Source organism: Sphingobacterium alkalisoli, from assembly GCF_005049105.1.
Classification (GTDB): domain Bacteria; phylum Bacteroidota; class Bacteroidia; order Sphingobacteriales; family Sphingobacteriaceae; genus Sphingobacterium; species Sphingobacterium alkalisoli.
The window spans coordinates 801,394-859,064 of record NZ_SUKA01000002.1 but is presented as its reverse complement, the minus strand read 5'-3'; the positions used below and the strand labels follow the sequence as shown (position 1 = coordinate 859,064).

Below are 57,671 nucleotides of genomic sequence, written 5' to 3'. Positions count from 1 at the left end.
GATCGAAAGGGGTAAGATATTTGAAAAAGAAATTCAAACTACTGACAAACGTTGGTATCAGCTCAATATCCTACCTTACTTTTTAAGGAAAGAAAATAGAACGGATGGCGCTATTATTACGTTCGTTGATATCAGCAATATTAAGGCGCAGGAAGAACTGATCGCAGTGCATAAACTCTCACTGGATACCATTGCCCACGACCTGAAAAATCCCATTTTGGGAATAAGTCTATCGCTCCAGCTGTTGAAACAGCAGGCGGATAAAAATGATAAAAAGTATTCCGAAAATCTCAATAATGTTGAGAAGGGTCTGATACAACTTAAAACCGTTATTAACGAATTGACAAAGTCCCGTTAAGGCAACGATGTAAAATCTGTGTTTCAAATCATTTCTTTTATTACTGCAACTAACTCCGTACCACAACCATGTATAACCATTTATTCGTTACATCGGAATTGCATAAGAAGTCGTCGTAAAAATAAATGCACTATCTTTGACTTAATCGGAACAGCAAGCAGATAAATTATGGAAACACTTATCACCAAAAATGAAATTATAGAACAGGAAAATAGACTGTACGAAGCAATCACCGAAAGTAATATCAACACGCTTGAAGAATTGCTACACGATGACTTGCTGTTCGTCATTCCAAGCGGCGATGTAATAACCAAAGAAATTGATTTGAGAACATATCGAGATGGGACATTAAAGATTAACACAATTACCCCCCAAATTGAAGCGCTCAATATCATCGAAGATATGGCCGTCATCATAGTATCAATGAAGATAATGGGTAGCTACAATGCTGAACCTTTTGAAGCCCAATACCGCTATATCCGTTTCTGGAAAAAATTTAAAGAGGGTATAAAAGTAGTCGGCGGAAGCGGAATTGCAATTTGATAAATTGGATGATCTGTATGCTTCATGGTTGCATTCGGCAGCGCGAAACTCCTGGATCGCAATAATCTTTACTAGTTCTGCTCTACAAATTACGCTTCATCTTTTGTGTTTTTCACTAAACCAATTCCTGAGAAAAAAAAGATCAGCGCGATTACGCCTACAACAGCAAGGGACGTATAAGCGGTACTTTTATTGATCAATTCATATCCTGCGTAAATCAAACCAATAGTACCTAAAATAGTGAGAACAGTTCCAAAAGTACGTTTTACATTCATGATTCTAGTTTTATAATTAAGATATAACAATATCTATGCCTTAAACCAAACTATCTTATAAGATTCAGGTACAATCGCATTTATATTTTTTTTTTACCAGAAAGGCTAAAGCAAACCAAATATCTGGATGCGTGGAATAGGTCTAGATCTTACGGCGGGTGTAGGCGCAATTATTTTACCAAGTAAAATGGGACCGGATGATCAGCCGATAAGGTGTATATATTAAATTATTAAATTAAAAACCTAAACTAGCTTCCTTTTCTGCGATACGTTCCAAGAGCGACGTAGCCGTTTGCCTGGCGGATAATGGATTCTGTCCTGTGATCAGATCCCCATCTATTTCGACATGAGCCGTAAAAGGTAGCGTCGCCGATGTAAATTCAGCACCTCTAGCCTTTAGCACAGTCTCCAATTCGTAAGGGATATTATTTTTTCGCGCCACCAATGCTTCCTCGGTATTGGTGAAGGAAGTTACTTTCTTTCCCAATAAAAAGCTTGGATCAAGCTTAGCTGCCATTAAGAACGCGGCTGGGCCATGACACAGAGCCGCGATCGGTTTCCTCTGCTTATAAAACTCCAGGATAAGACGACCGGATTCCAAACTTCTTGCCAGATCCCATAAAGGGCCATGACCTCCGGGAATGAACAGACCGTCAAAAGGATCGGGAATTACATTTTGTAAGGCCAGTGTATTTTGAAGATGGAACTGTGCTTCCTTATCGGCTAAGAACCTCCTATTGGAAGCGGTAATATGTTCCGTTAATTTGCTCATCGGGTCAATAGGAGGCTCTCCTCCCTGTATAGTAACAAGTGTAACCTTGCACCCCGCGTCAAGGAAAATATAATATGGATCGGTAAATTCGCCTAACCACACACCCGTTTCGCTCTGGGTATCTTCCATATACCGGTGCGCTGTGAGTAACATCAAAATATTTTTCGTTTCCATCGTTCTAATGATATAGTGATTATATTGAACTTGAACAATCTATGGAAACAAAAGTTTACTTACGAATAATTAAGGTAGTAATAGTCAAGTTAACAACATAACTACTTACCTAATCGATATTTATACCCTATTTCAATCCCCGATATTCCAATTCGAAACAAGATTGGTACTCGACGTGTTTGTATAGCACAGTTAAATGCTACGTACATTCTCACAGCGTTTTTCAAGGGGAGAGTATATCAATTTATCTTAATAAAACACAAAATAAATCTAGTCGCATGGAAATCGTAATTGGAATCATAGCCGGAATATTGACCTCCATTTCGATGGTTCCTCAGTTAATTAAAGTGATAAAGGAAAAAGATGTAGCAAACCTCTCTCCGATTATGATTACTATTTTGTTAGGAGGTGTATCGATGTGGGTGGTTTACGGCGTGTTGCTGAAAGAATGGCCCATTATTCTATCCAATGCTTTTTCTGTTCTCGTCAATGCCACATTATTGACCTATTATTTTTTCTATAGAGAGCGTACATAGGCTCCTACAAGGTATCAATGAATATATGCGTATTTCTTTATGAAAAAGAGTGAAGCATTTCCGGACTATGTCAGAAACCAATTTCTATCACTAACTAAATTCGATAATGGACGGTCGGAAAAATACAGTAAAATCCGGACACGATATCATACAGAGCAAATGAAGAAATCCAAAAACAATGGTCTCAATGGGAATAAAGCAGACGAAACATTACGTAATTATAAGCCTATATACTTTCCATATAAATCTTTGCTTAGATAAATATATATATTCCTTTTCAATAGTAATTTATCAATGCGCCTATGATCCGCTACAGAAACACAATTCAAACCAATGTAAATCAATGCTTTTGTTACGCAGAGAGCATCACTGTTTGCAAAAAAAAGAATAGCTTTACGATTGCTAATTGTAAACGCTATTAAACTTAAATTAAAAAAATAGCACAAATATATCTTATTATGGAAAGCAGAAGAGACTTCATTAAGAAGAGCACCCTTTCCGCTATTGGATTAACCATCGGCGGACTTGGAATGAGTGCAAAGAGCTACAGCAAGATCCTCGGCGCAAACGACCGGGTGCGCGTGGGTATTGTCGGGTTTTCGAACCGATTCAAGCATTCGTTGCTTCCTGCATTTAATAGCCACGCCAAGGCGCTCGATTTTGAATTTGTCGCCTTGTCGGATATATGGGACAGGCGGCGCAAAGAAGGAGCTGCCTATATCCGCGAAAAGACAGGAGGCGATGTCGCGCTATGCCGCAATAACGACGAGCTGTATGACCGTGCGGACATCGATGCAGTGATCATCAGCACAGCAGATTTCCAACACGCCTTCCACCTGACTGAGGCGGCGAAAGCCGGCAAGGATGCCTATTGCGAGAAACCTTTCGCCGAAACAATGGACGACGCAAATAGGGCACTCGATGCAGTCAAGGCTAGCGATATCATCGTGCAGATCGGCTCACAACGTCGAAGCGGGGGAAACTACCATGCGGCCAATGACTATATTCGCTCCGGACGGTTCGGCGATATTGTGATGGTCGAGATGTGCTGGAACGTAAACCAGCCGGGCAGATGGCGCCTCCCTGCACTTACGTCTTCCATCCGTGAATCCGATACGGACTGGAAGCGCTTTTTAATAAACCGGCCCTTCGAGGCCTGGGATCCCCGAAAATACTTGGAATACCGCCTTTTTTGGCCTTATTCATCCGGCATCCCTGGTCAATGGATGTCCCACCAGATTGACACCGTGCATTGGTTCTCGGGCCTCGCCTACCCTCGCGGCGTGACGGCCAATGGTGGGATATACCTATGGAAGGACGGACGCACCAACGCCGACACGTTGACCGCCGTATTTGATTACGGACCACTGGATCGTAAAGAGGATGGTTTCCAGGTCGTTTATTCCTCGCGCTTCAGCAACTCGGCCGGAGATACCAAGGAACTGTACTACTCCAACGGGGGCATGCTTGATTTGGACAAGAACAGGGTCACACCGACTGGTGGGCTTCAAAATGATGCAGCGAAGGCGATGGGACTTAAAGCCAATCTATTGGAGGAATATAAGCTTCCCGACGTGCAGGCCGCTTCGGGTGCAAATACCGGAGGGGATTTCCTGACGGATGCGCATATGCGTAACTGGATGGATTGCGTCCGGTCGCGCCAAACCCCTAATGCGCCGGTGGAGGCCGGTTACAACCACGCGGTAGCCTGCATAATGGCCAATGCAGCATACCGGACAGGAACACGGGCTACATTCGACCCCAAGGCAAGGCAGGTCATGGCAGGACAGAACGTATTCAAATATTAACGCAATATCCATGGAAATGAAATTAATTTTAAAGGGAATGGTTACGCTAGCCGCTGTTTTTTTTACATCGGCCAGTAGCATAGCGCAACAGCTCTTCAGGCCGGAGCTGGGTGTCTGCGCATCGATGAAAGATACCGACCTTGTAGCACGTCATGGTTTTTTGTTTATCCAACCCACCGTGTCGGAGTATTTGAAACCGAATGATCCGGTTGACTCCCTCAAGCTAACCGAAAGTCTTCCCGTCTATGCCTGCAATGTTTTCCTGCCCGGATCGCTCAAGGCCGTCGGGCCTGAGGCAGATCATAATGGTATCCTTTCCCATTCCGCAAATGTGTTTGCCCATGCCCAGAAAACTGGAGTCGGGATTGTCGTCTTCGGTAGCGGTGGATCCCGTCGGGTACCCGAAGGTTACGACCGGCAAGAGGCGATCGAACAGTTTACTAGTCTTGCAGGTAAGCTGGCCAAGCTCGCAGCATCTTACGGTGTAGTGATATGCCTGGAAAACCTCAACAGCGGAGAGACCAACCTGTTCAATACAGTCGAGGAAGCCTACGGCATCGCAAAACGGGTGAACCACCCAAACTTCAAACTATTGGTAGATATTTATCATATGCTCAAGGAGAATGAATCCCCAGAAAGGATCATTGAGGCGGGCAGGGAATTCGTCTACCATGTGGATATTGCCGAAAAGGAAAACAGGACCGCGCCCGGTGTCGCTGGCGACGATTTCCGACCGTACCTTCGGGCGCTGCGCAAGATTGGCTACGCCGGAAAAATTGCCCTAGAATGTCGGTTTGACGACATGGCTATTGAATTGCCTGTTGCTATGAAGGAGCTGACATTGCAGCTGGAAACATTGTAAATATAAGAAATCACGCTTCATAAAAGGTGTTGCGATTGAGAGATAGGGATTAAAAATAGACATTATATGTATTAAGCCAGATAGAAACAATCTTCAAAACGAACGAATTTATAAAATAACAATCTTATATCTGCCTTTTGGATTCATTTATCAAAATATCGGTTTGTAATACTGGCGAGTCCCTTCCAAAGTTCAATGAACCTTATTATTTCGTTGTCATGGTGGACGGAAATGCTTCTTTTTCAATAGATTTTAATCCGCATGATACCTATGGAAAGCATATACTTTTTTTATCACCTTATCAGTTATTAAATTGGAATTTTGGAGATTCAAAAAACATTCGCATCCTCCAATTCCATGGTGACTTTTATTGCATCGAATACCATAAAGTGGAAGTTGCCTGCAATGGCATCCTTTTCAATAATATTTATGAGAAGCCTTTCATTTCAGTTGAAGATGATTTTTTTGATGAAATTACGATGCTTTTTGATAAAATAGCAAAGTTTGGAAATGTTATACTGAATTATGATTTGGCGATTGTAAGGACATACCTTCAGCTTATACTTGCCTTATGCAGTAAAGAAAAGCAATCTACACAAAAATCCATTGAAAAATCTTTAAAAAAGCCGGACATCTTTAACTTCCGAACGATGCTTGACACTCATTTTGCTTCGTCAAAATCAGTTGTTTTCTACGCAAATCTTCATGGTCTATCCGTAAATGCCTTTAGCAAGAAAGTAAAGAAAAACTATGGAAAGGCGCCTTCAAAGCTTATTCAGGAACGCTTAATACTCGAAGCAAAAAGGCTACTCCATCTTACCAATAAAAATATTAAAGAGATCTCCGCAGAGCTGGGATTTGAGGATGAATTTTATTTCAGCAGATATTTCAAAAAAGAGGTTGGTGTCTCCCCGAAGACCTTTCGCCAAGAAGTTGGTATATCCATTGTAGCCGAAAAGTCTATGTAATATCCACATTTATCCATTTTTAGACAAGCGTATCTATTGTATTTTTGATTACATTAAATGTATGAAAAAATGGAAAAATTTCTTAGTTTATTTGTCAATTCTCAAAAACAATTTATCAATTTAATGCGGGGTGCGCTATTCTTAGTGATGGTATGGATTGGCGGATTGAAGGCCTATCAATATGAAGCCGACGGAATAGTGCCCTTTGTTATAAACAGTCCTTTGATGAATTTCTTTTATCAGAATACCGATAACACCACATTAAACGGTCATAATATAGAGGTAAGTGAATATACACTTCATAAAAATCCGGAAGGAAAAATGGTACAGAAAAATGTAGATTGGCATAAACAAAACGGCACCTATGTTTTTTCTTACGCATTAGGATTGGTTATTGTTACTATCGGCAGCCTCGTCTTATTGGGTATTTGGTTTCCCAAAATCGGTTTTTTGGGCGGTCTTTTAACTACTGGAATGTCATTGGTTACGCTTTCATTCCTTATCACTACACCAGAGGTTTTTGTACCTAATCTAGGTGGGGATTTTCCCACACCACACTATGGATTCCCTTATCTATCAGGAGCAGGAAGATTAGTCTTAAAGGATATTATTATGCTGGCAGGGGGCCTTATCGTTGCGTCTGAAGCAGCGGTAAGAATCTTACATAGAAAGTAACTTATAAATATGGTAAACAGGAAAATCTCAAGAAGTCCCCATATAAAACGTTGACAATACTAGCAAACGAAAAGATACACCACCTAAAAGATTCTTACTATTTTCACATTCAGTTAACATTGCATACCTAGATTTGTCGTGTCTTCTACTATATTACTGCTCCTTATGGGGCAGCACATGGTATAGAAACCAACAACAGAGAAAATGCACTACTCCGATCCAAAAATTGACTGCTTTAATCGCATATATAAGTTATACTGGAAAGAGCTCTACTACTTTGCCCTAAAAAAAGTAAAGGATCATGCACTTGCCGAGGATCTTCTTCATGATGTATTTTTAAAATTATTAAAATCAGACAGCCTAGAAGATCGCATCGACACAATTAAAGGTTATCTGTACACTGCACTCCGTAATCGGATTACCGACCATTATCGTAAGAGTAAACTCCAGACGGACCTTGAGCAGGACATCCCCACCTGGTACAGTCAGCATGACAATAAAGCACTGGAGATTACGATTAAGCGAGAATTTGACGAATTCCTAGAACTACAGGTAAGCAGGTTGCCTGACCAGATGCGCCGTGTGGTACAGCTCAATAACAAAGGAGGTTTCAATACGACAGAAATCGCCCAAAAGCTACTGATCTCTGACAAGACCGTTCGCAATCAGCTCTCGCTAGCTAACCAAAAACTACGAACGGCTATTGAAAAATTCCTGAAATAGCTCCAAAAGGAGTACTTATATTAACCTTATATAAACAGCGTATTTAATAATTATTAAATCTCATAAACAGTCGGGATTTGCCTATAGGATGTTCGTATACCTCATATGAAAGCACCGAAGCGCAAGTCATTAGCTACAAAAGAAAAAGAACACATTTTTAGTGAGGTTACTCCTCTTGATAGTGAATCAGAGAGCCTGCTGGAAAAGCGTTTGTACGAGCGTGTGCTTCAAAGCTACAGCACGCATCGGGAAAAAAAAGAGCGCCGAAGCATCATGTGGAAGCATGCAGCGATATGGATTGGTGTACTGCTTCTTGCTGGAGGCGTTATCTGGGGTAATGTACTATTACGTTCTACGGACACGAAAGAAACTGCTCCTGTACAATTATTCAGCAGTACAAATAATGCCAAGAGAATAAATCTGCCTGATAGTACGGTGGTCATACTTCGTCCCTATAGCAGATTGCAGGTAGCTGCCGGTTACAACCGTTCTGAACGTAACGTGGTTCTAGAAGGAAATGCTTTCTTTGAAGTTAGAAAGAATGCAGCAAAACCGTTCGTTGTACACAGCAAACACTTAGAGACGACCGTGCTTGGAACTCGATTTTCGGTAAGTAGTCCGGTAGAAGGTGATCAACATAGCGTCTTTCTTGAGGAAGGAAAAGTAAGTATCCGGATAGACCAACGTGAAGTCGAGCTTACCCCGAATGAAAGAATGGTATATCAAGAAAGCACGCAGAAATGGGAGGTGACAAAATCGAGCGATGTCAGTCTGAATATGCAAAACGGCTCGTTGACTTTGAATGGCGTTGACTTCGCGACCTTGCGGCAATGTCTAGCAGACTACTACAACATTTCTTTAATACACCTTACGGATAAAGCTACTCAGGTACGCTACAAAGTTACTTTGACCCCACACATGGATTTAAAAGACATCGCCTCATTGATCAGTACGATCAGTGCTAGACGTACTATTATAAAGGATCAAACAATTACAATCAAATAAAAAAGAGTGTCAGTCTCTCGCTAAAGTAACCGACACTCCTGATCAAATTTACAATTTAATAATATCAAAAGTATGAAAAAAAAGCTAAAGACAGTTCGCAATTTACTGTTTGCTGCAACGGTCTTCAACGTCGGCATTATGCCATCTACTCCTGCAATAGGACAGACATCCAAAATGCTACAAGAAAAACAGATTTACTGGGCAGGAAGTAACGGTAATCTAGAACAAGGTTTGAATCAATTGGAAAAACAATTGGACATTCCTATTTCTTACGACAAAAATCTTATCCACGGAAAAAATGCGCACACCATAAAACAAAGCAGTACAACTGCAAGTGGGGTACTAAATCAACTACTGACTGACAACGGACTGGGGTACCGTATTGTGCAAAATAACATTGTAGTAGTGGCTGCTTCGAAATCGACAAAAGAAGATCCTACACAGAAAAATATTATCGCGGGATATGTCAAAGACGCCAACTCCGGACGTGTATTGCCCCATTCGACGCTGGTCAACCTTTCTAATAATCGGGAGACCATGGCTGATGCTAATGGTTATTTTATCCTACAAGGTCTAAAACCGGGAAAAATAAATATACAAGTCTCTTATGTTGGATACCAAAACCAAACAATAGAGCTCACCTACCCAAATGGAGGGACGCCTATCAACATCCTATTAGAACCAAAAGATAACAACTTAGAAGGCATCACGATCAACGGCATACGCCGTGGCGAAGCACTGGCATTGAGCAACATGAAGAATGCCGACAATATACGTTATGTGCTGTCGCAGGAGCAGATTGAGCGTTTTCCAGATGCGACAGTTGCAGAAGCATTGCAACGCGTACCTGGTATCGCCATGGATTACAGCTACGGATTACCGCGTAATGTCGTGATGCGCGGCCTCAGTCAGAATATGGGATCCGTTACCTTAAATGGAACCAGACTACCTTCTACGCAGACGAATAGCCGCGAGATCGATCTTAATGGGATCCTTTCCTCTACGGTCGAAGCGATCGAGGTAAATAAGACCTTTACGCCTGATATGGATGCCGATGCAACCGCTGGTTCGGTAAATATTGTTTCCAAAACACCAAAGGCCGGTGAAGAACTTTTTCGCGTCAATGTAGGCGGGGGATACAACCAGTTGCTGTCCAAAGCAAATTATAATATTGGTGCTGTACTCGGAAAGCGCTACGACAGATGGGGATTTCTTGCGGATATAAACTACAGCCAGACCTACCGTGGAGAAGACCGTGTGCAGGTTGATTATGACACCTATGAGATCGATGGCCAAGAGCGCTTGCTGATGTCAAACCTAGAATTGGAAGGCAGCGATCTGGAACGTAAAAATACTGGCTTGCAATTAGAGCTTAACTATTATCCCAACCAAGCCACGAAGCTGTATGCGCGTTCTTCGTATAACAAATATTTCGAGTTACAGACCCGCGGCACCAAATCCTATAATATCGGTGAGTATACCGATATCAACCAAGCAACAGATATCAGCATCGGTTCGGCGGGGACGCCACGTGACTACAATAGAGATATTATCACATTTTCTCTGGGCGGAAAGACGGTATTCAACAACTATGAAGTGGATGCAGATGCTACGTTTGCCAAAGGACGTTACGACCAGCCGCTGTACTATGACGGGTATTTCCAACAAAGTGGACTAAGCGCAGAAATTGACAACAATGACCCGAGCGCACCACAGTTTTTATTTACGGGTTCAGACCAAAATGATGCGGCAAAGTACACAGCTAACAGCTACAACCGTCGCCACCAATTTGCGCACGATCAGGATCTACAGCTTTCTGGAAATATCAAACGCTCCCTTTCATTCGGTGATGGTCATACCTTAGACCTTAAAGCGGGTGCACGTTTCCGCTACAAAGAAGACGCACACACGCGCAACTATTTCCAATATCGACTAAAAACCGGTTCATTGACTATGGATGCGTTTACATCAGACTACAGTCGTAGCGAATATTTTGGCGGTAAATACAATCTTTCTGGAGCTATAGCCAATGGGTACTTGATGGAAAAATACTATCAAGAAAACATGAACCTTTTTGAAACCAATGACAATTACATTCGTCAAAATACGGATCCTGATTCTTACGAAGGAAATGAGAATCTAGCTGCAGGTTACTTCCTGGGTAAATTGACCACTGGTAGATTAGAAACTATACTTGGTATGCGCTACGAACGTACCGGATTTAAGTATACGGGTAATATTGTCTCATTCGATGATCAGGGTAACTATCAATCGACACAGCCTGTAAATACTGAAGCTGCTTTTGCGGGATTCTTTCCGAGCTTGAATCTTAAATACAAAATCACCGAGCAGACTAACATTCGCGGTGCGCTTACACGCACCCTATCCCGCCCTTCTTATTATGACTTGGTTCCCTGGGAAGAAATTGAGGTGCGCCGTAAACGCATGAAAAAAGGTAACCCTCAGCTCGACCAAAGTAACTCGACGAATGCAGACTTGTTGTTTGAACACTATTTAAATCCTATCGGCTTACTTTCCGGTGGTATATTCTATAAAAGAATAAACGACTACATTTATGAGTCGGTATACACACAGTCTGGTGGTACTTACGACGGCTACGCGATCACACAAACGGTAAATGGTGCGGCAGCAGATGTATATGGTTTAGAAATCGCTTGGCAACAACAGTTTACCTTCTTGCCGGGCTTTGCAAATGGCTTTGGTGTTTTTGCAAACTACACCTACGTAAAATCATCTTTTGAGGTACCTGGAGTAGAGTCTGTTCGCAAAGTGAGGCTACCTGAAATGCGCCCGAGCGTAGGTAACTTTGCGCTTTCGTACGAAAAATATGGGTTTTCTGGACGTATAGCCCTTAATTTCTACGAGACCTTCATTAGCGAATTGGCAGATGAAGAAGCTAATGATCTGATGGAAAAAGGCCGTACGCAACTTGATTTCTCTGCTTCACAGAAGATTAACAAGAATTTCACCGTATTTGTGGGCTTAAGCAATATTACGAATTCACAGGTGCGGTTTGACTTCGGTGACGGACGTCCTAACGACTATAAATACTACGCTCGATGGGGGAACATTGGGGTAAAATACATGATTAATTAATAATTGATACATACGCACACTAAATGCTGCCACCTCGATTAATCAAAAATAAACGGAGGTGGCAGTTTAAATAATTTTAACGCTAACATAGATGAAAAAACTAATTACTACACTAACGCTGGGCATCATGCTAACTTCGATGGCGCAAGGGCAAAGTTATCTTGCCGAAAATCACCCTGACCGCGTCATATTGAACCTTACCAACGACGCAGCGCACACTCAAGCGGTCAACTGGCGAACAAACGTAATCCAAGGCAGTGGACAGATTGCACAGTTGCGCATCGAAAATAACACACCTGAGTTTGCAGACACTTCAATCCGGGTATTTCAGGCCGAGAGTAATGTATTTGCTGACCGAGAAAATAACCAGTCGATGTATCACAACGTATCCTTTGACCAGTTGCAACCAGATCGTACCTATAATTATCGCGTGGGTAAAGAAGGAGCTTGGAGCGAATGGTTTCAATTTAGAACTGCAGCTGAGGTGGATAGCCTATCTTTCATTTATCTGGGAGATGCGCAGAATGATCTACGCTCGCGCTGGACACGTGTATATCGCAAAGCTATACAAACCTGTCCGGAGGCCGACTTTGTACTTCATGCCGGCGATCTGATCAACCGCAGCAATTCAGACAACGAGTGGGGCGAATGGTTTTATGCAGGTACCGGTATCAACAGCAGTTATCCACAGCTTATGGTACCCGGCAATCACGAGTATTTTAGGGATGAGCAAAAAGTACTGACACTCGATCCACATTGGCAACACCAGTTCAGACTACCGGAAAACGGTGCAGCAGGACTGGAAGAATCCAACTACTTTGTAGACTACGGTCCACTGCGTATCATCGCGCTCAACACCCAGGTCATCATGTTGGACAGCACATATCGTGCAGCACAGGCGCAATGGTTGGAAGAAGTACTCAAGAACAACCCTAGCAAGTGGACTGTGGTCATGTGCCATCATCCTGTATATTCGACGGCTAAGTCACGCGACAATTATCAATTTTCAGATTTGTTTAGACCACTTTTCGAAAAATATGGCGTACACCTCCTCCTGCAGGGACACGACCACACCTACGCCAGAAGTGTGCTTCCTTCTAAAAAAGAAAAGAAGCCTGTATATATCGTATCGGTGGCTGGCCCCAAGATGTATCAGATCGATACACAAAAAGAATGGATACAAAAATCAGCTGAAAACACACAGCTGTTTCAGGTCATAGATATCAAAGGAAATACATTGTATTATAAAGCCTATACGGCTGATGGTATCCTGTATGACGATTTTGAGTTACACAGGTAGCTAATTTTTGACATTCCAACAACCGAAGCTATGTTTTCTTTGTCTAATTTGGGACACAAACAATAATACAGGTTATATGTCACAACTATTTACACCTCTTAAGATAAAATCTATACATTTTAGAAACCGACTGGTGATGTCACCTATGTGTATGTACTCCAGCGAAGACGGCTTTGCAACGGACTGGCATCTTGCACATTATGCCAGTCGCGCGGTAGGCGGCATGGGTACCGTTATACTCGAAGCATCTGCCGTACAAGCGGAAGGTCGTATTAGTGTAGGTGATCTTGGGATCTACAAAGATGAGCATATCGAAGGGCTGTCACGCATTGCTACACAGATCAAGCAGAATGGTGCCGTTGCCGGCATACAACTCGCCCATGCAGGTCGAAAGGCCAGCAATTGGGCAGCAGGCGGCGAGAGCAGGGTATTGCACACACCCGAAGTAGGTGGTTGGGAGGTGATTGCACCATCGGCCATAGCGTTTGCAGAGGGTACTCCTATCCCGCGAGCTATGACCATGCAGGACATTGAATCTGTACAACAAGCTTTTGCAGATGCAGCTACCCGTGCACTGAATGCAGGCTTTGAGCTCATCGAGATTCATAGTGCGCATGGTTACTTATTGAACGAATTTCTTTCTCCTCTAGCCAATCAACGGACGGACGGATATGGTGGAAGTCGCGATAATCGTGCACGTATGCTCCTGGAAACAATTAACCGAGTTAAAACCGTATGGCCTGCAGAGTTGCCAATTGCTGTACGCATATCAGCTACCGATTGGATAGAGGCTGGTTGGAGCGTGGAAGATTCTGTATGGCTTAGCGAGCAATTGTCCCGGCTCGGTGTAGATATTATCGACGTCTCCAGCGGTGGCGTTGTAGGTGGTGTACGCATTAATATAGGCCCGGGCTATCAGGTGCCTTTGGCGAGCACGATCAAAAAAGCTGTAGGTGAAAAACTGCTTATTGGCACCGTCGGTATGATTACCAATCCCGAGCAAGCTGAGACTGTTCTTGTAAACGGTGACGCCGACATGGTTTTTATCGGCCGTGAACTATTACGCGATCCATACTTTGCGCTACACGCTGCTAAAAGACTTCGGGCAGAAATTTCCATTCCGAAAGCCTACGAAAGGGCTTTCTAGGCGGGGTAGATGTTAAGCAAAGGTGGTAATAAACATTCCGTGTTTTGCTATCGAAAAAAAGATTATATGAATTATCTTTAGAACTTTAACGCCGTTAAAATGTTTATATTTTGGTCTATATCGGTTCAAGATTTTGATTAATCATATTTTCAAATCAGATTCAATGAAAAAGAAATCTTTAGTTATTCTAAATGCTGCTTTTCTAATTATCATGTTGATAATTAATTACCAATCCAATACCGGTTTTTTTAATGGAAACACGATGAAAACGGTATCTGATCGGTATGACAATTTATTCACTCCAGCATCCTACGCTTTTTCCATTTGGGGATTGATTTACCTATTCTTAATCAGTCACATCATCTACACCATCTGTATTATAAAGAGAGAACACGAGAATAGCATTATTAAGGACATCGGGATCTGGTTTAGCCTTTCTTCTATACTAAATAGCGCTTGGGTGGTCTCTTGGTTAAATGATTATATTGGATTATCTGTGTGCATCATGGTTGCATTGTTATTGGTTCTATTGAAAATCATTGCAAATATTCATTCCAGTCTGGATCGCCCAGCTTTAAAAGTAGTAGTAGTATTGGTTTTTCTTCCATTTTCCCTCTATGCGGGATGGATTTCTGTAGCGCTAATTGCCAATATAGCGGCTTATTTAACAAAAATAAAATGGGATGGATGGGGTGCGCCCGAAATGACGTGGACTATTGTAATGATATTGATCGCTGGTCTAATCAATATTCTGACGATATGGAAAAAAAACCTTATTTCTTTTGGTCTAGTCGGAACATGGGCTTTGATCGCGGTGGCAATATCGAACGACCACGTTAATAAGCCCATCTATTTAGTAGCAGGAGCTACTGCATTGCTTATCTTATTAAACTGTATTATTCGGGGAAAACGCATTACAAAAAATCGTCATGTTACCGATTGATCTGTAGAACTACCTGGCCATAATAGGTCTATAAGGGATATTTTACTTTTCTACTCAAATAAGACCGATTGATTCAGTTTCTCTTGCCCGAGATGCCGGTGGGGCAATCAACAAGTTTTATTTGCTAGTTATACTTGATTATAGATTTCGTTTGTTGCTTTCCATCGCGATGAACTCTGGCAAATAATTGGGAGTACATCCTTTTGATATCTTTTCACCTTTATAAAGACCAGTTTTCTCGCCCAGAGCGACACATCGGTTTCGATATTTTTTTTCATAAACTCCGATCCAGCCTGCAGTGAAATTCATGGCCCATTGAACTTCAGGTTCTTCCATCGTAATATTGGTCTCAATTGCGGAAAGTAAGTCGGCTGTATTTTCTGGGGCTGTCTGTCCGATCCATCTTAATCTGGCTTGATAGTACCAATAAGTGCGTCGTTGAAGTGAAGAAGAACTATTTTCCCAAGATTGGATCAGTATAATTGTATTTTTGTCCTTTGTAAGTTGATTGGCCATTAGCCAATCCATTAGGTGATTTCGTTCATCAAATGTATGTGTCTGCATATCCTTATCAAGCCTATCAACCAAATCTTGAGAAAGAAGCTTATTATCCATAATCAAAATGGCCAATTGCCGAGGCAAAAACCTCTCGGTCGCCCATAATTCCATAGCCAGTTCGTGATCCTTTTTGATATCCTTAGCTATTTTCCGTAAGTCCCCCAACTTAGTTTTATTATTGATTTGAGCCAAGATGTTTTCAGCTTGTGAAGAGCGTTTCATATGAATCTTTTGTATTTTTGGATAAAAAAATAATTTTGATTTTAATTAACACCAGATTTCTGTATAAATATAAAGACGAAAGAAGGCATAAATATTGAAAGCAATAACAAGCCAAACTTAATTACTGTGATAGCCCCTAAAGCTCCTGTAAGGAACTCGATTTTGGTCATTCACTAAATGACAAGTAGGAACAAAACATCCTTTAATCATTTTTAAGTGGTAGGGTGAACCAAAATGTCGCTCCCTGCCCCTCCTCGCTATACACACCGATTTCCCCATCGTGCCGGTGAACGATATCGGCGCTGATATAAAGCCCTAAACCAAGGCCTGATACTTCCCGCCCGTTGCTATCGCCCCTAAAATAACGTTCAAAAATCTGCTTTTGCTTTTCTGGGGGTATGCCCGGGCCTGTATCACGCACAGATATTTTAGCAAACCCATCTATTTGTTCAGCCCGGAGGTAAATTTCGGAGGACTTAGGTGCATATTTAACAGCATTGTTGACAAAATTGACAACAACTTGGTCGACCCGACGTTCATCGGCATGAACCTGCAAGAACGGGTCGCCCTCAAATACCAACTTATGTTTGCCCAATTCCCGAATATGTCCACAGCAATCATCCAGTAGATCTTTTATCGTAAAAGTTTTTTTATTTAATATCGTCGCATCCTTATTCATGTTGCTTACGTTCAACAGGTCTTCTATCAATGAGCTTACCCTTTCCATACTTCGCTCGGCCTGCGTCAATAATCTAGGAAACAGCTCATGTTCGGGGGTGTCTTTGATGCGCTGTAAAAACTGAAGGGAAGCTTTTAGTGAAGTTATCGGTGTTTTCAGCTCATGGCTGGCAATCGAAATAAAATCGTCCTTTTGTTGCTGTAATCGTTTAAAGTCGGTAACGTCCAGAACAGTGCCCATCAATTTTTCGGGTATGCCTTCCCCGCCATAGAAAACCTTTGCCTGAACACGAATCCAATGTATTGACTTGTCTTTATGTACGACCCTTGCCTCGTACATCATCTTCCCCTTAATAGCTGCCGCGGCATGCGCCTTTGCGCTCAAATGCACGTCGTCAGGATGGAAAGAATCCAACAGCTCTAGTCTCGATGTCGGGGCAGCTACCCCGAAAATTTCATTGAACCGTTCGGAAGTAACAATCTTATTGGTAATATAGCTGTATTCAAAGGTCCCGATATCGGCAGATTCTACTGCTAGACGGGTACGCTGCCCAGCATCTTCTATTGCTTTGCGAGCCTTCACTTTTTCGGTCACATCGATAGCGACGACTAAAATAGCCGTGACATTGCCTTCGGGCTTTAGCACCGGTTCATAAACGAAATCAATGAATGCTTCTTCGACTTTGCCATATCGAACAAGCTCTACCTTATGTTCTGTCGCGACGAAAGGCAATCCTGTTTGTATGACCTGATTCAATATTGGGGCGTAATCTTCTGCCACTTCGGAAATCGCTTCCCAAATTGTGCGACCTTCTAGCTCTGCGCGCTCCTTACCTACCAAGCTCAGATAACTATCGTTGACTTCCAAAACATAAAGGTCGTGTGACCGTATAACACATATTCCTACAGGGGCCTGTTTGATCAACAGTCGAAAACGTGCCTCACTTTCGATCAGATCATCATTCTTTCGTTTTATTTCCTCCTGGGAAACCTGAAGATCCTCATTTGCTGCAGAAAGTTCTTCAACCGTCGCCGCAAGCTCCTCGTTTAGAACGTTCATTTCTTCTGTCAAAGCTTGTTCTTTTACCAAGGCCTCTTCCAGCATTTGGCGCTGTTGTACTTTTGTCGTGATATCGTCAGCGGCGACGATGATACCGACAACATCCCCTTTATCGTCTCGTAGGGGATCGTAATAAAAACTCACGTATTTTGTCGCGGGACCTTTAGGAGAATTATAATGAAAAATTTGCTCCTCCTGTCCATAGCCTACACCAGAATCATATACCTGTCTTAAAAATGCCGGAAAAGGCTGATCCTCGATCTCGGGCAAGATGTCCATCAACTTATGACCCGTTACCTCCGCGATCGTTTTATCCCATAAGTTTACCAGTGGCTGGTTTGCGATTTCTATTATCCAATCTCTGCCCCTCAAAATCATTAGTGGATAATGAGCCGCCATTACGAGGCTCCGCAGACTACTCTCCGAATTGGCGATCGCTTTTATGCCTTGGGCAATTCGTTCTTCCAGTTCACGGGAAAAGTTTTCCAATTGTGTATGTGAGATCTGCAGGTCCTCCAACGTCGCCGTTAGTTCTTCATTCGACGCGGCTAGCTCTTCGTTGAGTTCTTGCTCTCGTCGTTCGTACATCATTTCATTGGTCACATTATGGGTGGTGACCAGTAGATAGGTTATGCGATCACCATCTTTTGCTACCGGGAGTATTTCCAACTGCCACCAGTGCTGGATGACCGTTTTGGTCTCGTCCGACAAGATATCATACCTAAAAATGGGCATTTTTATCAACTTGTTATCAGCTAGCGCCTGATTCAACGCCGCCGCCAGAAGTTCCGGCCCCTCACCCCCTGCTATCGCAGGATCGTAAGCTTTCCAAAGGCTCTCACCCCTATAATCAATTTTAGTCCTTCCAGTAATAGATTGATGCGCGACATTATAATCGAGGATGGTAAATACCGGGGCGTCCGCTCTTAAAATGAGGCGCGGGCTTTCCGATTGGAACAGGGCTTGGAAGATCGGTGCGGTTATATGATCCATTTAGCTAATCTAAAAAAGTTTATTGATAAGTGCAATCGATTATTTGGCCAGCCTTATCCCGGTAAATTGCCACTGCAGTTTGGCGTGAAAAAAGTTACGATAGGTATTTCGACTATGCCCCTCGGGTGTTGCTATGGAAGCTCCACGCAATACCATTTGGTTGACCATAAATTTTCCGTTGTATTCACCCACTGCTCCGGCTTCTTTTTTAAAACCGGGATAGGGAAGATATGCACTTCCTGTCCATTCCCACCGTTGCCCCCATTCGAATTTATCGGAAGCCACTTCCCATTCTGCCTCTGTTGGCAAACGCATGCCTTTCCAAGCCGCATATGCAGAGGCTTCATAGAAATTGATGTGGCACAGGACTTCATCCGGACTAACATACTGTAATCCGTTCAGGGTATATTGCATCCATTCGCCATCCATAAAATGCCAGTAGAGCGGGGCCTTGGTGTTATTTTGTTTTACCCAATCCCATCCTTCGGCATGCCAATGCCGAAAATCAGTATAACCACCATCTTGAATGAACTGTAAATACTCTCCGTTGGTAACTGGAAGGCTGGCAATATCGAATGCATTGAGATAAAGCTTATGCCTACCCAATTCATTATCGAAGCAAAAATCGTCCCCACTGAATCCTATTTCATATACTCCTTCGGGAACTTTGATCATTTCTAATGCTCCCGTTTCTTCTTTGTGAGAATTAATATCCTTTGTATAAGCAGGAAATAACGGATTGTGCCCTAGAATATATTTGATGTCGGTGAGTAACAGTTCCTGATGCTGTTGCTCGTGGTTCAGGCCAAGCTCCAACAATTTCAGAACTGGTTGGGGCGGAAGACCACGCTGAAAAAAAATCTGCATATGTCGATCCACATACTCTCTATAGCGGTAAACTTCTGTTACCGAAGGACGGCTGAGATTGCCCCGATCCGTACGGACAACTCTCGCTCCGACGGTTTCGTAATAGCTGTTGAACACAAAGTTATACTGTGGATCAAAGATTTCATAGCCCGGAAAATTGGGTACAAGAATAAAGGTTTCAAAGAACCAAGTCGTATGTCCCAAATGCCATTTAGGTGGGCTCACATCCCCTGTTGGTTGTACTACATAATCCTCGATTTCAAGGGGCTTGCATATCTGTAAGGAATGGGCACGAATGTCCGTGTATCTCCTTTCAAGAACAGGAATACGGTTGTGAGTAATTGTATGTGCTGTCATCTTCTCGATTTAATATTTACCTGACCCGCCAAATGGCATCGACAAACCAGTTTTTGGAATCTGTTATTTCTCCTATTATATCAAAACCTGACTTACCCGCAAGTTGTTTTATATCCATTTCGGAAAATTTCTGAGAGATTTCCATATAAATAAACTCATTTTCGGTAAATGATATGGTATAGTCGCCGACAGTTACATCTTGATTTAAGAGACTGATCAGATAACTTCTACACGCTCCACTAATGGGATCGTAGGTTTGATAATGCTGAAACTGCTTCACATTAAAATCTCCTCCCAGTTCTCTGTTGACCCGTGTTAACAGATTCAAGTTAAATGTAGCAGTAATGCCCGTTTTATCATTGTAGGCATCCAGAATGGTATGTGGATTTTTCTTTAGATCAAAGCCTATCAGCAGGACATCCCCAGAACTTAACTTCCTGTATAGTTCATCGCAAAAGTCATAGGCCTCCTCCAGCTCCATATTGCCGATGTTACTTCCTAAAAATAGTACCACTTTGCGCCGTGAAGAAAGCGAGGCTGCCTTTTCAAGCATATCGAAATATTCTCCTTCAAGACCAACAATATCCAGTTGCGGTATGTCGACTTTCAGTTTGTCATTTAGCACAGAAAGGATGTTACCGGAAATATCAATGGGCATATACGTAAAATCCACTCCATTCGTTACCAGATGCTTGAGCAGATAAGAGGATTTCATGGCATCGCCGGCTCCCAATTCGATCAGGTCGAAAGGTTCGTCTCCCATTGTGAGGATAGTTGCCAGTTCTGTTGTTTTATTGCTGAAAATATCAAGTTCACATCCGGTCAGGTAATATTCAGGCATTGCCATAATACGCTGAAAAAGTTGGTCACCATAGCTATCGTAAAAATATTTGGAAGGTAAGCGCTTGGGTTTGCTTCGCAAACCGTCAATGACCTCGCGATTAAATTTTTCCTGGGCGGTGTCGCCGATTTCTATATAAATTGATTTCGTATATGGGTTTAATTCCATTGATCACCATTTTTTTTGATTAGTTGGGTTGAGTACTACTATTTTTCCGACTCCCGCATTGCCCTCCATAAAAACGGTTGCTTTGGCGATATCTTCTAATTTGAAGATATGTTTATTAGCCGGCGTAACAGTGACTCCCACTCGTTTGTTAGTTATCGTAGTTAGTTTCTTGATGCGCTGGAGTCCTATTTTTCTTCCTGGATGACACGCTGACGCCGTTCCTGCTCTTCCTGTATTTTTTGCAAGTGCGGCTCTAACTCGTTTTTCAGGTCGGCCTTACTAACGGTGTTGGCATCAGGATCATCGAGGAGATTTAACCAGGGGCTTTTCCTAGAAAAATCATAACGGCCAAACACGATAACCGGCGTACCCTGAGCTTTTACCTCATGTTCGCCTTCCAGTACCCACATATTAGCCCAATCATACAACCATCGCGCATCATTATCCAATAAGCGCAGGCAGGAATGTGATGCTGGGTACCCGGGCATCGCATACAGGTGCCAGCCGACCCCTTTTTCATTCTCAATATTGAAATTCCATTTTAACAGCCATTCATCATCTACCGTGCTGATGTGCTCCTCGGCTTTCCAGTTGGCAAAGAATAATCCGGTGGGAGTCGGGTTCTTTTGTGTACCCATACTGGTAGGACCCCAACGTACCTGCAATCCGTTTTCATAAGCGGCAAAGGCCTGATAAGGATAAGAGAAAAAAACGATCTTAGGAACATCATCCAATTCCTCAAGCCGCGGAGGAAAGGGTGTATATACTGTTAGATCTGTCGATACCGAGTCTGGCACCACCAGCATATCGGCCCGTTTTAAATGGTATCGGTCAATGCGATTCAGCGCCAAGATGACCTGTCTTTGCTCTTCGTCGTACCTTTTTTCAAATTCAGCCAGTGCGCTGTCGGTATTCGCGGCACCTTTGATCACCAGGGAATCATACTCACCTTTAAAGGGTTCTATTTCTCTGTGAGCCAGTGAATCTGCGATCTCTTCGTTATTGTCTGTCGTGCTCCGGTTACAGGCTACCTGCATCAGCATAGTGCCACACAGTAAGATTAAATGGATATATTTTCTCATATTTTAACTTATTAAATCTTAACAATCACGGCGCTATTTTGTTGGTTAGATACTTTATTAAAAAATTTGGTTAACTTGATTGCATCAAAGTATGGTTACTTTGTGTTAAAACTTGCTACCGTGTGTATTTTTGATGATTTTATTCGCCAATAAGGGAAAATTCTTCATCAGCCTGACTAGCAAAGTGGTCTGCCAAGTCTTACCGGCATAACTTTGCATCAAGCGTCCTGTACGTAGGCGTAGCGCGAAATGCTTGTACCATTCCGCTGTATAGATTTTTAGCATGGAATCCAATGAGATCTGCTCCTTAAGATATCTTTCGGCAAGTTGCACGAGAATTTTCCCGCTGTGCATGGCCATACTCATACCATTTCCGCAGAGCGGTGTGATCATTCCGCAGGCATCCCCTATTAACGGTATGCCGGCATAAACAGGCTCCTTGGTATCGAATGAAATTTGGGAGATCGATAACGGTTGTGCAAATAGAAAGTCACTGTGCTCAAACAGCGCTTTTAAATATCTATTTTGGTAAAGATATGTACGTTGCATTTCATCAATGCCGCCGGCTGCTTTTAAATTGTAGGCCGTAGTAAGGTAGCACATGCAATATTTGTCATCTTCTATTTTGGAGACACCACAATACCCATTTTTAAAGTTGTGTAGTGCGATGGTATCATCCGACACATCTGCTCCTCTTACATGATATTTGACACCGATGTAATTATTTAGCTTAGTAGGCTTCTGCAAGGTAAAACCTCGTTTCCATTGCACATCAATATTACTTCGCTTGCCGAATGAGCCTATCGCCATACGTGCGCGATGGTCACCAACAGGAGATGTGATTATATATTCTTGCGAAATACGTTGAATGGCATCCACCTTACAGTTATCATGGATTTTCACTCCTAGCTCGCGGGCGCGGGCGCATAACAACCCGTCAATTCTATAACGGCTAATACCAAAGCCGCCCATATCCAGATTGGTGGTCATTAGATGTCCACTAACAGCACTTACCTTCAATTTAAGTATCTGAGGTAGCTTCATATTTTCCAAGTCTACACCGCAGTCGATTAGGTAATCCCAACTTTCGAAACTGATGTATTCGCCACAAACTCGGTGAAAGGGAAAAGAATTTTTCTCAAAAAGAACCACTGTGTACCCTTTCTTACGTAGTTGAATAGCAGTGGTTAGGCCTGCTAACCCACCGCCTATTATTGCTATATCATAATCAAATCCACCCATTTTTGCATACGATTAAATGTCGAAAGGCCCACTCCCACCGTGGACTGGCCAGTGGCAGACCTGCGGAATCAAACAATTTTATCCATTCTGCTTTCTTAAACCCTCTTCTTACAGACAATGGTGCATCATTCTTAACAAGTGATGATTTCGACAAAAGTTTTGTTAACCATTTAATGCTGTAATACGCGACGGGATGCCGATGAAGGTCGTTTATAAAAAAACCGATACGGCTATTGATACGCATCCATTTTAGCATATCAATTAGCTCATTTTCGGTAAAATGGTGACAAAAGAGAGAATTAAAAAAAATATCAGGTTTCGTGGAAAGCGCATTTGCCCGGTAATCACTACAGACAAATTCAATGCCTAGCTCCCCATATACCTCTTTTGCAAATGCAATAGAATGTGGGTTTATGTCTATACCGGTAAATGTTGCTTCGATACCGTGCTGTTGGCACCACCCATGCAAGACTGCCAGATTATCGCCTCCACCACAGCCGATTTCACAAATACTTATTTGCCTTTTCCCATTCAGAAGCTCTCTTAATCCCTTAACCGTAACGCGATGCCCGCCAAGCCAGGTGTTGATAATGTTAAGCTCGCGCATAGTCTGCTTTATCTGCTCAAACGGCATGAGCGGATCATCTAACAATTCGCGATCATAACTTCTCTTTGAAAAATCAGGCATGGGATAGATAAAATGTTTCTAATGTTAGACCAGGACCGAACGCCATCCCCACAACATTGTGCCTAATTCCGCTAGATTGTGTATTTTTTATGATTTTTTCGAGTACGAAGAGTACTGTAGGGCTACTCATATTACCATAGTCGCGAAGCACTTCATAGCTTTCTTCTAGTTGTTGACGCGCAATGTTAGCACCTTTTTCGATTGCCTCTAGTATTTTCTTACCCCCGGGATGGACACACCACATATCCACATCTTCCTTCATAATGCCGTACCGTAGGAGTGCATTGGAAATCACGGCATCGCAAGATCGCTCAAGTATAGGTGGCACTTGGCTTGTCAGCGTCATGAGAAACCCATCGGCAGAAATTCTCCAGGCCATATCGTCGCTTCCATCAAAATTAATTTCGCTATAGAAGTCATTTAGCTCCCAACCATGTTGATCTTTAGCTCCTTCAATAAGTACTGCGGCGGCTCCATCACCGAATATGATAGTGCTCGTTATATTATCGATTTCTTTAGTGGCTTGAAAGTGCAGCGTACAAAGCTCGACGCATATAACGAGTACCTTCGCATCTGGTTCTTTTTCTGCAATGTAATGCGCCTGCTTAAGACCATGGATCGCCGCGTAACATCCCATAAAATTTACTGAGGTTCGGCTAATATCGCTCCGCAAGCCAAAATAATGAATGAGTGCCAAATCCAAACCTGGCGCTTTTAATCCTGTACAGCTTACTGTTATGAGATGGGTAATTCCTTGCCGCTCGAGATCCGTCGGCAGACATTTCTCTACGACCTTGGCGGCTAACTTGAGGGCCTCCTCATCATATATGCTTAACCGCTTCTCAAGCTTTTGAGATACCAGGTCGCCATCATCCGAAATCAAAATTTGATTGTCATTGCGATCACTATTAAAGTCCGGAATAGCTGAATAACGAGTATTGATACCGCTAGATCTGTATATAAACCGTAATTTACGTTCTTCTTCTTCCGTACTGGCATGCATTGCTTTTACCACTTCGAATATTTGCATCTGATCCTGTTTGTATCGCGGCACCGCCGTCGCAATAGATGTTATCATGCTCATATATTGGTAACAAACGGCACTCGAAGAAGTTTGTTACTGTTCTTCGGATTATATCATTAGCTTTACTATTCGGGGTTTTAGAATATGGGTATTGAAACTTCGGTTTTCCATTTTTTTGCTATTTTTACTAGATAAATATTACGTAGTCGGATATAAAAGGATACAACCTTACAAAATGAATAAAGAAATTGAAACATATAACAATGGTCAAACTGAGGTAGACAAAGAAATTTGCGACCTACTTACTAAATTAATCAATAGCGAGTTAACCGAAGCTGAAAATAAAATCTGGCACGCCCACCCAGTTTGGTTTTTAGATGGAAATCCGACCGTTGGTTTTAGTAAACAGAAGAAAGGAATAAGATTAATGTTCTGGAGTGGGGCCGACTTCGACGAAGATAACCTAAACGTTAAGGGAACGAAATTTAAAGATGCTTCGATCTTTTATAACAAAGTGACAGAAGTAAATATAAGCGAATTAAAAAGTTGGCTTAAAAAATCAAGAGAAATTCAGTGGGACTATAAGAACTTAATCAAAAAAAAAGGAAATTTAGAAAGACTGAAATAGTAAGTATGAAAATTACGTTACAAAAGTGGAGAAAAAAGAAAATCAAAATCAGAACTGCATCAAGTTATCGAATGGTTAACGGGTTTTGACGACAAGAAAATAAAAGAACTTATTGACAGACGGATAACTTTTGAAACCTTTTTCACAGAAGCAAAATTAAACCAGAAGGCAGGTAATAACTGGGGTAATTTGAGATTATCGAATTGAAGAAATTAAAAAACCTTTAACAAAAAAAGTAAAGTATCTTGACAAGTTAGTGGATGATTTAGCAAAAGGGGGAAAGATGTGAAGTATGCTAAAATAACGCCAATTAAAATAGATCCTACTTTAATAAGAATTTTCCATTATCTTTAATCTGCTTGAAATTTTGGAAAAACCAATGACAAAAACTGAATTACCTCATAATATAAAATGGATAAATGCTACCATATTGATGGTGATGGCATTGCTCACCATATACGCAGTCACGCCATGGAATGCGTGGAAGGTCGATTCCAGTTCGCCTAGCTATGGATGGAACAGGTTCAGCTTTTTCACCGTGCAAAGTAACTTTATTGCTGCCGCCACTTATCTTATAGCTTCGCTAGCAATTGTAAGAAAAAAAAGGCTGGGAGAATGGTTTCGGTACCTTCGTGGCGCAGCAGTTCTATATATGATGGTGACTGGAATTGTATACGCACTTTTACTGCAGGATACAGAGGTAAATCCGACCCCCGGTTACTTTAACTGGAGTAATTTTATGTTGCACCAATTTGGACCATTCTTTATTACGGTCTGGTGGCTGCTATGGCCATCCAGACTTGCTGTTACATCTCGAGGATCATTGCGCTGGCTTATCTTTCCGATACTGTGGCTTATTTATACGTTTATCCGTGCATCGTTTACGGGTTGGTATCCTTATCCTTTTCTTAATCCCGATAAGACTGGGGGTACAACTGGTGTAAACCTGTATGTATTAGCTATTACTGTTTTCTTTTTAATACTCAGCCAGCTGCTGGCTTGGATAAGTCGTGCAAGGGCAAATAATCACACTCTCTATTAACGGTATGAAAAAGATTAGTTCATATTAACTTTATACTAAAGACAAATGCAAAAATTATTACTTTTCGTTGGCAAAAATCTTATCGAACTGTCTTATTCTGGCAATCAGATGGAATCAAGGAATTAGACATCTTACAAAGATAGGAAAGTGAATAAGATTTTTCTTATCACCTTCCTATGTGTTCTCTTAATTACTTAAAAGCTACCATTTTGATGTTGGTAATACGATTACTTTATGGTAGTAATACTTGGTCAATAACATGGATTACACCGTTATCAACGGTCATATCAGTGCTGGTAATATTTGATGCGCTAGAATTACCTGGACCTTTTACAGTCGCTCCACTTTGAAGTGAAAAAGTTAAGTTATTTTCGGCAACCGTTTCCAGGGTGTAGCCTTCTGTTAGCATGGTAGAATAAATACGAGAAGGAATGACATGGGTTGTCAAAATGGACGTTAATGTTGCTGGTAATGCGGCCATTATAGCTGCTTCGTTAGCAAATCCAGCATTAATAAATGCTTGGTTTGTTGGAGCGAATACGGTCATTGGACCTGCTCCTTGGAGCACTTGAGCAACATTAACAGATCCCTCGCTAGCTCTTAGAACAGCTGCAACTAATAAAGAAAAATTGGCGTTATCTTGAGCTACTTCCACAATATTACCCATGGGAGGTAACATAACTTTGTCAATCGCATGGATGACACCATTCTGAGCCATCACATCTGCTTGAATTACTTTTGCGCCGTTGACAGAAACACCCGTATTACTTTTGGTCACGTAGACGCTCAATTCGGTAGAAGTTTCTACAGCGGTATTCGTAGCTGTAGGGATGGAATTTGACATTACCCGGCTACCTAAAACATGGTACATTAAAATACTTTTCAAGGTATTGACCTCCACTGCATTTATACTCGCATCTGTAGTAAATCCAGCTGCGATAAAAGCCGCATTGGTTGGAGCAAACACAGTGAAATCTCCAGAAGCGGATAGTGTTTCTACTAATCCAGCTCTTACAACCGCTGTGCGCAACAAACTAAAGTCTGGATCTTCACTAACCAGTTGAACTATTGTTTTAGAGTTATTTTCTGGCATAGGGTCATCATCTGAGCATGAACCTAATCCTACCGCCATAGCGAATGTAGCTATGATTACTTTGAATTTGTGATTTTTTTTCATAAAATATGTTTTAGTATAAAAATATACAAAAACACAACAAAAAAAGTACCAAAAAATTAATTTTAATTAAAAAAAGTATAATAAAATACTTTTATCATTTTTTATTTATATATCGTCCTCGAGGTTCATCTCCCTCGCGTAGCACTACTTCGGAATGTAGGAGTTGTGCCGCGTCTGCGGAATCCCTTACTTTAATGGCACTGCGCGCTAACATCTCTGATTCAAACTCAGTTAAGACACTTTCCCTGACTCCAGCTTTCTTCCAGTGGGACGAACGGCAACCTCTTGAGATACCCCGAGCCAGAGCGAGTGCATCCAGCAGTGCTTGATTCGCCCCTTGCCCTTTAAACGGGCTCATAGGATGAGCCGCATCTCCGATCAGGGTCACTTGCTTCCCTTTTTTCAGCAACTCCGTTTTGAGTACTTCCCGGTCATACACGGGGTAGCCAGAAATCTTTGCCTCTAGGGTTGTAGCTATAATCTGAGGAATGGGATCATGCCATAGCGTTCTACGACAGGCTTCTTCCTTGAGGGCTTGAGGTCCTTGGGCGCTTAGTGCCTTAGCCTCTTTTTCGGGCATTGGGAAACTAAGTTGCCACATCACGGAGTCAGAAGTATAGGGCATTATATAGATCCGTTCATTACCATTAGCGGTTTGAAATACGGTGGCAGAGTCCAACAAAGGACTATTAAGATCTTCAAGCGCACGCAGAGGACAAATACCCAGTATAACAATACAACCCAAGTAACGCAATGGGGTAATATCCTCACCAATCAGCAAACTCCGCACGGAACTACGAATACCATCGGCTCCAACCAAAAGATCTGCTTTACAACTCTTCATCTCCCCGTCCACTTTAAAGTGTAGAACAACACCTTCACCTTCACATTCCTTAAAATCTACCAACTGATGTCCCCACTGCACCACATCTTCTCCGCCAAGTTGTTCAAGGAGCGCTAAGCGCAAGGATTGCCGCGCGATATGCACATTTGAGCGTTTAGGAGGCACTTTTTCATCTGATTGCCTCCACTTTCTGAACCCCCATTCCCCGATCACTTTTCCTTCGGTAGTATGAACCACGTGTCTGGTTGAAATCACCCCTTCTTTTAATGAGAAAATACCTAATCCTTCGATCGCTTTACTAGCTTGTTGCAAAGTGAGTCCGTAGCCTTGGGATCGAGTATAAAAGTCTTTATCACGCTCGTAGACGGTAAAAGGGATTCCACGGTGTAAACAGGCGACAGCTAGAGCCACTCCTCCTACACCTCCACCAATAATAGCAATATGCGGGTGGTTTTCTTGATTCGCTATAGGATGACTAGCAGATGGAAGCAATCCCGAGCCGCGACAGTTAGTGCATGAATACAGGTTGCCTCTAGGCCTCACGGGAGCCGTTCTTTCGTCTTTCGCTTTTTGAAATTGATCGAGTGCCTCCTGGTAACGGAGTCGCACTTTATTGGTGAGCCTCCGACTTTTCTTCCCACGTCCTTGACAATCCCAACAAATAGTCCAGGCTGCTTGTTCGTTTTCTACTTCTATCACTTCTCTTTATTTAACTTGAGCTACCAGTGTTGCAAAAGTACTGAATAGTTAGGCAAAATGTAGCGAAAAGAGAAACCTGACAGCTTCTAGTTATTGAAAAGCAGATTTAGCCTGATTAAGAGGAATTTTCCTCTTAAAAACGGTATCTTTAATTGGTAAAATTTTATCGATCCGTTATGTACAATACTAAAACGACAATGGAACAGTTTTTTAAAGAGTTATTTGAATACAGTCATTACACCAACCAAAAATTGTGGAACATTTTTCATGAAAATCCAGATAAGACCTCGGAAAAAGCCAAAAAATTGTATAATCATATACTTAATGCGCATCAAATTTGGAATAACAGAATTGTGCCTCAGCAAACAGTTTTCGGAGTTTGGGAAATTCACCCTATACATGACTGTAAGAATATTGATAAAACAAATTATGAACATTCGCTGCTTATACTTGACAAGCTTGATTTAGATGATATAATCAACTACAAAAACACCAAGGGAGAAGTTTTTCAAAACACGATTCGGGACATATTTTTTCACGCAGTAAATCATTCAACTTATCACAGAGGCCAAATCGCAACGGAATTCAAACAAAATCAACTTGCCCCTTTGGTAACAGACTATATTCTTTACAAAAGATGACACGGCAGCAAAAATACCCGTTAAATTATTGATATCCGATACTCCAATGGTGTCACCTTCGTCTTTCTTTTAAACAGCCTGTTTAATGACTGGGGCTGAGAGAACCCTATACGTTCGGCTATTTCTGCAACAGACAAATTCGTGTTCGACAATAATTGTTTAGCAATGTTAATGATCTGGGCATCGATTCTTTCCTGCGCACTTTGCTTATATACTATTTGGGAAACATCGTTGAGATACCGCATTGTTAGATCAAGCTCTTGGGCAAAATAAGTTAAAGTAGGCAGCTTGTCGTTACTTCTTTCTTTTAGATTAAATGCTTGGAGAAGCAAATCTTCAAAATTGCGATTTACGGAACAAATCTCGTCAGATCTATCGCTAAAGAAGCGCTGATAAAATCTGCTCATGTGCTGTAGGAGTAATTCTATATAGGAGATCAAGATATCGGAACTCAAGTGATCAAAAGCTATTTCAGATTCTTCGGCAATTAAATCAAAAAGCGTGTTTATTGTATCTCTTTCCCGATTAACCAATAGCAACGATTCATAAATGGAATATTCCACAAATCCAAAATCCTTGAACCGAATTTTTAGATTGTAACCATTAAATACAGATGGATGAAACGAAAAATATTTACCACTATTTATCAATTTCTTACTTTGCTCGAACTTAAGGTCATTTCGACTGAAAACCAATAGCATACTGCTACCGTCGGGAAAATTTTCTTTTACATTTCCAAAAAGTACGACAAAAAAACCGTGGTCTAACAATTTTCGAGCATCCTGATAGAAAATTTCTATATCGGTAAATGTTGTAAAATCGAAACATTTTCTTTTCGCTGTATCATAGAGAAGCTCGGTTTCAGCGCTTCTTTCAACATTGTCGGTAGTATTTCGTTTTATATTCTCCTGCATAATTCAAAGGTAGCTATTATAAAAACCTCTTTTACCTACATTTGACAAATGGAAGTTAAACAAGTTGCTTATTTAGAAATTTAAGGGAATTCAATTAGCTTGTCATTAGCTAGATCGTATTCGTATAATGTCCGATTTTCGGTATCGATATAGAGCCACTGTATGACCGTGAAATGCTCCCCCATATCATTTGACAATCCCAGTACGGTGTAATAGCGGCCATTTCTTTCCTGCTCTTCTATTGAGTATCCAAACTCGGTATTCTGCTGCCTCTCCGAATATAAATTTACTAACTCTAATTTGGAATTGGCGATATAGTATTCCATCAAATGATAAAGATAATCTTGGTAGCTATCAGTATATTTGGTGTCGGTTGCATACCAATATTTAAGCGGTTTTGAATATGACCTCCGAAACATCGCGGTCTTACCGTCCTTTAGTTTTCTTACTTCCGTTAGCCAATTAGCAAAATCTAAAGACTCTTCGTCTCCAGCTAACCTTATACTATCTCTTTTCCATTTTATTTCGAGTGTATCGCCACGAAGAAAATCCATCTTACGATCTGAAATAAGATCATATACCAAGGAAAATTTTCGTCTTCCCTTTTTAACCGAACACAGGAAGTAATCTCCATCGTCATTAAAGTCAACAAATTCTACGGTGTCTGTAATTATTTTTTCGAGAGATACCTGTAAATTGGGATCCATGTCAGGGCGATTCGGCTTAACATCCGCAGTATCGGATTTCACAACCTGTGACAAAAGCGGACTGACATGACTTGATACGGAACTGTCTGCTAGTCTATCCTTTATTTGTCCAGAATTTCCTTGTCTAATACAGGAGAGCATCATTGATAAAAGAGAGAGTAACAAAAGTATTTTCATATCGACATGTCTCTAGTGATTATCTATTATTACTATTTTCTTCTTTACCTTCTTCAATCAATTCATCTACTTCTTCCAACTCATCCTCTTCAAGATGGTCGACCAGCTCATCCTGTTCTTCGGAGTATTCGTTGATGGAAAATGTGCAACCTATCGGAAAATGATCGGACCCTATGGATGGATAAGTAAAAAGCTTTTCTATAAAAATATGCTGGCAGTGAAAAAGCAAGTCCAGTGGAACCCTAAAAAACCAATATTTGGCATGAAACGTAGCTAGTATTCCCCGTCCTATCCGTGCATCAATTAACCTGCTCGTCTTCTTGAATAAGATTGATGATCTTGCCCAGGCAACATTATTGAAATCTCCGGTTACCAATACTGGAATCTTGTAGTCTCTTACTTTTTTTGCTACACTCAGTAAATCACCATCGCGCTCTTTGGAATCGTCCTCCTCCGTAGGACTTGGTGGTGGAGGGTGCACACCGAAGAATACAAAACGGTGTCCGTCTTTTGTTTCCAATTCGGCTTCTATACTGGGAATATCATTTGACACGAAATAATGTGTACGTACGTTATTTAATTTTAATCTCGTATAAAAATGCATACCGTAGGTATTTTCTAGCGTGACTTTTTCATAATTTGGATAATCATTCTCTAGAACACGCATGGCCTTTTCCCAATCACTGTTGCTTTCCATTGTTAGAAAAACATCAGGTTGCTCTTTCTCAATTAAGTCTATAAAACGTTTATATTCCTTATTGAACTGATAAATATTGCAAGATATAATTTTGATCTTATCTGAAGAGCTGTTTGGATGCTTGAGTTTTGCTCTTTTCCAAAATTTAGTATAACGTACCAAAATATAGATATGATAACCTATTAACGCAAATTGGGTAGCCTGCAAATACCACAATAAAGGATTAGTTGAAGTAAAGAAGAAAAGACAGAGAAAAATAATAGTCTGCAGCGGTAAAAGCTGAAGTTTGATAAACTCCGCACCTCTGAATATCCAATGCTGATTTTGTACGAAGGGTAAAACACTTAACACAATCAAGAGAGAAGAAAAAATTATCAGAGTTAACAGCATAGATGCTAAAAATACTATTTTTTTCGCAATGCTGCTCAAAAATTGAATATTATTGCGTAAACATGAATCATTCGTCCGTCAAAGAATATTATGATGAAGGGATGCTCCAAAAAAAGCACAATCCAAGAAGTAGATAAGAAAATACGGATCGGTTCGTTGCTAGAGTTCTAAATTGGTGACTAGCGTACTAATACGGGCAATTTCTTCTTCATTGAAATCGAATTTAAAGGCTCCAGCATTTTCAATAGCTTGGGCAGCATTTCTTGCTCCTACCAGGGCAACAGTAATGCCAGGCCTTTCGACAGTCCATCGCAATACCAATTGACCTAGCGTGACATTGTGTTCCTCGGCTATTGGTTTTAGTTGATCCAAAAACGTGTTTGTCTTTGTAAGAAAATCGGGTTGAAAATACCGCAGCGTGGCTCTACTATCTCCTTCTTGGAATTGATAGCCTTGATAAATCTTTCCGGTCAGCAAACCTCGTTGCAAGGGACTGTATGCCAAAATAGCCTTGCCATTTACAACACAATATGGTAATGTTTCCTCTTCTATTCCACGGTTTACCATACTGTAAGGCACTTGATTCGATACAATTGGAACTACCTTATCTGCTTCAATCATTTGTGATGCACTGTAATTACAAACTCCGACATGACGTACTTTTCCTTGCTCAACAAGTCGGGCAACTGCATCAAAAGTTTCCTCAATTGATGTAGTATCATCCGGCCAATGGATTTGGTACAGATCGATAAAATCAGTCCCCAATCGTTTTAGACTTTGCTCGCATTCATAAATAACACTTTCCTTTCCTGCGTATTTATAAATATCGATCGGTTTTCCATTGTTATCCCTACTTTTCATTGCGAGGTTACCTTTATCTAAATCCCAACGCATTCCAAATTTTGTTAAAATTTGAATACGGTCTCTCGCAATTCCTTTAATGGCTTCGCCAACGATTTCTTCACTCGCTCCTTGTCCATAAACGGGGGCGGTGTCAATAGATGTAACACCCATATCAAAAGAAGCCCTGATCGCATCAATCGCATCCTTTCGATCGGTACTTCCCCACATCCAACCACCTGCTGCCCATGCACCAAAGGTAATTGCTGAAATCTCCAGACTGCTATTTCCTAACTGTTCGTATTTCATGTTTATTCCTCTAAATCTAAAAATCCTATTTTCAGTTTATGATATCTATGCTTCCGACAAGTGCGAGCCTTTAATCTTGCAATTATGAATTTTGTTCAAGTTCCTCTGCTAGAACCAATCTACAAAATTTCATTATTGGCATATTTTCATCGCTTATTTCGGTTTCCCTTCCTTCTTCCATGGTCCTAAAAGTAGGCTGATCATTGTCCTTAGGACGATTGATTAAAATGTCAGGAATACTTTCTCCGTCTTTTCTAATTTTAGTTATCAAAAAACTATTTGAATCTTTGTCTGCTATAGCATATTCAAACAAAATCTCCTCTCCTGAGTCGGTGTAGATTATATGCGATCTTTTTTCCATTTTATTAATATTGAGTTTCTTTTATTTAAACAAAATCTATTTCCATTAGTTTACGGATTCGGCGGTTTATTTTTATTCGCCGTCGTTATCACTAGGATCTATAATAAATTTTGAAATAACAAGTCTATTTTATATTTTGGTAACATGTCAGATCAAGAGAATAATCCATACCAATTATTTACCGAAATAATATTATCAAATTGGAAATCACAGCATGTTAAATATATAAAAATGGAAGAATTAACTTCCATTAATAATATAACGATATACGAATTAATTCCTGATTCAGAATTATTAGACGGGGATCAAGAAACGCTTTACCCTATTGATTCAGAAGACATTAAAGATATTCTTCTTCCAAATCCGACAACCCGATTTCTGGTGCATGATATCTATCTTGCTGACGACCAAGATTAGAGATTGATGCGTGATTAGATTGCTGATAATGACAGGTTGTTACGAATCTATTTCATCGATCCCAAAACCAAGGCACTTGCTCCCAGTATGGCTGCGTCTGCCTCGTCAAGTTCGCTAAACACTAATCTCACTTTATTTCTGAATATCGGAAATAGGTTTCTTTCCATATGAAGTTTAGTTGGTTTAAGGATAAAGTCTCCCGCCTTGATAACTCCTCCAAATAAAAGAATTGCTTCGGGAGAAGAAAACATCACAAAGTTAGCCAAAGCTTCCCCAAGTTTTTGCCCTGTATACCTGAATACTTCAATAGCAATGGGGTCTTCTTTAACTGCGCATTCATACACTGTTTTAGAATTGATAGCGTCTTCAGGATATTGGTTAAGCATGGAACTTGGGAATTCCGCTCTCATCTTTTTTGCCGTAATAGCGATGCCTGTAGCGGAAGCATATGCTTCTAGGCTTCCTTCGGATCCTGTGCTCCAATGTTTTCGTCCGCCCGGTTTTACAATGGTATGGCCTAGTTCTCCAGCAAAGCCGTCATGGCCATAGATGAGGTTTCCATTGGCAACTATTCCGCTTCCTACCCCTGTACCTAACGTAATCATGATAAAATCTTTCATTCCGCGGGCTGCTCCGAAAAGCATTTCGCCGAGTGCAGCAGCATTCGCATCATTGGTAATTGTACAGCGCATGTTGAACTTAGCTTTCATCATCTCACCAAAAGGCACGATACCTTTCCACGGTAAATTGGCAGCTTGTTCAATAGTACCGGTATAGTAGTTTCCATTAGGAATTCCTACACCAATTCCGTCAAAATTTTCTGCAGTACCGTATTTTTCGATTAAAGGTTGAACGCTATCAGATAAGGCGTCGATGAAGTCTTCTACCTTTTGATATTCATCCGTTCTTAGACCTCCTTTTTCAAGGACTTCTCCTCTATGATTTACTACGCCAAATTTAGTATTGGTCCCACCTATGTCTATTCCGAGCGCAACGCGTCTTGACAAGTTTGTTAACGACATCTCTTTATTTAAAGTTCTAAATAGCCAAAACTATAAAAAAAAAGTATTAATGCACTATTTAAATTAGTAAAAGCACAATGGAAAGGAATTTAAAAGGTAAGAAATACCGAAATCAGCCCGCGGGGTGAAAAAACAATGCTACGCAATCGACTTTCTTTTTCGGGTAGTCTTGCTCATGTTTTCTACGACCCTGAATTTTACAATTCTTTCCATTAATTCATAGGGCATGGGTTGGTCAAGTGGAAATTGGACTGAACCTTTTCCCTGCTTATATTTTGCAAGATCATCCTTAAATTCACTATGTCCTGAAGGCGTCGCGTAAAAACCAATATGATTCTTAAAAGCAGCGAAATAAACCAATGGTTTTTTATTCGTCTTATAGCCCGGCATTCCGTACGTGATCAATTCTTCTGCTTCGGGAGCGTTGTCTTTAACCAGGGTTCGGACTTTCCGTAGAATATATTGAACTTCTTCTGGAAACTGCAAAATGTATTTTTCAACTTCGTTCATACTAAATCATTTCTACCCCTTCACGTGTTAAGACTGTCTCATGGGGATAATTCCTTTTTGCTGTTTTAAACCTATTAATATGAAATATTTTCATCCACATCATATTTCATTCCGGGATAGTTAAGTAGACGTCTCATAAGCGCCATTTGTCCAGCTAAATAATCCTGTCTTCCAATACACATTCCAATAAAATTAAGTTTATCTTCTCGTACGAAAGGAATATTCATATCTATTTGGAAAACCTCTGCCAATTGCTCATCCTTTACGTCCAATAAACGTTCATAAACTTTGGGTGATATGGTATGAAAGTTACTTTTCAGTTCGTTTAGACTTGGATAAGAAAAGTGTTCGTCCAGCGTTTTACCCATATAAAACAGGTCTTGATAAGGGTCTTCTTCCTGAAGGTCTAAAACATGAGCTATCGCATAGCGTACATTAACAAAATTACCTGCCATCCATATCATGTGATTCGTACGGCCATCTATGCGCTTCATCGCATCTTCCTCCGTAACTCCATCCAGAATATTTAAAAAGCTCTGGGTATGCATTCGGTAAGCTGGGATAATAACCTCTAATTTGGGAGATTGGGGTGTGTCCATATTGAATAATTTAATGCTAGTTACTACTCATGTTATTTTTTTTAAAATTAGACGGTTTACCACAGTATGTACTTATCTTATGGCAAGAAATTAATATTTCTGATACTAACAAATCAAATTGTTGTGAAGCGGATACCTGATCATCCCATAAAATTCATAAAAAAAATACAGCAAACATTAATTGTTATCTGCTGTATTTCTAAAGCTTTAAGGTGCTATAAGTACTACGAATATACTAAGCTAAATCAAATCGGTCTAAGTTCATCACTTTATTCCAAACGGAAATAAAGTCTCTTACAAACTTATCCTGTGCATCAGCACTTCCGTAAACCTCAGCAAGTGCTCTCAACTCAGAGTTGGAGCCAAACACAAGATCTGCTCGGGTGGCGATCCATTTTAATTCACCGCTGACACGGCCGGTCCCTTCATAAATTTCCTGGTCGTCGTTTACTGCCTTCCAAACAGTGTTCATATCGAGCAGATTTACAAAAAAATCGTTTGTAAGGATTTCTGGACGGGACGTAAGAACCCCATGATTGGAATTATCTGCATTTGTGTTTAACACACGCAAACCTCCTAACAATACAGTCAATTCTGGAGCCGTAAGCGATAGCAACTGAGCCTTATCAATCAGCAACTCTTCCGTAGATACACGTAGAGATGTTTTGCAGTAATTTCTAAAACCGTCGGCAAGAGGTTCTAGATAACTGAAAGATTCAACGTCAGTTTGTTCTTGCGAGGCGTCCATACGGCCTGGTACAAAAGGCACTGTAACAGTAAATCCAGCGTCTCTAGCTGCTTTTTCAACTCCAGTGCAGCCCGCCAGTACAATCAAATCCGCAAGCGACAGTTTCTTTCCGTCGTTCTGGATGGCATTAAATTGGCTTTGAATGTCCTCCAATATGCGTAATACGTTGTGCAACTGCGGCGGGTTGTTTACCTGCCAATCTTTTTGAGGGGCTAAGCGAATACGAGCGCCATTCGCTCCACCACGTTTGTCGGAACTGCGGAAGGTAGACGCCGATGCCCAAGCAGTAGAAACCAATTCTGACACACTCAATCCAGACTTCAATATATCTACTTTTAGAGCTGCGATATCATGTTCATTGATCAATATATGGTCAACCGCCGGAATAGGATCTTGCCAAAGCAGTTCTTCTTGTGGAACATCAGGTCCCAGGTATCGTTCGCGAGGTCCCATATCACGATGTGTTAATTTAAACCATGCACGGGCAAAGGCATCCGCAAACTGATCCGGATTTTGAAGAAAATGTCTAGATATTTTTTCGTAGACAGGATCAAACCGAAGTGCGAGATCTGTGGTAAGCATAGCTGGTGCTATTCGCTTCGCTGGATCATGAGCATGCGGCACGGTATCCGCTCCCATGCCGTACTTTGGTCTCCACTGATGTGCGCCAGCTGGACTCTTTGTCAGCTCCCACTCATATCCAAATAGGTTCCAGAAGAAATTGTTGCTCCATTTTGTCGGGGAAGAAGTCCAGGTAACTTCTAGACCACTAGTAATGGTATCAGCTCCCTTTCCTGTACCAAAGCTACTCTTCCAACCCAAACCTTGTTCTTCGATCGAAGCAGCTTCAGGTTCGGCCCCTACTAAATCAGAATTGCCTGCGCCGTGGGTTTTACCAAAGGTGTGACCTCCTGCAATCAGCGCAACAGTCTCTTCATCGTTCATCGCCATACGACCGAAGGTATCACGTATGTCCTTCGCAGCGGCGAGAGGATCAGGATTGCCATCGGGACCTTCAGGATTTACATAAATCAAACCCATCTGTACGGCTGCAAGCGGCTTTTCCAAATCTCGAGAATGGACTTCACCATCGGCGTCGTCATCAGAAACCAATACGCCATGTTCCTTTGGTACACCTTCGGAGCCGTGACCATAACGAAGATCGCCACCTAACCAAGTTGTCTCAGATCCCCAATAGACCGATTCATCAGCTTCCCAGACGTCTTCACGTCCGCCGGCAAAGCCAAACGTTTTGAAGCCCATGGATTCCAATGCCACATTACCGGTTAGAATCATTAAATCAGCCCAAGAAATTTTACGTCCGTATTTTTGTTTGATAGGCCAAAGCAGCCTGCGGGCCTTATCAAGACTCACATTATCCGGCCAACTATTCAGTGGAGCAAAACGTTGAAGCCCTGCCCCCGCACCACCACGACCATCTCCTACCCGATATGTACCTGCACTGTGCCAAGCCATACGAATGAATAATGGGCCATAATGACCAAAGTCTGCCGGCCACCAATCTTGTGAATCGGTCATAAGTGCGTGAAGATCCGCTTTTACAGCGTTTAGATCAAGGCTATTAAAAGCTTCGGCATAATTAAATTCATCACCCATGGGATTCGATAGGGACGAGTGTTGACGTAAGATATTTAACTTCAATTGGCTAGGCCACCAGTCACGGTTTCTGGTGCCGCCACCGCCTACATTATTTTTCATGCCACCATTATGGAATGGGCATTTACTAATATCGTTTGATTCTTTTTCCATTTTTTTACGTTTTTATTGAATGAACGGTGTTTATATCTATTGATTTTTACGGGCGTAGCAAGCTTTTAATAATTAAATGGTTCGGTAGTCTCCATGTTTAAATGATTCATACCGATCTCACTTGAGATATAAAGTTACTGTATTACTAAGCTCAATCAAAATCAATTAACTCTATATTCCGATAGTTAAAACTTATTAGTGTCTTAAATATAACGATGCTCAGGTTCGACGTCTATTTAAGTTATAAGTTTTTCTATCCGGTTTAGTTCGTCCAATTGAACCATTAGATCGCTCACAAGAAAAAACACCTAAGTTTGTAATAAAATAAACTATGAGCAACTTGAAAAAACAACAAAAACTTATCATACGCTTATTATTGCTTATAATACCGATTGTTTTGATTACCGCCTGGTTTCTTCACGACGGCGGAATTTTATCCGGATACAACTTTTTGTATTATTGGATCTGGATCATTGGATTTCTAACTGTGTTCGACGCCATTTTAATTGCGATAATCCTCTATAAAAATATAAATAGAAAGAATACTCGTGAGGATAATCGGATATTTTATATTTGCACATTACTTTTAACAGGTTCACTCTTGTATTTCTTAATTAATCTAAACTAGTTTCAGAAAAACTAGTCTAAAAAAAACACTACCACTCCAAAACAACAGACTCACCTAATAGAATGAGTAAATATTCAAAAACAGACACCTAAATAAGAATAAAAAATATAAAAACCTCATTAAATCATATTTATTTTAAGTTATTTTATACAATAAAATTTAAAAAAAATATCGAATTAAAGCGCATTACACATTGTTTTAGTCTTTTCTTCAAAAAAAGTAAAAATTATTTTTGGTAAGTGTACAAAATACACTACCTTTGTTTTAGGTTTATAATTGGTTAGTAAAGGTCTTCAGTCTCCCCGGCTGAAGGCCTTTCATTTTGTCACCCATTTATTAAACGGAGTACTTCGGTCTATGAATGATGCTAATACCCCAAAAGAAAGCATAACCAAAGTCATTTAATGGCACCTAACATTTTGTTATTTAAATTGTTAGAATTGGTTAACACCTGCATACATAGTATTAAAAAAGTTTTTATAAAATTACTATAGAAGAAGGAAAATATTTAAATTTGATTTGTGCGATATTACCGCAAAGTAAAGACAATTAATCTGATACCAATGAAAACTATGTTTCCAACATTTTGTTATATCAAAAACTATATGTAAACCAACAAATATGAGTACTTCACGTCGTCGCTTTCTTCAAAAATTAGCGTTATCAGCTATAACATTACCTATTTTGCCTTCCTATGCCATCTCACAAACCAATAGCAGGACGGCGCCTCATACGCAAAAACCTGTTTTACGTGTCGCTCTTATGGGATTAGGAGGATACGCTCAGCTAGTTGCAAATTCCATGCAATCATGCACGAGGGCTAAAATTACAGCGCTGATTAGTGGTACTCCTTCCAAATTAGAAGAATGGGGTAATAAATATAACGTACCAAAACATTCCCGTTATAATTATGAAAACTTCGACGACATCAAGGATAATCCTGAAATCGATGCAGTATATGTCATTACACCAAATTCACTCCATCACAGCCAAGTCATTCGGGTAGCCAAGGCGGGTAAACATGCCATTTGCGAAAAGCCAATGGCCATCAATGCAAAACAAGGGCAAGAAATGGTAGATGCCTGCGCGGCCGCGGGTGTAAAGTTATTGATCGGTTATCGCATGCGCTTCGAACCGAATACACTTGAAGTCGTCCGCATGAGAAATGATGGTGAGTTCGGAAATATTAAATTTTTTCAGGGTCTAGCTGGATTTCGAATTGGAGATCCAAACCAATGGCGTCTCAATAAAGAATTGGCCGGCGGAGGTTCGCTTATGGATATCGGTATTTATGCCATAAATGGTGCCCGATATATGGTCGGCGAGGATCCGGTGTGGGTAACGGCACAAGAGACGAAAACTGATCCTATCAAATTTAAAGAAGGAGTAGATGAAACTATTCAATTTCAGCTGGGTTTCTCCAATGGCACAGTAGCATCTTGTTTATCCACCTATAATATGGGTTTCCTAGATCGATTCTTTCTAAATGGTGAAAAGGGCTTTGCGGAAATGAGACCTTCAATCGGATATGGCCCGATAAAAGGTCGTACAAACAAAGGTGAGCTAAACCATCCTCATATACCACACCAAACCATTCAAATGGATGAGATGGCGGGTATCATACTCGACGGAAAAAAACCTATTTTACCGGTGGATGGTAACGTTGGTCTGCAAGACATCAAGATCATAGAGGCGATATACCGCGCCTGTGCAACGGGCGAGCGACAAGAATTACATCTTACTTAGGCATCTGAACATGGAAGGTACTTTGACTTTTGTCTCTTTAACACTCTGATCAAAAAAGGATAAAGTAATAACTATAAGTATCCTCCATTCTTAAAAGGTTATGTATCTCCAATTAAATAACCATAAGGCTTCAACGGATCTACGTTATCAAAAATTACTTTAAGGATACCGAGTATTGGTATAAATAAGATCATTCCAGCCACACCCCACACCATACCTCCCAAGAGGAGCACCATTATGGTAAATAAGGGACCCAGCCGAACTTTGCCGCCAGTAATATTCGGTGTAAGTACATAGCTATCCAATTGCTGGACAACCGTAAAGAATACAGTCACGATGACAGGAAGCGTAAGTGTATCTCTTGTGATCAACGTATAAAGAACTACTATTATTCCCCCTGCTACAGACCCGATATAAGGAATTACATTGATCAGTGCCGCAACAATAGCAAAAAATAAGGCATTTTCGACACCTATGATGGTCAGTCCGATAAAATAGATAATTGAAAGTATAAATACAACTAAAAAGACTCCGCCTACATATAGACTAGATATTTGTGTAATTTCGTCAACAATAAACTTGGTGTGAGCCACTTCACCTGTTCCAGCATACTTATTTACCAATTGGAGAACAAAATTCTTAATCCGACTCCTATAAATCAAGATTAAAATTGTGTATACGGTGACAATTAGCATGTTACCTAATATGTAAACGATCGAAAAAAATGCGCCGCTAACAACTTTACCCGCTGAATCAGACCATTCCGAAACCTGACGCTGTAGATACTCTTTTTGCTTTACCTTTGAAACGTTGAAATGTTCGGAGATGAACGCATGTCCATTATCAAGCATTGTATTTAATCGATCTCCTAAAACCGCCATACCTGTACCTAAATTGATGAGCTCATTTATCAAGACATAAACAACTGTACTAATGAGCAGAAGCGTCAACAATACTGTAATTGACGCTGCTAAAGCTCGTTTTATCCCCCATTTTTCGAGCTTAACACATACAGGGACCAATAGCATGGCTATCAGACCGCTTACCGCGATGGGAACTAAAAATGCTTTTGCAAAATGGAGAATAAAAAAAATCAGCACAAGCAACAATAACACTTGATTGATCCCCCCTAAAACTGTGAACTTCGTCTTATCGGCATTCATGACAATAAATTGTTTATTGCTTCTGCGAGCTGGAGATCTTTATCCGTCACCTGGTTGCCGGCCTGGTGCGTAGTCAACCAAATCTCTACCCTTTTGTATTCATTTTTCCAGATAGGATGATGGTTTTGCGATTCTGCGAGCATAGCTACACGCACCATAAAAGCAAATGCTTCCGAAAAATCGTTAAAGTTAAAACACCTATACAATTTGTTATCTAACTCGTTCCACATGATAAATGATTTTAAAGTCAGAACAATGAATCTGGTCTAATTGTTTTAGAACCTAGCCCCCTATTACACATTCCCGTCCTTAAGCAGATACGAATAAATGGGTGAAATTTTTCAGTTCCTGATGTATCCGCCATCTAACTTCATTTTTTCTTATCATATGTCAAGTTTTTTTAAAAAAAATAACACTAATATTGATATCAATTCTACAATCATAGGCGTGATGATGGAAATTGGAATTTAATACAGAATAAAGACACCTATTGTAATCACATCAATAAAATAAATGAATATGATAATCTTAAAAAAAATTATAGTTGTGCTCGGTATTATAGCAGTTCACCATTTCTTCGCAATGGCCTTCTTATACGAAAACAATTTAAAGGCACGAGTAATTGCCAGTAATGAAACGAAATTAAAAAAAGAAGCTGACCTCATTCTTCCCGACTTTGGGTATAAATCCAACGAGAATAGTAGTCGTATAATAACATCGAACGATAACAATATAGATTCTTTAATTCGATTTTTCAACCAAACTACAGAAAATCTAAAAAACGCGATTTCGGGACTTAGTGAAAATCAGTTACAATACAAGCCGAATGAAGAAAAATGGTCCATAAGCCAATGCTTAGAACATATCATATTGTCCGAAAAGATGCTGTTCGAAATGGCAAAAAAAGAATTAGATAAACCTGCTCAACCCAGCCGGAGAGCAGACGTACAACAAACAGACGAAAATCTGATCAATATTATTGCAGACCGCGGTCAAAAATTCAAGGCACCAAAGGAATTACAACCTTCTGGAAAGTACAGCAGCGCTGATGCTGCAATAACAGATTTAATAAAAGCTAGACAGCCTGTATTAGCATATATACAGAATGCGAATATTGATGACCTACGCGACCACGTAAACGACTATCCTACGGGAACTGTGGACGGATATCAGAACCTCTTGTTTATAGCAGCGCATTGTGCTAGACATATCAAACAAATACAAGAAATAAAGACAGACCCAAATTTTCCTAAAAAATAGATTATCAAACAAATAGAGAAGATGAAAACATTGACATATAATATCGACATTCAAGCTCCTGCATCAAAGGTTTTCAATACCATGCTGGAAAGAGAAACTTACAGACAATGGACGTCCGAATTTAATCCTACCTCCGACTTCAAGGGCGGGTGGAATAAGGGTGATAAGATATATTTTATATCAACTGACGAAACTGGGAAATGTGAAGGAATGATCGCTGAAATTGCAGAGCATGTACCGGATGAATACATCTCTATTCGTCACTACGGCATGTTGCATAACGACATGGAGATTACGGAGGGACCGGCCATAGAAGGTTGGGCTGGTGCACTAGAAAATTACACATTTAGAGAACATAACGGCGTTACAACCCTTACCATAGCGGTAGATACGAATGACGAATACATAGCATATTTTGAGGAAGCTTGGCCTAAAGCATTAAAGCATTTGAAGGATATCTGCGAATAGACGATGTCAGATTTTCCTTTCATACGCTAACCTACCTTTACCCGCAGACAAAGTCTGAGTGGAGATCCTAGACAGGAAATTATTTTCTGTCCTTCGTTTCATTCTTTATCAAGAGTAGTAGTATTTTTAGTATTTTTATCCAATGCAAGAACAACTCAACAATCCTTTACATGGCAAAAGGCTTGACGCTATCATTGAATACCTTGTCGACCATTATGGAGGATGGAAAGGGTTAGGTAGGCAAATAAGTATTAAGTGTTTTAATGAAAACCCAAGCTTGAAATCTTCACTTACCTTTCTGAGAAAAACACCTTGGGCACGTCAAAAAGTCGAAGAGCTGTATATACAGGTCATCAATAAAAAATAATCAATTGTACTAAAGTTTTAAGGATATTTTTTTATTTCTGTTTTTTATTCTATTTTTGCATTATCGGGATGTAGCGTAGCCAGGTATCGCGCCAGCATGGGGTGCTGGAGGTCGTAGGTTCAAATCCTGCCATCCCGACAACTATATTAAACTTTTAAAATAATAGCTTGACAACTGCAAAAACCTAGATTTATAACCCTTTTTATATCTTACGTAAATAACCCGGTTTACGCATCGCATGGTCTAAAGAATATTTTCCAGATCCGACAATTAAAAACAATACCAACAGCAGCAACACTACTAAAGCTAACCAAAACTCCGAGTTCAGAAAACTAAAGCCATTGGTTATATTAACAAAGAAAACTGCTCCGATCAAAATGGGAACCTGTACTAATACGGCCAGGCGTGTGACCAATCCAAAAGCAATAAATATGCCTCCAACCAGATGAGCAAAAGCAACATAATGCACTGCCCCCCATATCGATAGTTGAAAATTAGTCAACGCAATTAACTTGGCTACGGCATCCGTATCTGAAATAAAACTTATTCCTTTGAAAAAGATCAAGATACCCAAAGCAATCCTCAAATAGTCAAGCCATCGCGGATGATGAGTATCTCCCCAGTGCTCTATCTTATACAGTAGATTCATAACAACCTCCTTTTTAATTGGTTATATTAATTACTTATCTAACGCAAAAAAAAGGTTTATTATTATAGGATCTCTAATTATCTTAACCGAGAACTTTTCTTAATCTGCTCATTTACCTTCCAAAAATTCTTGCTATCGCCTTCCTTTAGTCGTTGGGAAATATGCATACGAAATAGTATGCCATCATTTTATTTTTTCATCCCATTAAAAAAATCATCCGATTATAATCAGTGTGCCCTCTTGATAAATCACTAAATAACTTCGATTGTTGTTCCATTTGAAAGAGGATGTGAAGTACAGATCAAGCACCTTCCATTTTCCACCTCCCGATCTGTAAGTATCTCATTATATTCCATACGTACTGCCCCCTCAATAACTTGAGAGATACAAGTGCTACACATTCCAGACTTACAGGAGTATGGCAATTTTATTTTATGCTCTAAGCCCACGTCGAGAATTGTCTTGTTATACGGAATAGTTAAATCATATTTTTGTCCCCCGAACTTCAATTTTATATCATAACTTGACTTGTCTACCAGTTCTTCCTCTTTTTCATCTTCGTCTTCCTCCTCTTCTGGGAAATGAAAAGTTTCGCGTTTTATCGTATTATCTGGAAATCCCATGCCAAGTAAGGTGAAACGACACAAATCCATATAAAAAACAGGGCCACAGGTATAGAACACGGTTTCTATTCCATCGCTAAGATTGGCTTGAACGAGATCAATAATATAGTCCCTATTGAGTCGGGCACGTATCAAATTTTTGGCATTGGACCAAATAAATTCTATCTTCAAACGCTCTGGATATTTTTTTTGCCAGACCAACAACTCTTCATAAAAAATCGTGTTTTGCTGCGCAGTATTGCTATATATCAGGATTACCTTGCTCTTCTTCTCAGTCGTTAATACCGTTTTCAGAATAGAATATAAAGGTGTAATTCCTACTCCGGCGGCAAAAAGAAAGATAGTTTTAGGAATATTCTGCCGGGGTTCGTATGCGAACAATCCTTGGGGGTCCATTACATTAATGATATCTCCCACCTTAATCTTATGATGCAGTAAACGAGAAATTTCGCCATTATCGACCCGTTTTACCGTGATTTCGGGTTTTTCACTTAACGCAGGAGAGCTACTAAAAGAATATGATCTCCGCACTTCTCGATCTCCAAACAAAAATGACAGGGTCAAAAACTGACCTGCTTTGTAAGTTGGGAAAGTGTTATTAATATCATCAAAGCGAATGGTAATATTATGATTGGGTTGTTGAATAATTTCAGACACTCTAAACTTATGCATGTTTTAAAGATAAAGTCTTCGTAAAGAATAATCAAATAAATAAATGCTATGGGATATAAAAAATCCTGACACTAAGGCCAGGATTTCACTATATTACTGTTTGTAAATCTATTATAATTTACGTTTTACTTCTACCTGTTCGTATGCTTCGACGATATCCCCTACTTGAATCTCATTGTATCGATCGATATTCAGACCACATTCGTATCCAAAGGAAACTTCTTTAACGTCATCCTTAAAGCGTTTTAACGAAGCTAATTTACCGGTATGAATTACTACGCCTTCGCGAATAATTCGGATATCGTTGTTACGATTGATTTTACCACTTAACACCATACAACCCGCAATTGTACCGACTTTAGAGATTTTAAATGTTTCGCGGATCTCAACCTCTGCAACAATTTTCTCTTCAAATTTCGGAGCCAACATACCTTCCATCGCAGATTTAATCTCTTCGATTGCATCGTAAATGATGGAGTAAAGACGAATATCGATCTGCTCACCTTCGGCTAATTTACGTGCACCTTGTGAAGGACGAACCTGGAAACCAATAATAATTGCATCTGATGCAGACGCTAACAATACATCGGACTCAGAAATCGCACCCACAGATTTGTGAATAATATTCACTTGGATTTCGTCAGTAGATAATTTCAATAACGAATCGGATAACGCTTCAATAGAACCATCCACATCACCTTTAACGATGATATTAAGTTCCTTAAAGTTACCAATGGCCAAACGACGACCAATTTCATCCAAGGTAATGTGCTTCGTTGCACGCATGCCCTGTTCACGTTGCAGTTGAAGACGCTTATTTGCCATTTGACGAGCTTCTGATTCACTCTCCATAACATATATCTTATCTCCTGCAGTCGGCGCACCAGCCATACCCAGAATCTGTACTGGTTGAGATGGTCCTGCTTCTTTCACCCGTTCGCCGCGTTCATTGGTTAAAGCTTTCACCTTACCAGAGTGTGAACCTGCTAATATAGGATCTCCCACACGGAGCGTACCTCCCTGGACTAATACCGTGGTAACGATACCCCGCCCCTTATCTAAAGCTGCTTCAATAACCGAACCGACAGCACGTTTTGTTGGATCCGCCTTAAGATCGAGTAATTCCGCTTCCAACAGCACTTTTTCTAATAAAAGTTCGACATTTAAACCTGTCTTGGCTGAAATCTCTTGTGCCTGATATTTACCGCCCCACTCTTCCACTAGAATATTCATTGCTGATAATTGCTCACGCACACGATCTGCATTCGCTCCTGGTTTATCCACTTTTGTGAATGCAAATACTATAGGGACTCCTGCCGCCTGTGCATGATTAATTGCCTCCTTTGTCTGAGGCATCACCGCGTCATCCGCTGCGACAACGATGATAACAATATCTGTTACTTTAGCACCACGTGCGCGCATCGCTGTAAAGGCTTCGTGCCCTGGAGTATCTAAAAATGTTATCTTTCGCCCATCTTCTAATTTGACTGCATATGCACCAATATGTTGCGTAATACCACCGGCTTCACCTCCCGTTACATTTGCCTTACGGATATAATCCAACAATGATGTCTTACCGTGGTCAACATGTCCCATTACAGTCACAATTGGCGCACGAGAGATTAAATTTGCTTCAGTATTGGGTTCTTCCAGTTCTGCAACTTCTTCATCCTCTGGCTTGATAAACTCAACTTTATAGCCAAATTCATCGGCCACAATAGTCAATGTCTCCGCATCCAATCGCTGGTTGATTGATACAAACATACCCAAGCTCATGCATGTACCTATAATTTGTGTAACTGGAACATCCATCAGATTCGCCAATTCGTTAGCCGTAACAAACTCAGTTACTTTTAACACTTTGGACATCATCTCTTGTTCCAATGCAGCCTCTTCTGCAGACGTCGCTATATCATCACGTTTCTGACGGCGCAATTTGGCTCGTTGTGCAAATTTGCCCGATTTACCTGCCCCACTTAAACGGGCGAGTGTTGCTTTGATTTGATCCTGAATCTCTTTTTCTGATAATTCTTCTTTTGGAGCGTCTTGTCTTCCTCTATTCTGGAAACTTGGACGCCCTTTACCAGGATGATTCCCTCCTGGACCTCCAGGTCTGCTATGGTTTCTATTATCTGGACGTGGCGCTCCACCCGGTGCATTTGTATTGCTGCCGGGACCTCTATTATGACCACCTTGCCCTTGTTGCTGGTTGTTTTGATCATTTGGAGATACCGGTGTATTCGGTTTATTGGTACGCTTCCGTTTACGTTTGTTGTCATTGTTCACATTAGAAGAAGACGCTACTGGCTTTTCCTTAGGCTTAAAAGTAGGTAATACAATCTTACCAATAACCTTCGGTCCTTCTAATTTTTCGGAGCGAGCACGGATTACGTCGTCCTGAGGCTTCGCCGGAGTTTCTGTCTTTGTAGCAGGTGTAACGACGGTCTTGGGCTCTTCCGGTTTTTCCTCCAATTTCACAGGAGCTAGCGTTGGTTCTTCTTTTTTCGGCAGTTCTACTTTTGGAGTTTCCTTCTTTGGCTCTTCTACTATAGCTTTTTCTACTCTGGGCGTTTCAAGTTTAGGAGTTTCAACTTTAGGCGTTTCAACTTTCGATTCCTCTTCTTTCGGCTCTTCTTTAACAAGCTTTGGTTCCTCTTTCTTCTCTTCGATTTTCTCAGGCTGAGAAGCTTTTTCTGGATTAGCTATTTCTTCTTCTTTCTTTTTAGATTTACTTCTATTCAAGCTATCTAAATCAATTTTACCTACTACTTTAAGATGATTTCCAGAATCTTCTTCTTTTGCAGGTTCGGATTTAACCGGAGATTCGGGGGCAGCACTGGCTACGTTCTTGATTAAGATTTCTCTAACCTCTTTTGTATCTTCATTCTCAAAGGAATTGGAATCCAAAGAAGGCACACTTCCTCCTGTTGAAGGTGATTCATCGCGACGAATTTTGCCAATGATAATCTGTTTAGCTTCGTCTTTTACGATTTTATCCCCTCGGAATTCATGCAAAAGAACATTGTACATATCCGAAGATAATTTAGTGTTAGGTTTTGATTCTACTTCAAACCCTTTTTTTGCCAAATATTCCACGGCAGTCCCAATACCTATATTAAGTTCTTTTGCTGCTTTGAGTAAGTTTATACTTTTACCTTCTGTCATCTATTATTAACCTCTAAAAATTTTAGTCTTTACAAAAATATGTTTTTTTTACACGCAAATAACAAATATTTACATTTTGTTTTGGTGATACAAACGCAACATTATTCAAACTCCGATTGTAATATGCGTACTATCTCTTGAATAGTATCTTCTTCTAAATCGGTACGACGAACCAACTCTTCATGAGACAATGTTAAAACAGATTTCGCACTGTCCAATCCAACTCGTTTTAATTCATCAATAATCCAACTATCGATTTCATCTGCAAATTCTTCGATATCCACATCTTCCTCAATTTCATCGTTTTCACGATATACATCAATCTCATAACCTGTCAATTTTCCAGCCAACTTGATGTTATGACCACCGCGTCCAATTGCTAGAGAAACCTGATCGGGTTTTAAATACACTGCAGCAGCTTTGCCATCTTCATCAATTTTGATGGACGATATACGAGCCGGACTCAATGCACGCGTAATATAAAGCGAATGGTTGGTTGTAAAATTAATTACGTCGATATTCTCGTTCCGCAGTTCGCGGACAATACCGTGGATACGAGAACCTTTCATACCTACACAAGCACCTACTGGATCTATGCGGTCATCATACGATTCAACTGCAACCTTAGCCCGTTCTCCTGGTTCTCGAACGATTTTCTTAATCGTAATCAAACCATCAAAAATCTCAGGAACCTCTAATTCAAACAAACGTTGCAAGAACTCTGGTGCAGTACGTGAAATAATAATCTTAGGATTACTATTCATCATATCTACCTTAGAAACTACTGCACGAATACTATCTCCTTTTTTGAAATAATCTGCCGGAATTTGTTCCGTTTTTGGAAGAATAAGTTCATTTCCATCCTCATCCAGCACTAAAATTTCTTTTTTCCAGATTTGATACACTTCCCCTATTACCAATTCGCCTTCACGGTCTTTATACTTCTTAAATACTTCGTCTTTTTCTAACTCCAATACTTTGGAAACCAACGTCTGACGAGCAGCTAGAATGGCACGACGTCCAAAGCTTTCCAATGTAATCTGCTCGATATAATCATCGCCTACCTCTAAGTCTGGGTCGTATTGATGCGCTTCTGCAAGTTCAATTTCAAGATCATCATCCTCAGAAAACCCATCTTCCATTACAACACGGGTTCTCCAAATTTCCAAATCCCCATTATCTGGATTTACAATAACGTCTACGTTTTCATCTGTACCAAAACGTTTACGAATCATACTACGAAATACTTCTTCAAGCACTGTGATTACCGTCGGACGGTCAATATTTTTGAACTCTTTAAACTCCTGAAAAGAGTCAATCAAATTGATATTGCTGCTCATTTTTATTTAAATGAAATTAAAACCTTTGTTTCTTTTATTTGGCTTAAGGGAAATACAGCTTCTTTTATTTCAGCTTTCTTTCCTTTTTCTTTTACTTTTTCTTCAATTGTAAGTTCTTGCGTTGTTGCAGCGATCAATTTACCTTCTTTTACAGTCCCTTCCTCTAGCTTCAATCGTACATCACGTCCTATATTTTTTGTATACTGACGCAACAATGCAAGTGGAGAATCAATACCTGGCGAAGAAACTTCCAAGCGATAGGCAGTTTCTATTACATTTTCCTCTTCGAGATGAAAACCAACATGCCTGCTTACTTTCACACAATCATCTATTGAAATCCCCTGATCCCCATCTAACAAAATTGCTAACACCCCATTGCTTTGCATTTTGATGCTTACGATAAATAAATCATCCCGATCTCCAATTTTTTCTTCTACTAATTCCTTTACCCTTTGTTCAACTTGCATATTCTAATCATTGAATTAAAAAAGGGGGCATACGATGCCCCCTTCCTTTCAGATACCACAAAGGTATAAAAAAATTCACAAAACCAAAAATCCTTGCTATTATTTTTTCGTATCTACCACTGAATTAATAGTTTTTTGCATTTGGGCCATCATTGATGTTAACGTTTCCATTGTCGGCTCAGCAGCAGGCTCTGGAAATTCCATAGATATAAAAGCTTTAGCTTTCCATATTTCTAAAATATCAGCAGCTCCCACCCAGTACGCTTCATAAACCTTATTATCCGAAACAAGTTTAAGCCCCTTATCATCCTTATATTTAAAAGCTATACGTTTATAAACTACACCTTCATCCTTTGATACGACCACATAGGTCTGACCAGGTTTTATATCGTTCCAATTTTCAACATATTCACCTATAATAATACTACCCGATGGCAACGGTAACATGGAGTCGCCGCTGATCTCGAAAGCTCTATAAGTACCTTGGTTAAACATAGGGAGATTAAATTTTGATAATTCTTTTACATATTCTGGGTCGGCATATCCGTTTAGATACCCGGCACTAGCTTTTACTGGCACCAACTCTATATTCTCACGGTCAGACTGATCTACTGTTATACTCAACACACGTAAGTTGGAAGCGTTGCCTTTAGGCACAGGTTTCCATTTTCCATCTATCTCCTCGTTAGCTAGTTCATCCATCGAAAGTCCATAATAATCAGCTATTTTTTTTAGCAGCTCATATTTAGGTTCTGCTCTATCTTCCTCATAAGCACCCACAGAAGCACGCTTAATATCCATAATATCAGCGAACTGCTGTTGAGTAAGTCCTTTAGTTTTTCTTAAGTATTTAAGATTAGAAGCGATGTTTGACATATTTTTTTTTAAATATAGTTTTATAAACTAAAATTATTAGTATTATTGTGCCAATAAAATTAGTGAAGAAAAAATATAAAACCAAATAATTTAGCAAATAAGATGAAGAAACATTGTATTTACATAGTAACAGATAGCAATAGATATTATCTAGAAGTAGGATACTGCACAGATTTACATTTAAAACTTCATGAAATCGAACAGGCCCGCGGGTCTTTATTCTCTACTGCTCCTAAATTTAATAGAGTAGTATATATAGAGGAGCTCCCTACTTTTGAAGCAGCACAAAAACGTGTGAACGACATAAAACACTTTACACGAATGCAAAAAGAAAGACTTGTTAGAAGAAATAATCCAAATTGGTTGAATATTATACAAAGAGTGGCACCCCAAACAAAAAAAGTCGTTGTTTATGCCTAAGCATAAACAACGACCTTAACAACCTCAACACGCATCATCTTACGTGCAAACTCAAAGGTTAGACTACCATCCCGGCGCAAAGTTTAGTCCAAATGTACCGAATTTTGAACGAGCCTTATTAAGAGGAATCGCGTAGTAAGGTTCAAGAATCATTGCTCCAAACAAATTTACGCGTAGGGATACCCCCATACTCATAACTGGAACTCTAACATCTTCGTCATAAATTCCTATATAATACACTTCAGTTTCGTCCTCATTAATCTTATTTTCCACCCGCTGCCTGGATACGATATCATCTATTCCTCTTTTATTCTTAATAACGGAATTGTTTCTCCATCCAAGTCCGATATCAAAAAACAAATTTAGATCCGAGAACAAAAATGCAGATTTAACAACCGCAAGCTTCTCTGGCCCGGTAAAAGGTACTCTCACCTCAAAATTAGCAACGGCCATTCTCGTCCCACTTAGTCCCCTAAAATCACGCTCCGAGGTAGAGCCGATAGGTTCAGTCGAGGTCTCGGTTGCAAACACATATCGCCGTATCTCTTCGCCGTTTTCAAACCCCCTGATAAGATGTGGATAACCGATATGCAGCGGGTATAAAGCATTTTCATCTTTGCCAATTCGCATATACGAATACACACGTGCCGCAAGTGTAATCGGTTTAAAGCGTTGATATTTACGAACATCAACATTTATTGTTGAAAAATCATATCCGCCAAATACACGACCATATTCCAATCTATATCTAAATCCCTGTAACGGTGCCGCAATACCAAAGACCGCATTATCCCCTACAAAACCTACGCTGGTCTGTTGCAGAAAGACAGACTCCATATTGCCAAAACCTAGATCTCTAGCTTCTTCGTTAGATAATTTTTCACGATCCCCGTAACCATAGTAATAACTTTGACGCCACTTTTCGATTCTGTAACTGTATCTAGAAAGCGCTCCCCCCAATTCAAATCTATGGTGCCTATTAAACGGATAGGCGACAAATGCATCAAACTGCGTCTGATATTGACGAATCATATAGGTATTAATCGAATATTCATCCCCATATCCAAAATCTTCTAGCTCGTATCTATTGAAACCATATCGATAAGGAATATGCGAAAGAGATCCTCCCCAATTCCAACGACTACGTTGATTGATGTAAGCGACTTGTCCGCCGAAATCATAAATCTCGCCATTAATATTAAGTGCCGCAAAAATTTGGTTATATCCTAAAATATCGGAAAACATCCCTTGAACCCCACTAGCAATACCTGCACCATAACGAGATCCGACAGACATACCCACACCGCTATTCGCTAGGTAATCTAGTTTAAATTTAGGTTGGTATTCAATATTATTTATCTGCGTATTGTCAATACGCTGAAACATGTTAAAGTTCTGCAAGTTTGTATTGACAACATTGATCCCCCGGTTAACATTTGGAGGAAGCATAGCTGCACTAAAATCAATTATGCTACCGTCCACCACTTGTGCCTCAAAATCCGTACTCTTCGCTTTGTAAACCGTGTATTGGTTCTTTTTGAAATAAGAATACACGATTTCGTCGTTCGCAGAGATACTCATGGCAGGAGAATATTCCGTTATACCGCTTATCCCCGTGAAGTAGTCAGTCAATTTTTCTACAGTCTTCGAATTAATAAAGTAACGATACATATTCCGAAACCCATCTCCATTGGAAAGAAAGTAGATTTCTTGATCGTTTGATGAAAAATGTGGATTCAGATTATTTGCACCGGGAAATATCTCTATATTCTGAATTTCTTTAGTGGTGACATCGATTATAGCTAAATTCATTGGAATATCTACCGAACGAGAGTCTGATTGTAAAGCCACCCTATCTGTACTGAATACGATGTATCTTCCATCACGAGAGAAGCTGGGTTGAAAATCAGAATAAAGATCATTTGTCAATTGGTCAAGTGTCTTCGTCTTCAGGTTGTAAATATAAATATCACTATGACCATTCCTTAAACCGGAAAAGGCCACTTTATCTCCATCAGGGGACCAAGTAATATTTGTAAACTCCACAATGTCAGCCATAGGCTCAACAAACACGACCTTTCCACTTTCCACGTCTACAGACATTAATTTATTTTTTCCATCGCTAAAAACACTAAAAGCAAACTGTCTAGAATCCGGAGAGAATGTTCCTGCTGATTCTAAGAAACTAAATTCATCGATATCATTATTTGTCAATTTACTACCTAACTTCCGAATTGTTTTTCCTGTGTTCGCATCGGCCAAAAAGAGATCAATACTAAAAAGATCTTGTTCGGAAAGATAAACTACATATTTCCCATCAGGAGAAATTGTTGGAGAAACATTCATACGTCCCCCATTTGTACGATTTATTAGACTAACACCGATCGGATTAGAGGTAGTGTCTTTATTCAGGTTACGATAGGTACTCTCCATGCTATTCTTCCATAAGGTAGAAATAGTCTGCGCATCATAACCAAATACACGACGCATTGCATTTTCATAACCATATTTTGCAGTTTCTATAAATAAAGGCATAATTACAGTGTCTCCATAGGTGGATCCGATGTAAGACCAAAATGCCTGGCCGTATCGGTAAGGAAAATAATCGTATGATTGTTCCGTCATCTGTTTAAGAGATGGTATATCTTTGTTTACATAAGCATCGCGCATCCACATCGAAGTAAAAGCATCTTTTTTACCAATGGAAAAGTATTCGGCCATACCTTCTATCATCCACAACGGTATATTGCCAATACTTTCTAAACGAGTTGAATCGGTACCCTCCATTAACACACGATATTGAAAGGCATGCACTAATTCGTGTCCCAAAACGTGTCTGGTCTGTTGATTAATCTGCATAATAGGCATTACCACACGTTGTTTAAACGCTTCCGTCACCCCTCCTGTCCCGACACCCACTTCTCCCGAAATGGCCGTAGTCTGTTGAAATTCAGGGTGATTATTATAAATAATCAATGGGTTCTTACGAGAAAACGTATCTTGAAACACCTGCTGATGCAATTCATACCATACCTCGCTCTCTTTGGCCAGCCACCTTACTAACGTATCATTATCTAAATAATAATACATATTGAAATGAGGTGTATCATAAACTTTGAAATCCAGTTTTTTATAACGCATTTTATTCTGTCCAAAGTATTGCGCAGAAACGGGTGCAACTACCATTAACATTAAAAATGCGATAAAAAACCGGCTAATTGTGATGGTTAAATTCTTTTTCATAATTACTGAGCATAATGCCTAAAAATAACAAACTTTTTTCCCCTTAATGTGTCAATATTTGAATATTTTCATCCGAATTCGTATTTGAATTAGAATTTTGCGGCAGAGTGGGTTTTATCTGAGGTAAATCGGACAACATATCAATACTAATATCTCCTACTGAATCACGTTCTATATTTGCAGTATCTGGTTGCACACGTATTCGAGGACTAGGACACCTATACTCTTTTTTGATATCTACTGTTGGTTCAGGAAATTTACCGAACGTTACGCCAAATGTGGGATTCTTATATATTTCTTCCATAAATGCAGCATAAATAGGCAACGCCGTTTTAGAACCTTCTCCAGTTTGCGAATTTTTAAAATGTATGCCTTGTTCGTCACACCCCACCCATACTCCCGCGACTAAATCTTTGGTAACTCCCATGTACCAGCCATCTACATAGTCCGAAGAAGTTCCTGTTTTCCCGCCAATTTCATTATTGTTACGGAATAGATCCCACTCCCAAAGCGCCTGCGACGTACCTCCTGGCTCTTCTATCGTACCTCTAAGCATATACGTCATCAGCCACGCGTTCTCGGGGTCGACTACTTGCTTTTGTTGTGATTTAAACTCAGCTATTATACGCCCCTCCATATCCACAATTTTAGACACTAAAATCGGTTCTGTCTTCTTACCGGCATTCATAAACGTACTATATGCACGCACCATTTCGAATACGGAAACATCGTTCGACCCTAACCCTACTGAAGGAACGGGCTCCAATTTACTTTCAATTCCACACTGATGTGCCACGTTCGCCACTTTATCCCATCCCACATCTCGTGTTACTTGTGCAGTAATCGAATTAAGTGATCTAGCCATGGCCCATCGTAACGACATATTTTGATGAGAAAATGTGTAGTCTGCGTTTTTTGGCTCCCAAACCTCGGGCTCACCCTTTAAATTAACAAAATCAATTTTAATAGGTTGATCCACGTATTTATCACAAGGAGACATGCCAGATTCTAATGCTGCTAAATAGGCAAAAGGTTTAAAAGTAGAACCGGCCTGCCGTTTAGATTGATTGACGTGGTCGAATTTATAAAAAGAATGGTTAATACCC

At 40.3% G+C, this 57,671-nt stretch carries 56 protein-coding genes, 1 tRNA gene and 1 pseudogene (2 of these 58 only partly in view); 26 read left to right on the top strand and 32 right to left on the bottom strand.

Going from position 1 to position 57,671, the window contains the following annotated elements; genetic code table 11:
• On the top strand, positions 1–358 hold the 3' portion of the coding sequence (locus tag FAZ19_RS09315; protein WP_136820426.1) for a PAS domain-containing protein. It extends 236 nt beyond the left edge of the window; the window shows 358 of its 594 coding nt (coding positions 237–594); the start codon falls outside the window, past its left edge; its stop codon occupies positions 356–358.
• Between the two features lie 168 nt (positions 359–526).
• Complete coding sequence (locus FAZ19_RS09310; protein ID WP_136820425.1) at positions 527–901, top strand: nuclear transport factor 2 family protein; 375 nt, start codon at positions 527–529, stop codon at positions 899–901.
• An 89-nt stretch (positions 902–990) separates the two neighbouring features.
• Here the strand turns inward: FAZ19_RS09310 and FAZ19_RS09305 are convergent, their stop codons facing one another.
• Both FAZ19_RS09305 and FAZ19_RS09300 read right to left on the bottom strand, forming a co-directional pair.
• On the bottom strand, positions 991–1,176 hold the full coding sequence (locus FAZ19_RS09305; protein WP_136820424.1) for a hypothetical protein: 186 nt from the start codon (positions 1,174–1,176) through the stop codon (positions 991–993).
• 235 nt (positions 1,177–1,411) lie between these two features.
• Positions 1,412–2,122, bottom strand: coding sequence for a type 1 glutamine amidotransferase domain-containing protein (locus FAZ19_RS09300; protein WP_136820423.1), 711 nt, complete (start codon positions 2,120–2,122; stop codon positions 1,412–1,414).
• Between the two features lie 278 nt (positions 2,123–2,400).
• Here FAZ19_RS09300 and FAZ19_RS09295 point away from each other — a divergent pair, with 278 nt between their 5' ends.
• The 12 genes from FAZ19_RS09295 (at position 2,401) to FAZ19_RS09245 (ending at position 15,206) form a co-directional block, all read left to right on the top strand.
• Complete coding sequence (locus tag FAZ19_RS09295) at positions 2,401–2,658, top strand: SemiSWEET transporter (RefSeq protein ID WP_136820422.1); 258 nt, start codon at positions 2,401–2,403, stop codon at positions 2,656–2,658.
• Positions 2,659–2,697: 39 nt separating this feature from the next.
• Positions 2,698–2,919, top strand: coding sequence for a hypothetical protein (locus tag FAZ19_RS23855; RefSeq protein WP_169305616.1), 222 nt, complete (start codon positions 2,698–2,700; stop codon positions 2,917–2,919).
• 197 nt (positions 2,920–3,116) lie between these two features.
• Positions 3,117–4,466 (top strand): Gfo/Idh/MocA family protein, encoded by a 1,350-nt coding sequence (locus FAZ19_RS09290; protein WP_136820421.1) that lies wholly within the window; start codon positions 3,117–3,119, stop codon positions 4,464–4,466.
• 10 nt (positions 4,467–4,476) lie between these two features.
• A complete protein-coding gene (locus tag FAZ19_RS09285; RefSeq protein ID WP_169305615.1) occupies positions 4,477–5,328 on the top strand; it encodes a sugar phosphate isomerase/epimerase family protein in 852 nt (283 codons plus the stop codon).
• 137 nt (positions 5,329–5,465) lie between these two features.
• Positions 5,466–6,296 carry a helix-turn-helix domain-containing protein gene (locus FAZ19_RS09280; protein WP_211245467.1) on the top strand — a complete coding sequence of 277 codons (831 nt, stop codon included), beginning with the start codon at positions 5,466–5,468 and terminating at the stop codon, positions 6,294–6,296.
• Positions 6,297–6,365: 69 nt separating this feature from the next.
• Positions 6,366–6,971, top strand: a complete 606-nt coding sequence (locus tag FAZ19_RS09275; protein WP_136820419.1) for a DUF417 family protein — start codon at positions 6,366–6,368, stop codon at positions 6,969–6,971.
• A gap of 204 nt (positions 6,972–7,175) precedes the next feature.
• Positions 7,176–7,694, top strand: a complete 519-nt coding sequence (locus FAZ19_RS09270; RefSeq protein ID WP_136820418.1) for an RNA polymerase sigma factor — start codon at positions 7,176–7,178, stop codon at positions 7,692–7,694.
• Positions 7,695–7,799: 105 nt separating this feature from the next.
• Positions 7,800–8,699 (top strand): FecR family protein, encoded by a 900-nt coding sequence (locus FAZ19_RS09265; RefSeq protein WP_136820417.1) that lies wholly within the window; start codon positions 7,800–7,802, stop codon positions 8,697–8,699.
• Positions 8,700–8,771: 72 nt separating this feature from the next.
• Positions 8,772–11,816 (top strand): TonB-dependent receptor, encoded by a 3,045-nt coding sequence (locus FAZ19_RS09260; protein ID WP_136820416.1) that lies wholly within the window; start codon positions 8,772–8,774, stop codon positions 11,814–11,816.
• A 91-nt stretch (positions 11,817–11,907) separates the two neighbouring features.
• Positions 11,908–13,116 (top strand): purple acid phosphatase family protein, encoded by a 1,209-nt coding sequence (locus tag FAZ19_RS09255; protein ID WP_136820415.1) that lies wholly within the window; start codon positions 11,908–11,910, stop codon positions 13,114–13,116.
• Positions 13,117–13,192: 76 nt separating this feature from the next.
• A complete protein-coding gene (locus FAZ19_RS09250; protein WP_136820414.1) occupies positions 13,193–14,263 on the top strand; it encodes an NADH:flavin oxidoreductase/NADH oxidase in 1,071 nt (356 codons plus the stop codon).
• A gap of 163 nt (positions 14,264–14,426) precedes the next feature.
• Positions 14,427–15,206 (top strand): tryptophan-rich sensory protein, encoded by a 780-nt coding sequence (locus FAZ19_RS09245; RefSeq protein ID WP_136820413.1) that lies wholly within the window; start codon positions 14,427–14,429, stop codon positions 15,204–15,206.
• 138 nt (positions 15,207–15,344) lie between these two features.
• Here FAZ19_RS09245 and FAZ19_RS09240 read toward each other — a convergent pair whose 3' ends face one another.
• From FAZ19_RS09240 to FAZ19_RS24325, 9 genes and pseudogenes are all read right to left on the bottom strand, one after another.
• Positions 15,345–15,986: a DNA alkylation repair protein gene (locus FAZ19_RS09240; protein ID WP_136820412.1), complete on the bottom strand. Its 642-nt coding sequence runs from the start codon at positions 15,984–15,986 to the stop codon at positions 15,345–15,347.
• 202 nt (positions 15,987–16,188) lie between these two features.
• Positions 16,189–18,717, bottom strand: a complete 2,529-nt coding sequence (locus FAZ19_RS09235; RefSeq protein ID WP_136820411.1) for a PAS domain-containing protein — start codon at positions 18,715–18,717, stop codon at positions 16,189–16,191.
• Between the two features lie 39 nt (positions 18,718–18,756).
• Entirely contained in the window at positions 18,757–19,941 is a 1,185-nt protein-coding gene (gene egtB / locus FAZ19_RS09230; RefSeq protein ID WP_136820410.1) for an ergothioneine biosynthesis protein EgtB, read from the bottom strand.
• Between the two features lie 16 nt (positions 19,942–19,957).
• On the bottom strand, positions 19,958–20,950 hold the full coding sequence (locus FAZ19_RS09225; RefSeq protein WP_136820409.1) for an L-histidine N(alpha)-methyltransferase: 993 nt from the start codon (positions 20,948–20,950) through the stop codon (positions 19,958–19,960).
• A gap of 185 nt (positions 20,951–21,135) precedes the next feature.
• Positions 21,136–22,032, bottom strand: a complete 897-nt coding sequence (locus tag FAZ19_RS09220; protein ID WP_136820408.1) for a L,D-transpeptidase — start codon at positions 22,030–22,032, stop codon at positions 21,136–21,138.
• Positions 22,033–22,137: 105 nt separating this feature from the next.
• Positions 22,138–23,274 (bottom strand): NAD(P)/FAD-dependent oxidoreductase, encoded by a 1,137-nt coding sequence (locus FAZ19_RS09215; protein ID WP_136820407.1) that lies wholly within the window; start codon positions 23,272–23,274, stop codon positions 22,138–22,140.
• The gene (locus tag FAZ19_RS09210) at positions 23,261–23,962 is read right to left on the bottom strand and encodes a methyltransferase domain-containing protein (RefSeq protein ID WP_136820406.1); all 702 of its coding nucleotides are present in this window, start codon (positions 23,960–23,962) and stop codon (positions 23,261–23,263) included. The genes FAZ19_RS09215 and FAZ19_RS09210 overlap by 14 nt, the downstream gene beginning before the upstream one ends.
• Positions 23,955–24,341, bottom strand: coding sequence for a 3-oxoacyl-[acyl-carrier-protein] synthase III C-terminal domain-containing protein (locus FAZ19_RS24330; RefSeq protein WP_262709341.1), 387 nt, complete (start codon positions 24,339–24,341; stop codon positions 23,955–23,957). The genes FAZ19_RS09210 and FAZ19_RS24330 overlap by 8 nt, the downstream gene beginning before the upstream one ends.
• A 54-nt stretch (positions 24,342–24,395) precedes the next feature.
• A pseudogene (locus FAZ19_RS24325) lies at positions 24,396–25,058 on the bottom strand (type III polyketide synthase); the annotation flags it as partial.
• 163 nt (positions 25,059–25,221) lie between these two features.
• Between FAZ19_RS24325 and FAZ19_RS09200 the strand changes: the two are divergent.
• The 4 genes from FAZ19_RS09200 (at position 25,222) to FAZ19_RS09190 (ending at position 26,656) form a co-directional block, all read left to right on the top strand.
• A complete protein-coding gene (locus FAZ19_RS09200; RefSeq protein WP_136820404.1) occupies positions 25,222–25,614 on the top strand; it encodes a DUF1801 domain-containing protein in 393 nt (130 codons plus the stop codon).
• 54 nt (positions 25,615–25,668) lie between these two features.
• Positions 25,669–25,821 carry a DUF2200 family protein gene (locus FAZ19_RS24320; RefSeq protein ID WP_317131625.1) on the top strand — a complete coding sequence of 51 codons (153 nt, stop codon included), beginning with the start codon at positions 25,669–25,671 and terminating at the stop codon, positions 25,819–25,821.
• Complete coding sequence (locus FAZ19_RS24315) at positions 25,817–25,903, top strand: DUF2200 family protein (protein WP_262709339.1); 87 nt, start codon at positions 25,817–25,819, stop codon at positions 25,901–25,903. Before FAZ19_RS24320 ends, FAZ19_RS24315 begins: the two co-directional genes overlap by 5 nt.
• Before the next feature lie 90 nt (positions 25,904–25,993).
• On the top strand, positions 25,994–26,656 hold the full coding sequence (locus FAZ19_RS09190; protein ID WP_136820403.1) for a Pr6Pr family membrane protein: 663 nt from the start codon (positions 25,994–25,996) through the stop codon (positions 26,654–26,656).
• A 232-nt stretch (positions 26,657–26,888) separates the two neighbouring features.
• Here FAZ19_RS09190 and FAZ19_RS09185 read toward each other — a convergent pair whose 3' ends face one another.
• Both FAZ19_RS09185 and FAZ19_RS09180 read right to left on the bottom strand, forming a co-directional pair.
• Positions 26,889–27,833, bottom strand: a complete 945-nt coding sequence (locus tag FAZ19_RS09185; protein WP_136820402.1) for a fasciclin domain-containing protein — start codon at positions 27,831–27,833, stop codon at positions 26,889–26,891.
• Positions 27,834–27,927: 94 nt separating this feature from the next.
• Positions 27,928–29,376, bottom strand: coding sequence for an FAD-dependent oxidoreductase (locus FAZ19_RS09180; RefSeq protein WP_136820401.1), 1,449 nt, complete (start codon positions 29,374–29,376; stop codon positions 27,928–27,930).
• 176 nt (positions 29,377–29,552) lie between these two features.
• Here FAZ19_RS09180 and FAZ19_RS09175 point away from each other — a divergent pair, with 176 nt between their 5' ends.
• Positions 29,553–30,017: a DinB family protein gene (locus FAZ19_RS09175; protein ID WP_211245466.1), complete on the top strand. Its 465-nt coding sequence runs from the start codon at positions 29,553–29,555 to the stop codon at positions 30,015–30,017.
• A gap of 20 nt (positions 30,018–30,037) precedes the next feature.
• Here the strand turns inward: FAZ19_RS09175 and FAZ19_RS09170 are convergent, their stop codons facing one another.
• From FAZ19_RS09170 to FAZ19_RS09150, 5 genes are all read right to left on the bottom strand, one after another.
• Entirely contained in the window at positions 30,038–30,931 is an 894-nt protein-coding gene (locus FAZ19_RS09170) for a helix-turn-helix domain-containing protein (protein ID WP_136820399.1), read from the bottom strand.
• An 80-nt stretch (positions 30,932–31,011) separates the two neighbouring features.
• Entirely contained in the window at positions 31,012–31,815 is an 804-nt protein-coding gene (locus FAZ19_RS09165) for a hypothetical protein (RefSeq protein WP_136820398.1), read from the bottom strand.
• Positions 31,816–31,834: 19 nt separating this feature from the next.
• Complete coding sequence (locus FAZ19_RS09160) at positions 31,835–32,863, bottom strand: endonuclease/exonuclease/phosphatase family protein (protein WP_211245465.1); 1,029 nt, start codon at positions 32,861–32,863, stop codon at positions 31,835–31,837.
• A 198-nt stretch (positions 32,864–33,061) separates the two neighbouring features.
• The gene (locus tag FAZ19_RS09155) at positions 33,062–34,051 is read right to left on the bottom strand and encodes an aldo/keto reductase (RefSeq protein WP_136820396.1); all 990 of its coding nucleotides are present in this window, start codon (positions 34,049–34,051) and stop codon (positions 33,062–33,064) included.
• A gap of 82 nt (positions 34,052–34,133) precedes the next feature.
• Positions 34,134–34,412: a hypothetical protein gene (locus FAZ19_RS09150; protein WP_136820395.1), complete on the bottom strand. Its 279-nt coding sequence runs from the start codon at positions 34,410–34,412 to the stop codon at positions 34,134–34,136.
• A gap of 144 nt (positions 34,413–34,556) precedes the next feature.
• Between FAZ19_RS09150 and FAZ19_RS09145 the strand changes: the two genes are divergently transcribed.
• Positions 34,557–34,829, top strand: a complete 273-nt coding sequence (locus FAZ19_RS09145) for a hypothetical protein (protein ID WP_136820394.1) — start codon at positions 34,557–34,559, stop codon at positions 34,827–34,829.
• A gap of 47 nt (positions 34,830–34,876) precedes the next feature.
• Here the strand turns inward: FAZ19_RS09145 and FAZ19_RS09140 are convergent, their stop codons facing one another.
• The 4 genes from FAZ19_RS09140 to katG form a co-directional block, all read right to left on the bottom strand.
• Positions 34,877–35,851, bottom strand: a complete 975-nt coding sequence (locus FAZ19_RS09140) for an ROK family protein (protein ID WP_136820393.1) — start codon at positions 35,849–35,851, stop codon at positions 34,877–34,879.
• A 138-nt stretch (positions 35,852–35,989) separates the two neighbouring features.
• A complete protein-coding gene (locus FAZ19_RS09135) occupies positions 35,990–36,361 on the bottom strand; it encodes an iron chaperone (protein ID WP_136820392.1) in 372 nt (123 codons plus the stop codon).
• 74 nt (positions 36,362–36,435) lie between these two features.
• Positions 36,436–36,960, bottom strand: a complete 525-nt coding sequence (locus FAZ19_RS09130) for a DinB family protein (RefSeq protein WP_136820391.1) — start codon at positions 36,958–36,960, stop codon at positions 36,436–36,438.
• A gap of 235 nt (positions 36,961–37,195) precedes the next feature.
• Positions 37,196–39,478 (bottom strand): catalase/peroxidase HPI, encoded by a 2,283-nt coding sequence (gene katG, locus FAZ19_RS09125; protein ID WP_136820390.1) that lies wholly within the window; start codon positions 39,476–39,478, stop codon positions 37,196–37,198.
• A 1,249-nt stretch (positions 39,479–40,727) separates the two neighbouring features.
• Here katG and FAZ19_RS09120 point away from each other — a divergent pair.
• Positions 40,728–41,852 (top strand): Gfo/Idh/MocA family protein, encoded by a 1,125-nt coding sequence (locus FAZ19_RS09120; RefSeq protein WP_136820389.1) that lies wholly within the window; start codon positions 40,728–40,730, stop codon positions 41,850–41,852.
• Positions 41,853–41,950: 98 nt separating this feature from the next.
• Here the strand turns inward: FAZ19_RS09120 and FAZ19_RS09115 are convergent, their stop codons facing one another.
• Positions 41,951–43,015 (bottom strand): AI-2E family transporter, encoded by a 1,065-nt coding sequence (locus tag FAZ19_RS09115; protein ID WP_136820388.1) that lies wholly within the window; start codon positions 43,013–43,015, stop codon positions 41,951–41,953.
• Positions 43,012–43,245, bottom strand: a complete 234-nt coding sequence (locus FAZ19_RS09110; RefSeq protein WP_136820387.1) for a 4a-hydroxytetrahydrobiopterin dehydratase — start codon at positions 43,243–43,245, stop codon at positions 43,012–43,014. The genes FAZ19_RS09115 and FAZ19_RS09110 overlap by 4 nt, the downstream gene beginning before the upstream one ends.
• 289 nt (positions 43,246–43,534) lie before the next feature.
• On the opposite strand from FAZ19_RS09110, the gene FAZ19_RS09105 reads away from it, so the two are divergent.
• The 4 genes from FAZ19_RS09105 to FAZ19_RS09090 all read left to right on the top strand — a co-directional run bounded on the left by FAZ19_RS09105 (position 43,535) and on the right by FAZ19_RS09090 (position 45,248).
• On the top strand, positions 43,535–44,275 hold the full coding sequence (locus FAZ19_RS09105) for a DinB family protein (RefSeq protein ID WP_169305614.1): 741 nt from the start codon (positions 43,535–43,537) through the stop codon (positions 44,273–44,275).
• A 21-nt stretch (positions 44,276–44,296) separates the two neighbouring features.
• Positions 44,297–44,743, top strand: a complete 447-nt coding sequence (locus tag FAZ19_RS09100) for an SRPBCC family protein (RefSeq protein ID WP_136820385.1) — start codon at positions 44,297–44,299, stop codon at positions 44,741–44,743.
• Between the two features lie 142 nt (positions 44,744–44,885).
• Entirely contained in the window at positions 44,886–45,110 is a 225-nt protein-coding gene (locus tag FAZ19_RS09095) for a VF530 family protein (protein ID WP_136820384.1), read from the top strand.
• Positions 45,111–45,174: 64 nt separating this feature from the next.
• Positions 45,175–45,248, top strand: a tRNA-Pro gene (locus FAZ19_RS09090).
• Positions 45,249–45,312: 64 nt separating this feature from the next.
• On the opposite strand, the gene FAZ19_RS09085 is transcribed toward FAZ19_RS09090, so the two are convergent.
• The 6 genes from FAZ19_RS09085 to FAZ19_RS09060 all read right to left on the bottom strand — a co-directional run bounded on the left by FAZ19_RS09085 (position 45,313) and on the right by FAZ19_RS09060 (position 52,902).
• Positions 45,313–45,759 carry a DoxX family protein gene (locus FAZ19_RS09085; protein WP_136820383.1) on the bottom strand — a complete coding sequence of 149 codons (447 nt, stop codon included), beginning with the start codon at positions 45,757–45,759 and terminating at the stop codon, positions 45,313–45,315.
• 251 nt (positions 45,760–46,010) lie between these two features.
• Positions 46,011–47,054, bottom strand: a complete 1,044-nt coding sequence (locus tag FAZ19_RS09080; RefSeq protein WP_136820382.1) for a ferredoxin--NADP reductase — start codon at positions 47,052–47,054, stop codon at positions 46,011–46,013.
• A gap of 111 nt (positions 47,055–47,165) precedes the next feature.
• Positions 47,166–50,219 (bottom strand): translation initiation factor IF-2, encoded by a 3,054-nt coding sequence (gene infB, locus FAZ19_RS09075; protein ID WP_136820381.1) that lies wholly within the window; start codon positions 50,217–50,219, stop codon positions 47,166–47,168.
• Positions 50,220–50,320: 101 nt separating this feature from the next.
• Entirely contained in the window at positions 50,321–51,559 is a 1,239-nt protein-coding gene (gene nusA / locus FAZ19_RS09070; protein WP_136820380.1) for a transcription termination factor NusA, read from the bottom strand.
• Between the two features lie 2 nt (positions 51,560–51,561).
• Positions 51,562–52,026 carry a ribosome assembly cofactor RimP gene (rimP, locus tag FAZ19_RS09065; RefSeq protein ID WP_136820379.1) on the bottom strand — a complete coding sequence of 155 codons (465 nt, stop codon included), beginning with the start codon at positions 52,024–52,026 and terminating at the stop codon, positions 51,562–51,564.
• 99 nt (positions 52,027–52,125) lie between these two features.
• Complete coding sequence (locus FAZ19_RS09060; protein ID WP_136820378.1) at positions 52,126–52,902, bottom strand: XRE family transcriptional regulator; 777 nt, start codon at positions 52,900–52,902, stop codon at positions 52,126–52,128.
• A 102-nt stretch (positions 52,903–53,004) separates the two neighbouring features.
• Between FAZ19_RS09060 and FAZ19_RS09055 the strand changes: the two genes are divergently transcribed.
• On the top strand, positions 53,005–53,322 hold the full coding sequence (locus FAZ19_RS09055) for a GIY-YIG nuclease family protein (RefSeq protein WP_136820377.1): 318 nt from the start codon (positions 53,005–53,007) through the stop codon (positions 53,320–53,322).
• Between the two features lie 63 nt (positions 53,323–53,385).
• Here the strand turns inward: FAZ19_RS09055 and FAZ19_RS09050 are convergent, their stop codons facing one another.
• Complete coding sequence (locus tag FAZ19_RS09050; RefSeq protein ID WP_229707371.1) at positions 53,386–56,565, bottom strand: peptidase MA family metallohydrolase; 3,180 nt, start codon at positions 56,563–56,565, stop codon at positions 53,386–53,388.
• Positions 56,566–56,608: 43 nt separating this feature from the next.
• Positions 56,609–57,671 carry the 3' portion of a transglycosylase domain-containing protein gene (locus FAZ19_RS09045; protein WP_136820376.1) on the bottom strand. Its footprint extends 1,301 nt past the window's final position, so the window shows 1,063 of its 2,364 coding nt (coding positions 1,302–2,364); the start codon falls outside the window, past its right edge — the gene reads right to left on this strand; its stop codon occupies positions 56,609–56,611.

Bases quoted from the DNA above. Each gene is read 5' to 3' on its own strand.
- FAZ19_RS09190 (WP_136820403.1), top strand. From the start codon at position 25,994: ATGACAAAAACTGAATTACCTCATAATATAAAATGGATAAATGCTACC.
- FAZ19_RS09140 (WP_136820393.1), bottom strand. From the start codon at position 35,851: ATGTCGTTAACAAACTTGTCAAGACGCGTTGCGCTCGGAATAGACATA.
- FAZ19_RS09135 (WP_136820392.1), bottom strand. From the start codon at position 36,361: ATGAACGAAGTTGAAAAATACATTTTGCAGTTTCCAGAAGAAGTTCAA.
- FAZ19_RS09225 (WP_136820409.1), bottom strand. From the start codon at position 20,950: ATGGAATTAAACCCATATACGAAATCAATTTATATAGAAATCGGCGAC.
- FAZ19_RS09220 (WP_136820408.1), bottom strand. From the start codon at position 22,032: ATGAGAAAATATATCCATTTAATCTTACTGTGTGGCACTATGCTGATG.
- FAZ19_RS09235 (WP_136820411.1), bottom strand. From the start codon at position 18,717: ATGGATCATATAACCGCACCGATCTTCCAAGCCCTGTTCCAATCGGAA.
- FAZ19_RS09100 (WP_136820385.1), top strand. From the start codon at position 44,297: ATGAAAACATTGACATATAATATCGACATTCAAGCTCCTGCATCAAAG.
- FAZ19_RS09060 (WP_136820378.1), bottom strand. From the start codon at position 52,902: ATGTCAAACATCGCTTCTAATCTTAAATACTTAAGAAAAACTAAAGGA.
- FAZ19_RS09295 (WP_136820422.1), top strand. From the start codon at position 2,401: ATGGAAATCGTAATTGGAATCATAGCCGGAATATTGACCTCCATTTCG.
- FAZ19_RS09275 (WP_136820419.1), top strand. From the start codon at position 6,366: ATGGAAAAATTTCTTAGTTTATTTGTCAATTCTCAAAAACAATTTATC.
- FAZ19_RS09105 (WP_169305614.1), top strand. From the start codon at position 43,535: ATGATAATCTTAAAAAAAATTATAGTTGTGCTCGGTATTATAGCAGTT.
- FAZ19_RS09290 (WP_136820421.1), top strand. From the start codon at position 3,117: ATGGAAAGCAGAAGAGACTTCATTAAGAAGAGCACCCTTTCCGCTATT.
- infB (WP_136820381.1), bottom strand. From the start codon at position 50,219: ATGACAGAAGGTAAAAGTATAAACTTACTCAAAGCAGCAAAAGAACTT.
- FAZ19_RS09265 (WP_136820417.1), top strand. From the start codon at position 7,800: ATGAAAGCACCGAAGCGCAAGTCATTAGCTACAAAAGAAAAAGAACAC.
- FAZ19_RS09285 (WP_169305615.1), top strand. From the start codon at position 4,477: ATGGAAATGAAATTAATTTTAAAGGGAATGGTTACGCTAGCCGCTGTT.
- FAZ19_RS09115 (WP_136820388.1), bottom strand. From the start codon at position 43,015: ATGAATGCCGATAAGACGAAGTTCACAGTTTTAGGGGGGATCAATCAA.
- FAZ19_RS09130 (WP_136820391.1), bottom strand. From the start codon at position 36,960: ATGGACACACCCCAATCTCCCAAATTAGAGGTTATTATCCCAGCTTAC.
- FAZ19_RS09175 (WP_211245466.1), top strand. From the start codon at position 29,553: ATGTACAATACTAAAACGACAATGGAACAGTTTTTTAAAGAGTTATTT.
- FAZ19_RS09150 (WP_136820395.1), bottom strand. From the start codon at position 34,412: ATGGAAAAAAGATCGCATATAATCTACACCGACTCAGGAGAGGAGATT.
- FAZ19_RS09145 (WP_136820394.1), top strand. From the start codon at position 34,557: ATGTCAGATCAAGAGAATAATCCATACCAATTATTTACCGAAATAATA.
- FAZ19_RS09245 (WP_136820413.1), top strand. From the start codon at position 14,427: ATGAAAAAGAAATCTTTAGTTATTCTAAATGCTGCTTTTCTAATTATC.
- FAZ19_RS09165 (WP_136820398.1), bottom strand. From the start codon at position 31,815: ATGAAAATACTTTTGTTACTCTCTCTTTTATCAATGATGCTCTCCTGT.
- FAZ19_RS09240 (WP_136820412.1), bottom strand. From the start codon at position 15,986: ATGAAACGCTCTTCACAAGCTGAAAACATCTTGGCTCAAATCAATAAT.
- FAZ19_RS09050 (WP_229707371.1), bottom strand. From the start codon at position 56,565: ATGAAAAAGAATTTAACCATCACAATTAGCCGGTTTTTTATCGCATTT.
- FAZ19_RS09210 (WP_136820406.1), bottom strand. From the start codon at position 23,962: ATGCCTGATTTTTCAAAGAGAAGTTATGATCGCGAATTGTTAGATGAT.
- FAZ19_RS09200 (WP_136820404.1), top strand. From the start codon at position 25,222: ATGAATAAAGAAATTGAAACATATAACAATGGTCAAACTGAGGTAGAC.
- FAZ19_RS09260 (WP_136820416.1), top strand. From the start codon at position 8,772: ATGAAAAAAAAGCTAAAGACAGTTCGCAATTTACTGTTTGCTGCAACG.
- FAZ19_RS09170 (WP_136820399.1), bottom strand. From the start codon at position 30,931: ATGCAGGAGAATATAAAACGAAATACTACCGACAATGTTGAAAGAAGC.
- FAZ19_RS09300 (WP_136820423.1), bottom strand. From the start codon at position 2,122: ATGGAAACGAAAAATATTTTGATGTTACTCACAGCGCACCGGTATATG.
- FAZ19_RS09095 (WP_136820384.1), top strand. From the start codon at position 44,886: ATGCAAGAACAACTCAACAATCCTTTACATGGCAAAAGGCTTGACGCT.
- FAZ19_RS09055 (WP_136820377.1), top strand. From the start codon at position 53,005: ATGAAGAAACATTGTATTTACATAGTAACAGATAGCAATAGATATTAT.
- FAZ19_RS09310 (WP_136820425.1), top strand. From the start codon at position 527: ATGGAAACACTTATCACCAAAAATGAAATTATAGAACAGGAAAATAGA.
- FAZ19_RS09120 (WP_136820389.1), top strand. From the start codon at position 40,728: ATGAGTACTTCACGTCGTCGCTTTCTTCAAAAATTAGCGTTATCAGCT.
- rimP (WP_136820379.1), bottom strand. From the start codon at position 52,026: ATGCAAGTTGAACAAAGGGTAAAGGAATTAGTAGAAGAAAAAATTGGA.
- FAZ19_RS09305 (WP_136820424.1), bottom strand. From the start codon at position 1,176: ATGAATGTAAAACGTACTTTTGGAACTGTTCTCACTATTTTAGGTACT.
- nusA (WP_136820380.1), bottom strand. From the start codon at position 51,559: ATGAGCAGCAATATCAATTTGATTGACTCTTTTCAGGAGTTTAAAGAG.
- FAZ19_RS09250 (WP_136820414.1), top strand. From the start codon at position 13,193: ATGTCACAACTATTTACACCTCTTAAGATAAAATCTATACATTTTAGA.
- FAZ19_RS09110 (WP_136820387.1), bottom strand. From the start codon at position 43,245: ATGTGGAACGAGTTAGATAACAAATTGTATAGGTGTTTTAACTTTAAC.
- FAZ19_RS09185 (WP_136820402.1), bottom strand. From the start codon at position 27,833: ATGAAAAAAAATCACAAATTCAAAGTAATCATAGCTACATTCGCTATG.
- FAZ19_RS09155 (WP_136820396.1), bottom strand. From the start codon at position 34,051: ATGAAATACGAACAGTTAGGAAATAGCAGTCTGGAGATTTCAGCAATT.
- FAZ19_RS09270 (WP_136820418.1), top strand. From the start codon at position 7,176: ATGCACTACTCCGATCCAAAAATTGACTGCTTTAATCGCATATATAAG.
- FAZ19_RS09080 (WP_136820382.1), bottom strand. From the start codon at position 47,054: ATGCATAAGTTTAGAGTGTCTGAAATTATTCAACAACCCAATCATAAT.
- FAZ19_RS09215 (WP_136820407.1), bottom strand. From the start codon at position 23,274: ATGGGTGGATTTGATTATGATATAGCAATAATAGGCGGTGGGTTAGCA.
- FAZ19_RS23855 (WP_169305616.1), top strand. From the start codon at position 2,698: ATGAAAAAGAGTGAAGCATTTCCGGACTATGTCAGAAACCAATTTCTA.
- katG (WP_136820390.1), bottom strand. From the start codon at position 39,478: ATGGAAAAAGAATCAAACGATATTAGTAAATGCCCATTCCATAATGGT.
- FAZ19_RS09255 (WP_136820415.1), top strand. From the start codon at position 11,908: ATGAAAAAACTAATTACTACACTAACGCTGGGCATCATGCTAACTTCG.
- egtB (WP_136820410.1), bottom strand. From the start codon at position 19,941: ATGACAGCACATACAATTACTCACAACCGTATTCCTGTTCTTGAAAGG.
- FAZ19_RS24330 (WP_262709341.1), bottom strand. From the start codon at position 24,341: ATGGCCTGGAGAATTTCTGCCGATGGGTTTCTCATGACGCTGACAAGC.
- FAZ19_RS09085 (WP_136820383.1), bottom strand. From the start codon at position 45,759: ATGAATCTACTGTATAAGATAGAGCACTGGGGAGATACTCATCATCCG.